Source organism: Aquipseudomonas guryensis (genome assembly GCF_014164785.1).
Taxonomy (GTDB): domain Bacteria; phylum Pseudomonadota; class Gammaproteobacteria; order Pseudomonadales; family Pseudomonadaceae; genus Aquipseudomonas; species Aquipseudomonas guryensis.
In genome coordinates this window covers 561331-615517 of the sequence record NZ_JACJFN010000003.1, presented here as the reverse complement: position 1 = coordinate 615517, position 54187 = coordinate 561331, and the positions used below count along the sequence as shown (strand labels likewise).

Genomic DNA, 54187 nt, shown 5'->3' with positions numbered 1-54187 from the left:
CCTATACCGGCGAAGGAGCGGCGGCATGAAGGCGCGCGCCAACGCACTGCTGTCCTGGATGCTGCATCGGCCCTGGCTGATGCTCGCCGTCCTGCTGCTGATCACCGCCTCGGCGGTGGTCGCGATGGGTCGCCTGGAGATCAACAGCACCCCCTACATGATCGACAAGAACCACCCCAGCCGGGTGGCCGACAGCGATACCAAGCGGCTGTTTTCCAACACCGGCGAACAGGCCATCATTGCCCTGGAAAACCCTCAGGGCAATATCTTCAACCCTGCCAGCCTCAAGTTGGTCGCCGAGCTGACCCGGGCTTTCCAGGCCATTGACCTGGTGCAGCCCGCCGACAGCGACAAGCTGCAGGCTTTGCGTAGCGACCCGCGCCTGCAGGCCGAGGTCGATGCGATCCTCGCCGGTGGCCTGGAGCCCGCCGATCAGCCGCGCCTGGCCGCGCTGAAGGAGCGCCTGGGCGAGAGCGGCGAACTCAGCCACACCCAGGAAGCCTGGCTGGACAGCCTGCAGACGCGCCTGGTGCCGATCCGTAAGGTACGCAGCCTGGTGACCATCGAGAACATGCTGACTCTGGATGGCGCCCTCGATGTGCATCCGCTGATGCCACAGGCTCCGCAGGACCCGGCCGGGCTCGCCGCCCTGCGTGACGAGGCGCTGGGCAACCCGCTGTTCCTCGAAAGCCTGGTGGCGCGTGACGGCAGCGCCACCACCATCCAGGTCGAATTCAACATCGCCCAGGATGACTCGCCGGCCATGCTGCAGGCCTACCAGGCCATCGTCGCGATCACCGATCAGGTCAAGAGCGACGACCGCATATACCTCAGCGGCCCGCCGATGATCGCCGCGCAAACCGCGTCGAACATGGAACAGGACAACCAGACCCTGCTGCCGGCGGTGCTGCTGGTGATCCTGCTGGTGCTGTTCGTCAGCTTCGGTCGCCTGCAGGGTGTGGTGGCGCCGTTGCTGATCGCCATCTTCAGCCTGATCTGGACCCTCGGTCTGATGGCAGCCTGCGGGGTGAAGCAGAACATCATCACCTCGATCATGCCGGTGTTCATCATCTCCATCGCGGTGTGCGACGCCATCCACTTCCTCGCCGATTACTACCGCAACCTGCCGTCGAACCCGGATCGCCAGGCGCGCATCGACACCGCCTTCAGCGTGATGCAGCAGCTGTTCTGGCCGATGTTCGTGACCTGCATGACCACCCTGGTCGGCTTCTTCTCGCTGGTCTGGACCGACGTCACTTTCATTCGCGAGTTCGGCATCTTCACCGGCTTCGGCATCTTCTTCGCCTGGCTGATCACCATTGTCTTCCTGCCGGCCATCGTCATCCTGTGGAAGGCCGAGCCGCCGCGTCACGGTCTGCTGGTCAGCGACAAACTGGACCGCATGATCGCCCGCCTCGGCCACTTCACCCGTTACGGCAAGAAGCTGGCGCTGGGCATGCTGGTGGCCATCGTGCTGTGTAGCTGGTACGTGGTGGAGAACCTCACCGTCGACAACCAGGTGATCGGCTACTTCGAGGAAGACAGCCGCATCCGTAAGGACGACGCGGCGATCAATGCCAAGTTCGGCGGTACCACGCCGATCAGCGTGATGATCGAGAGCCAGCAGGTCGACGCGTTCAAGGACCCGGCGCTGATTCAGGCCGTGGCCAAGATCCAGGAACATCTGCGCGTGCGCAGTGAAGTCGGCTTCACCTACTCGGTGGCGGATTTCGTCAAGCGCCTGCACCAGGTCACCCAGGACAGTTTCGCCGCCGAGCAGTACCGCCTGCCCGCGGACATCAGCGGGCCACTGTTGGCGCAGTACTTCCTGCTCTATGAGAACGCCAACGGCCGCGACCTGTTCGACGTGGTCGACCGCCGCTTCCAGAGCGGCCGGGTGCTGGCCATCCTGCATACCGACCGCTCCTCGGAGGTCGGCGCAGTGAAGCAGGATGTGCTGGCCTACGCCCAGCAGGTACTGCCGGCGGGCATGACGGTGCGCGTCTCCGGCTACGGCGAAGTGCTGGTGGCCACCACCGATGCGGTGGTCTGGGGGCAGATCAACAGCATCCTGTCGTCGCCCGCGCTGATCGTGGTGATGGTCATGGTCATGTTCCTCTCGATCCGCCTGGGCTTCGTCGCCCTGTTGCCGCTGCTGTTCACCCTGGTCGGCATTAGCGCGCTGATGGCGCTGACCGATACCGACCTGGATATCGGCACCTCGATCATCGCGGCGATCACCTTCGGCATCGGCATCGACTACGCGATCCATGTGATCGCCGCCATGCGCCATAGCCAAGGCACACCGCAGGAGGCCACCCAGTACGCCTTGCTGCATACCGGCAAGCCGATCCTGCTCAACACCCTGGCGCTGGGTCTGGGCTTCCTGGTGCTGTGCCTGTCGGGCTATCAGTCGCTGGTCAATCTGGGCTTGTTCATCGCCCTGACCATGCTGTTCAGCGCGCTGTTCGCCCTGCTGGTGTTGCCGGTGTTTGTCGGTACTCGGCAGGAACCGCTGGCGAGTGATGTTCCGCAGACGGAGCCGGCCAATGCGTAAGCATCTGCTCTGGCTGCTGTGCCTGGCCTTGCCGGCAGGTGCCCAGGACTGGCTGGCGCTGACCCTGTATCCGGGGGGCGACCTGTATCAGGCCGCCCACCTGCAGCAACTGGTGGGCGCCACGCAGAACCTGTGGACGCTGCAGGATGGCGCCGGGCGCACGCCGATTCGCTCCCTGGACAGCCTGGCCAGCACCAATGCGATTGCCGTGCAGGGCGACGATGTGCGCTTTCGCCGGTTGATCGAGACGCGCGAGCTGAGCCCCGCCGGCCTGCAGACCCTGGCCGGGCTGGTCGAGCAGCATCCGCTGCTCGGCCCGCGCCTGGTCACGGCGACGCATGACGCGACGCACTTCTGGCTGCGCCTGGCGCACCCCTACAGCGAGGCCGAGCAGGCCGAGCTGCTGCGCCGCTATGCCAGCCAGCTGGCGGCCGATTTCGGCGGCCAGTGCCGGGTGCAGCCAGACGCCACCGGCGCCTTGCAGGGTCTCAGCCTCAGCGAGTGGCAGATGCAGGCCGAGGGCGCGCAGCCGGAGCCGGTCGCCACCCTGCAACAGCTCGAACGCAGCACCGCGGCGCTGCGTGAGCAGAGCCTGCAGGCCTATTCGGCGGCGGACATCCTGATCTACCTCAAGCGCGTGCTGAATGGCGAAGCCAGCCTGCCGGCCAGTCGCGACGAGGTGGCGCAGCTCTACCTGATCGCTGAGAGCCTGCGCAGCCGCGACCTGCAGGATCTTGCCCGGCCGGACTTGCAGCGCCTCAACCTGGTCGCCCTCGGGCGCGGCCAGATTGCTGCGCCGAGCATTGCCGGTTACCGCATCGAGGGCACGGCCACCTGGTCGTCCAGCCCCACCAGTTACCTGACAGTGGATTGTCGTTAAGGAGTTTTCCATGCGTATGTTTCTCTACAGCCTCGGCCTCGTGCTGAGCCTTCCGGCCCTGGCCGACAGCCTCGATCCGACCGCCATCATGCGCGAGGTGCGCGACCGCGACGAAGGCGCCGACCGCCGCTCGGCGGTGACCCTGGTGCAGACCATGGCCGACGGTTTCGTCCGCGAACGCCAGCTACTGATGCTGGAAAAGGAGTATGGCGAGGAGCGCAAATCCACCCTGTATTTCACCGCACCCAGCGACACCGCCGGCACCGGCATCCTCATGCACAGCTACGCCGAGAGCGCGGCCCGCGAAGACGACCAGTGGCTGTACCTGCCGGCCCTGCGCAAGACCCGGCGCATTGCCACCAACTCCAAGGAAGGTCCGTTCCTCGGCACCGACTTCTCCTTCGCCGACATCGAACGCATGCGCGTCGACGACTACCAGTACCAGTTGCTGCGCGAGGAGACCTACCAGGGCCGCCCGGTGCAGGTGATCGAAGCGACCACCGCCGATGGCCTGGAGAACCCGCGTACCGGCTACAGTCGTCGCCTGGTGTATGTCGACCGTGAGCGCGGGCTGATCCTGCGTGACGAGTTCTTCCGTGGCGGTCGCCAGATCAAGACCTTCGAGGTGCTCGAAGTGGCGCAGATCGAGGGCTTCTGGACGGTCAAGGAGTCGCTGATGAGCAACTTGCTGGAAGGCGGCTCGACCCGCCTGGTGCGCGCCGAGGCCGACTACAACCTCGGTCTGGCCGACCAGAACTTCAGCGAGCGCGCCCTGCGCAACGGGATCCGTTGATGCGTGCAGCGCTTATCGGCCTGCTCGGCCTGGCCAGCTTGCCGCTGGCCGCGGCCACCCTGAGCAATCGTGGCCATCTGGAAGACGGTTATCACCACGACACCACGGGCAGCAGCAGTTCCGGCCATCGCCTCGAAGCCATGTTGGAAAGCCGCGTTAGCGAGGGCAACTGGACCCTCGACAGTGTGCTGCTGGGGCGTTATCGCAGCCAGTACGACGATGCCGGTGGCCGGCTGGAAGAGCGCATGCAGTCTGATCAGGACCTGCGCGAGCTGTATGTCACCTGGGCCGGCGACAGCTGGCAGTGGCGCCTCGGCCAGCAGCAGATCGCCTGGGGCCGCGGCGACTACTTCCGTCTGGTCGACGTGCTCAACCCGCTGGACCTGCGCGAATTCCTCCTGCCCTATATCGACGACTACTCCCTCGGCCGGCAGACCCGGCCGATGGCGGTGGTGGAGGTTTATGGCGACAACCTCGAACAGCAGTTCGTGCTGGCGCCGCGCAGCAAAACCACCCGCTTCGCCCCGGCCGGTGCCGACTTCGCCGTCTCCGGGCAACCGCAAGGCCTGCCCGAGGACGATGAGCACGAGCGCGCGGATATCGGCTGGCGCGGCAAGACCTTCGTTGACGGCACCGACCTGGACTTCTACCTGTTCGATGGCCTGAGTCCCGACCCGCTGTACGTGGTCGAGGAGGGGCGACAGGTCGAGCAGCAGCGGCGGCGCAGCCTGGTCGGCGCTTCCTTCGCCCGCCCGGCGGGCGACTGGGTGGTGCGTGGCGACCTGGTGCACCTGTTCCACGAACCCTTGCAGACCCCAACGGGTGCTGACAACGTGCCCAAGTCGGCGGCGCTGCTTGGCCTCGACATGACCCGCAACGAGTGGACGGTGAACTTGCAGGCCACGGTCAGCCATCGCCACGACGCGCCGTCCAGCCTGCAACAGACCAACACCTGGGAAGCTTCGGCGGCCGTGCTCAAGGACTGGTCCAAGCAGCGCCTGAATGCTGGGCTGCTGTGGCTGTACAACCACGACACGCAGAGTAGCCACATGGTCAAGGCTAACCTCGGCTATCGGCCATGGAACCAGTGGTATGTCGAGACCGGATTCATTGGCTTCAGCGGTGGCGAGCGTACCCAGTACGGCCAATTCGATCAGCGTGATCGGGTCTATCTGCAGGTGCGGCGCGACTTCAGCTTCTGAGCTGCCACATAGTGCGGGCAATCATCCCCTTCCTGTTTCGGTAGGGGAAAGCTGTCGGGCTTGGAGGGAAGGGCGCGGGCGGCGACAATGGCGCCCGTGCCGCCGGGAACACCGGGCGGCATGCACAGTCGAACTGCCCGTTGTTGTCGCCCAAGGAATGCCCATGCGCCCCATCGCCGTTGCCAGTCTGCTGGCCCTCACTCTGTTCCTCGCCGGTTGCCAGGGCCTGCTGCCGGCACGTGACAGCCAACCCCTGGCCACCAGCCGTGAGGCCTGGGAGCATCGCGCGCCGGGTTGCACGGGCGGCGACTGCCCGCTGGTGAATATCGACCTGCAGTTGCCCAAGGACCTCCCCGAGCTGCAGGCCCAGATCGAACGCGAGCTGCTCGGGCTGACCATCGAGCTGCCGGGCGACCCGCCGCCGAGCTCGCTGGCCAGCTATGAACGCGACTTCCTGGCCACGGCCAAACCGGGCTGGAGCAGCTACCTGCAGGCCAAGGTGTTGCAGCAGCATGGCCGTCTGCTGATCATCGAGCTGTCCAGCTACCGCTTCACCGGCGGCGCCCATGGCATCCCCGGGCGCGCCTACCTGAACTACGACCGCCGGCTCAAGCGCGTGCTCAGCCTGCAGGACATGCTGCTGCCCGGCGAAGAGCCGGCCTTCTGGCAGGCCGCCGAGCTGGCGCACCAGGCCTGGCTCAAGGCCAACGGCCTCGATCAGGACCTCGACTACCAGGCCAGCTGGCCATTTGAGCGCACCGACAACATCGCCCTGACCTTCGGCGCGGTGATGCTCAAGTACGAGGTGGCGCGCATTGCTCCCTACAGCAGCGGCCACCCGGAGCTGCGTATTCCCTATCCGCGGCTGAACGGCATCCTCAAGCCGTTTTATTTCCCGGGGCGCGGTTGATCGAGTTCAAGCCGGCATAAAAAAACCGGAGCCGCTGACGCAGGCTCCGGTTTTTTGCATCGCTACGACAGGGTCAGACCTGCTTGTAGATTACCGACCCTTCGCCCTTGAAGCGCTCGGCCTGCTCGGCAAACCCAGCTTCGATAGCCTTTTGCTCGTCGGTCAGGCCGTTCTCGGCGGCGTATTCGCGCACTTCCTGGGTGATTTTCATCGAGCAGAACTTCGGCCCGCACATGGAGCAGAAGTGCGCGACCTTGGCCGAGTCCTTGGGCAGGGTCTCGTCGTGGTAGCTGCGCGCGGTGTCCGGGTCGAGGCCGAGGTTGAACTGGTCCTCCCAGCGGAACTCGAAGCGCGCCTTGCTTAGTGCGTTGTCGCGGATCTGCGCGCCCGGGTGACCCTTAGCGAGGTCGGCGGCGTGCGCGGCAATCTTGTAGGTGATGATGCCGGTCTTCACGTCATCCTTGTTCGGCAGGCCTAGATGCTCCTTGGGCGTGACGTAGCAGAGCATGGCGCAGCCGAACCAGCCGATCATCGCCGCACCGATGCCGCTGGTGATGTGGTCGTAGCCGGGAGCGATATCGGTGGTCAGTGGGCCGAGGGTGTAGAACGGCGCCTCGTCGCAGCATTCCAGCTGCTTGTCCATGTTCTCCTTGATCAGATGCATCGGCACGTGGCCGGGGCCTTCGATCATGGTCTGCACGTCGTGCTTCCAGGCGATCTTGGTCAGCTCGCCGAGGGTTTCCAGTTCGCCGAACTGCGCGGCGTCGTTGGCGTCGGCGATGGAGCCCGGACGCAGGCCGTCGCCCAGCGAGAAGCTGACGTCGTAGGCCTTCATGATTTCGCAGATTTCCTCGAAGTGGGTATAGAGGAAGTTCTCTTTATGGTGCGCCAGGCACCACTTGGCCATGATCGAGCCGCCGCGGCTGACGATGCCGGTGACGCGCTTGGCAGTCAGCGGCACGTAACGCAGCAATACGCCGGCGTGGATGGTGAAGTAGTCCACGCCCTGTTCGGCCTGCTCGATCAGGGTGTCGCGGAACAGCTCCCAGGTCAGATCCTCGGCCACGCCGTTGACCTTCTCCAGCGCCTGGTAGACTGGCACGGTGCCGATCGGCACCGGCGAGTTGCGAATGATCCACTCGCGGGTCTCGTGGATATGCTTGCCGGTGGATAGGTCCATGACCGTGTCCGAGCCCCAGCGGATGCCCCAGGTCAGCTTGGCCACTTCTTCCTCGATGGAGGAACCCAGCGCCGAGTTGCCGATATTGCCGTTGATCTTCACCAGGAAGTTGCGGCCGATGATCATCGGCTCCAGCTCCACGTGGTTGATGTTCGCCGGGATGATGGCGCGACCGCGGGCGATTTCCTCGCGCACGAACTCGGCGGTGATCTCTTTCGGAATGCTGGCGCCGAAGCTCTGGCCGCCATGCTGCTCCTTGAGCAGACCGGCTTCGCGCGCCTCCGCCAGCTTCATGTTCTCGCGGATGGCGACGTATTCCATCTCCGGCGTGATGATGCCCTGGCGGGCGTAGTGCATCTGGCTGACATTCTTACCGGGCTTGGCCTTGCGCGGGTTGCGCACGTGGGCGAAGCGCATGGCGGTCAGCTCTGCGTCGTTCAGGCGGCGCTGACCGAATTCGGAGGACAGGCCCGGCAGCTTCTCGGTGTCACCACGGTCGTCGATCCAGGCGCTGCGCACATCGGCCAGGCCCTGACGCACGTCGATGGTCACATTCGGGTCGGTGTAGGGGCCGGAGGTGTCGTAGACGGTAACCGGTGCGTTGATCTCACCGCCGAAGGCGGTGGGGGTTACATCCAGGCTGATCTCGCGCATCGGCACGCGGATATCCGGGCGCGAACCCTGCACATAGACTTTCTGCGAGCGGGGGAAGGGTTGGATCGACTGCTGGTCGACCTGAGCGCTTTCGCTCAGGTTCTTGGCTTGTTCGGCACGCATCGGCTGACTCCTGGCTGGTGTCGGAGCGAACCTGGAGTGCAGAGGGGGAGCGCGGGCGCACCGGGATCGGTGCCGAGAGGGGCTCGCCGTGGCGAGTACATCTTGTTCCCTACGCAGGCCTTAACCTGATCAGGTTCAACGGGATCCGGAACTTTCCGATCTCAGCCCATGCTTCTGGGCACCCCGACAAGAACAGCCAGCAGTCTAATCAAGCGGCGGCGAGAACACCAACGTGCTGGTCGCATGAATGGGCTGATGGGTGTGAAAAAAAGATAAACTGAACCGGCTGGTAGAGTATTGTTGCAAGCCGGCAACAAAGCTTATTGCAAACTAGGCTATCGTCGTGCCTGCTGTGCCTTGACCACTGCGGGCTGCCCCCTTAGCCTTGCCCGATTCACTCGTATCTAGGATTGATCATGCTACGCAGACTCTCTCTGGCGCTCGCAGTAGCTTCCGCCGCATCCGGAATGGCCTGGGCCGCTGACGCCCCGGCTGGCAGCAAAACCGGTCTGGTGACCGTGTACAACGAGGCGGTGAAGAACAACGCCGACCTGGCCGCCGCCCGCGCCAACTACGGCGCCATCAGCGAAGTGGTACCGCAGGCCCGTGCCGGCCTGCTGCCGAACCTGTCCGCTGGCGCCGACATGACCAACACCGACACCAAGGTCGATCGCCGCATCGGTGAACTGGACGCCTCGCGCAGCGGCACTTCCTACCGCGCCAGCCTGAGCCAGCCGCTGTTCCGTGCCGACCGCTGGTTCCAGTACCAGGCGGCCAAGGCCACCAACGAGCAGGCCAGCCTGGCTTTGTCGGCCACTGAGCAGAACCTGATTCTGCAGAGTGCCGAGACTTACTTCGCCGTGCTGCGCGCTCAGGACAACCTGGCCTCGACCAAGGCCGAAGAAGCGGCGTTCAAGCGCCAGCTGGATCAGGCCAACGAGCGCTTCGACGTCGGCCTGTCGGACAAGACCGACGTGCTCGAAGCCCAGGCCGGCTATGACACCGCCCGCGCCAACCGTATCATTGCCCAGCGCAATGTGCAGGACGCGTTCCAGGCCCTGGTCACCCTGACCAACAACGAATACTCCGCCATTGAAGGTATCCAGCACACCCTGCCGATCCTGGTGCCGGTGCCGAACGATGCCAAGGCCTGGGTCGATACCGCCGCCCAGCAGAACCTCAACCTGCAGTCCAGCAACTATGCAGTGGATGCGGCCGAGGAAACCCTGCGTCAGCGCAAGTCCGGCCATGCGCCGACCCTCGACGCCGTGGCGCAATACCAGAAGGGCGACAACGATAATCTTGGCTTCAGCAACAACGATACGCTGTCCATCTACGACGGCGATGCCGAGCAGACCACCATTGGTCTGCAGCTGAATATCCCGATCTACAGCGGTGGCCTGACCAGTTCGCAAGTACGCGAGGCCTATCAGACCCTGACGCAGACCGAACAGGAGCGCGAAAGCCTGCGTCGGCAGATCGTCGAGAACACCCGCAACCTGCACCGCGCGGTGAACACCGACGTGGAAACCGTGCAGGCGCGCAAGCAGTCGATCATCTCCAACCAGAGCGCCCTGGAAGCCACCGAAATCGGCTATCAGGTCGGGACCCGCAACATCGTCGATGTGCTCGATGCCCAGCGTCAGCTGTACAGCTCGGTACGTAACTACAACGATGCGCGCTACGACTACATCCTCAACAACCTGCGCCTGAAGCAGGCCGCCGGCACCCTGGCACCGTCCGATCTGGATGCGCTGTCCAGCTTCCTCAAGCCGGACTACAACCCGGACCAGGATTTCCTGCCGCCGGACCTGGCCAAGGCCGCCGAAGCTCAGCTAAACGGCAACCCCGAGTACTGAGTAACGCGCAAGCAAAAAGCCCGGCAGATGCCGGGCTTTTTTATGGGCGATATGAATGGTGACCGGCTGATCCTTCCCACGCTCTGCTTGGGAACGCAGTTCCAGATGCTCTGCGTCTGCGGGACGCGGAGCGTCCCCGGATCGGGTTCCCACGCGGGAGCGTGGGAACCCTCGGCAAGGGTGCCACGGATATAGGAGCTTGCTCCTACCGAGGAAGGTTGCGCGTTTGCAGCCAGGCCAGGGCGCCAAGCCCGGCTGCACGGCCACTAGCGAAGCAGGCGGTAAGCAGGTAGCCGCCGGTCGGCGCTTCCCAGTCGAGCATCTCGCCGGCGCAGAATACGCTGGGCAGCTGGTGCAGCATCAGGTTCGCATCCAGTTGCTCGAACGGCACGCCGCCGGCGCTGCTGATCGCCTCGTCCAGCGGCCGCGGGCGCAGCAGGGTCAGCGGCAGGGCCTTGATCGCCGCCGCCAGCAGGCCCGGTTCGGCGAATTGCGCGGCGCTGGTCAGCTCGCGTAGCAGCGCGGCCTTGACCCCGTCGAGTCCCAACTGGTTATGCAGGTGCTTGGCCATGGAGCGCGAGCCGCGCGGCTTGGCCAGCAACTGGCTGACCTTCTCCAGCGAGCGATCCGGCTGCAGGTCGAGGTGCAGGGTGGCGCTGCCGGTCTGCTCGATCTGCTCGCGGATGGCGGCTGAGAGGGCATAGACCAGGCTGCCTTCCACGCCGACGGCGGTGAGGATGAATTCGCCACGCCGCGGCGCCTCGTCGGCCAGGGCCAGGGTTACGTTCTTCAGCGGGGCGCCGGCGAACTTGTCACGCAGCAGGGCGCTCCAGCCCGCCACCTCGAAACCGCAGTTGGCCGGCTGCAGGGGGGCGATGTGCACCCCGCGCTGTTCCAGCAGCGGCACCCAGGCGCCATCCGACCCCAGGCGCGCCCAACTGCCGCCGCCCAGGGCCAGCACGCAGGCATCGGCTTGGATGGCCTGTTCACCCTCGCTGGTCTGCAGGCGCAGGCTGCCATCGGCGTTCCAGCCCAGCCAGCGGCTGCGCGTGTGCAGGCGCACGCCGGTCTCACGCAGGCGCTTGAGCCAGGCGCGCAGCAGCGGTGCGGCCTTCATGTCGCTGGGGAACACACGGCCGGAGGTGCCGACGAAGGTGTCGATGCCCAGGCCATGGATCCAGGCGCGCAGACTGTCGGCATCGAAGTCGGCGAGCAGGCCGGCGACTTCCTCGCGGCGCTCGCGGTAGCGACCGAGGAACGCCGCTTTCGGTTCGGCGTGGGTGATGTTCATCCCGCCGACCCCGGCCAGGAGAAACTTGCGCCCCAGCGAGGGCATGGCGTCGTACAGCTCAACCCGCACGCCGGCATTGGCCAGCACTTCGGCGGCCATCAGCCCGGCAGGGCCGCCACCGATGATGGCGACTGTGGGCGATTGCGGAGGCGTAACTGCAGGCATGGAGAGTGACGAGCGGCGATTGAGGTGGCGATTCTACATCAGCAACCGGCTGGCGCCTGCGTCAGTCCGGCCGCTCCAGCAGCAGCTCGTTGAAGTCGATGGGCGCGGCGGGATCGCTCAGGGCCACGATCATGAGGGCCAGGAGCAGCGCAACGGCGACGAGCAGCAGGCCGACGCTGACGATGGCGATCAACCAGCTGCTGCCATCGGTATGGCCGTAGCGTTCTTTCCAGGCGTCCTTGTCGGTCGCCAGGAAGCTGATCGCCTCCACAAGGGCGACCAGCATGGGAATGCCGCTCCAGCTCAGCAACAGGTAGAACAGGCCCCACCACTGGCCCAGGTAGAAGCGGTGCATGCCCAGGCCGCCGAGAAACAGGGCGAGCAGGCCAGCGACTATCTGGTTGCGCGGCTTGAGGTTTTGCCCGGCGTTGCAGGCCGGGCAGTGGTTGTCCAGCCGGCCAATGGCCGTGCCACAGTAACGGCAGTAGACGTGTTGGGCGGTGGTGGGCTGGGCTTGCATGGGCAACATCCTGTCGGTGAGGCGGCGATCCTAGCAATGCCGGCCCTGCGGCGGCTAGCCGCGAAGGTCAGGCCCGCAGCGCCTGCAGCACCCGCGCCGCGCTGTGGTGGAGGATGCCGTGGCGGCGCGCCAGGGCGGCGCGGTCCTTGTCGTAGCCGCCGCCGATCAGGCCGACCACCGGGATCTCGCGCTCCAGGCAATGGCGCAGCACCGCTTCGTCACGGGCGGCGATGCCTGCGTCGGTCAGTTGCAGGTAGCCGAGGGCATCGTCGCGGTGCACGTCGACGCCGGCGTCGTACAGCACGATATCCGGCTGGTAGAGGGCCAGCAGGTAGCCGAGGCTGTCGTTGACCACCTTGAGGTAGGCGGCGTCGCCCATGCCGATCGGTAGGCCGATGTCCCAGTCGCTGACTGCCTTGCGTGCCGGGAAGTTCTTCTCGCAGTGCAGCGATACGGTGATGGCATCGGGCACCTGTTCCAGGATACGCGCGCTGCCGTCGCCCTGGTGTACGTCGCAGTCGAAGATCAGCACGCGCCCGGCCTGGCCGCTTTCCAGCAGATGCAGGGCCACCACCGCCAGGTCATTGAAGATGCAGAAGCCGGAGGCGTGGTCGAAGTGGGCGTGGTGGGTGCCGCCGGCCAGATGGCAGGCGATGCCGTGCTGCAGCGCCAGCTCGGCGGCCAGCAGCGAGCCGCCCACCGCGCGCACGGTGCGCCGGGCCAGCGCTGGACTCCAGGGCAGGCCAAGGCGGCGCTGCTCCTGCGCGGTCAGCTCGCCGGCGAGAAAACGCTCGATATAGGCCGGACAGTGAGCCAGGGCCAGCACCTCGGGCGGGCAGATTTCGGGGCGCTGCAGCTCGGCGTCGGTGGTCAGGCCGCTGTCCACCAGGTGATCGCGCAGCAGACGGAACTTCTCCATGGGGAAGCGGTGGCCGGCCGGGAAAGGCGGGCTGTAGTCGTCGTGGTAGACCAGCGGCAGGTACATCGGGCGGCTCTCGTGATCACGCGGTAGGCAGTATGCTGTGGGCCCTGTCACTGGCTCAAGGAGCCGTCGCCCGATGGATGCCGAACAGGCCGTACGCGCCTATCACCAGCTCAGCAAGCACCGCCCGGATGCCTATGCGCCTGGCCCCGGGCAACTGGACTGGGCGACCCAGCCGGGGCCGTTCCGCCGCTACGCCGGAGCGCGGCTGATCGAGCTGTGGCAGCGCCCGCAGGAGGAGTCGCCGGGCTACGATGCGGTGTTTGCCGAGCCACTCGGCGCGCCGGCCGAGTTGAACCGCGCCAGCCTGGCGCAACTGCTGTACGACAGCCTGGCCCTGTCGGCCTGGAAAGAGGCCGGGGGCAATCGCTGGGCGCTGCGGGTCAATCCGTCGTCGGGCAACCTGCACCCGACCGAGGCCTACCTGCTGCTGCCGCCCGGTGTGCTGGATGAGGCCGGCATGCTGGCCCATTACGCACCGGATCAGCATGCCCTGGAACTGCGCGCCGAGCTGCCGGTCGCGCTGGCCACTCAGTTGACCGAAGCCCTGCCGGCTGGCGGCTTCCTCCTCGGCCTGGCCAGCATCCCCTGGCGCGAGGCGTGGAAATACGGCGAGCGTGCCTACCGCTACTGCCAGCACGATCTCGGCCACGCGCTGGCGTGCATCAGCATCGCCGCCGCCATCCACGGCTGGCAGGTGCGCCTGCTGCGCGCAGTGGCGGAGAGTCGCCTGGATGGCCTGCTCGGCCTGGATCGCCCCGGCTTCCACGAAGCCGAACACGCCGACTGCCTGCTGTGGATCGGTCCGCCGCAGCCGGGCGAATTCAAGTTGCCGAGCAGCCTGCTCAATGGCCTGACCGCGCTGGAGCTGGCCGGGCAGCCCAATCGCCTGTCGCGCCACTACCGCGATTGGCCGGAGCTGGCGCGGGTGCAGGCCGTGTGCCGCTCTCCAGGATTGCCGCCGGCTGAGTGGACGGCGCCAGCAGGCCTGCTGGCCGCGGACAATCCCGGCCTGCCGCTGCGGCCGATCCTGCATCGGCGGCGCAGCGCCCAGGCCTTCGACGGCCGTAGCGGCATCCACGCCGAGCTGTTGTTCGCCTGGCTGCGCCGCCTGCTGCCAAACAACTCGCCGGTGCCGTTTGCGGTAACCGGTGCGCCGGCACAAGTCGACCTGTTGCTGTTCGTCCACCGAGTACAAGGCCTGGAACCCGGCCTGTACTGGCTGGCGCGCGGCAACGGGCAAGCCCAGCCAGAGGGACTGCGTGCGGACTTCCTCTGGCAGCGCGCGCATGCCGAGCTGCCGCTATACCGCCTGCTGACCGGCGATGCCCGCGGTCTGGCCGGCTTCCTGTCCTGCGGCCAGGACATCGCCAGTGACGGCTGCGTGGCCCTGGCCATGCTGGCGCGCTTCGACCAGGCCCTGGGTGAGGGCGTCTGGCACTATCCACGGCTGTATTGGGAGTGCGGGCAGATCGGCCAGCTGCTGTACCTGGAAGCCGAGGCGGCAGGCCTGTCCGGCACCGGCATCGGCTGTTTCTTCGACGATCAGGTGCATGAATTGCTCGAACTGGCCGACAGCCGCTGGCAAAGCCTTTACCATTTCACCATTGGCCGCGCGGTGTGGGATGAGCGTCTCTCCTCGCAGCCGGCTTACCCCGTATTGCGCCGCCCCGAGGGAGGGGAATCATGAGTCAAGTGCTGGAAAATCTGGTGGCCCTGCTGAGCCTGGAGCAGATCGAGGAAAACCTGTTTCGCGGCCTGAGTCAGGACCTCGGCTTCCGTCAGCTGTTCGGTGGCCAGGTGCTCGGCCAGTGCGTTTCGGCGGCCAGCCAGACCGTCGAGGAGGCGCGCCACGTGCACTCCCTACACGGCTACTTCCTGCGCCCCGGCGATGCCAGCCTGCCGGTGGTCTACCAGGTCGAGCGAGTGCGTGACGGCGGCAGTTTCAGCACCCGGCGGGTCACGGCGATCCAGAAGGGCCAGCCGATCTTCACCTGTGCCGCTTCCTTCCAGTTCGACGAGCAGGGTTTCAGCCACCAGCTGCCGATGCCCGACGTGCCTGGCCCGGAGGGTCTGCCCTCGGAGACCGAGCTGGCGCGCCAGGTCGCACAGCTGATCCCGGAGCGCATGCGCGAGCGCATGACCAGCGATAAGCCGATCGAGATCCGTCCGGTGACGCGCATTAATCCCTTCGCGCCCGAGCCCTGCGAGCCGGTCAAGTATGTCTGGTTCCGCGCCGCCGGTACGCTGCCGGCTGAGCCGCAGCTGCACAAGTTCCTGCTGGCCTACGCCAGCGACTTCAACCTGCTGACCACCTCGATGCAGCCGCACGGCGTCTCGGTGTTCCAGAAGTTCATGCAGGTCGCCAGCCTCGACCATGCCCTGTGGTTCCACGCCGACCTGCGCATGGACGACTGGTTGCTGTATGCCATGGACAGCCCCTGGGCCGGCAACGCCCGCGGCTTTGCCCGCGCCAGCATCTTCAATCGCAGCGGCCAGTTGGTGGCGTCATCCTGCCAGGAGGGGCTGACCCGCCTGCGCGAGGACTGGAAGTGAGGCTGCACGAGGCGCGGCACTGGGTGTTCGACATGGACGGCACCCTGACCATCGCCGTGCATGACTTCGAGGCGATCAAGCGCGCCCTGGAAATCCCCGCCCGCGACGACATCCTCCATCACCTGGCCGCCCTGCCGGCGGACGAGGCGGCCGCCAAGCATGCCTGGCTGCTCGAGCACGAACGCGAGCTGGCCCTTGCCGCGCAGCCGGCGCCGGGAGCCGTGGCCCTGGTGCGCGAACTGCAGCAGCGCGACTGTCACCTCGGCATCCTCACCCGCAACGCCCACGAGCTGGCGCTGCTGACCCTGCAGGCAATCGGCCTCGGCGACTGCTTCGCCAGCCAGGATGTGGTCGGCCGTGACGAGGCGCCGCCCAAGCCGCATCCCGGCGGCCTGTTGCAGCTTGCCGGGCAATGGCAGGTGGCGCCGCAGCAACTGGTGATGGTCGGCGACTACCGCTTCGACCTCGACTGCGCCCGCGCCGCCGGCGCCTTCGGCGTGCTGGTCAACCTGGCGGAGAACCCCTGGCCGGAACTGGCCGACCACTTCGCCGTGAGCTGTCACGCCCTGCTCGACCACCTGCAGTAGACGATCCTGTAGGGGAGCCGCGCGCACCAGTGGCCACAGCAGGCCATGGTGCGCAGAATCACTCGTTTTAGTAGCGATAGGTACCAGCGGCGATGGCCGCCTGCAGCTCACGGGTCAGTGGCACGTAACAGTCGCTGCCGGGCAGCCAGGCATACAGCGGGTCGTGGCAGCGGTCGAGGTCATAGGCCTGCTCTTTCAGCGGTGCCTTCTTGTGCTTGAAGGTGCCGGTGGTTTCCAGCTGCGCACTCAGGCGCAGGAACAGCGGTACGGCATAGGCCGGCAGTTCCTGGCGCAGGTGCGCGAGCAGGGCGTGGAAGTCGAAATCCTGCGGGGCGCAGGCCAGGCGGATACAGGCCATGCCGGCGCGGCCATTGGTGTTGGCGATCTCGACGCCGTAGACCACCGTTTCACTGATCTGCGCCACCGCGTCGAGCACGGCCTCGACCTGGGTGGTGGAGACGTTCTCGCCTTTCCAGCGGAAGGTATCGCCCAGGCGGTCGACGAACTGGGCATGCCGGAAACCCATGTCGCGCATCAGATCGCCGGTGTTGAACCAGGCATCGCCGGGCTCGAATACGTCGCGCAGGATGCAGCGCTCGGTGTCGCGTGCATCGGTATAGCCATGAAATGGCGTTTTTTCGGTGATCTTGCCCAGCAGCAGACCGACTTCACCCTTGGCCACGCGTTGCAGGTGGCCGTTCTCGCGCAGCGGCGCCTCACGTTCCTGGTCGTAGCGGACGATGGCGTAAGGGTAGGGCGAGAAGCCTACGGTATTGTCCAGGTTGAGCAGGTTGGTGAAGCCGATATTGCCCTCGCTGGAGGCATACAGCTCGACGACCCGCTCGACCGCGAAACGCTGCTTGAAGGTCTGCCAGATGCTCGGGCGCAGGCCATTGCCGACCATCACCCGGATCGGGTTGTCGGCGTCGGTGGGGCGTTGCGGCTGGTCCAGCAGGTAGCGGCATAGTTCGCCGACATAGCCGAAGGCGGTCGCCTGGTGGCGCTGCACCTCGTCCCAGAAACGGCTGGCGCTGAACTTGCGCACCATGATCAGAGCCGCCTGGCCGGCCAGCACCGAGCCCCAGCACACCACCATGGCGGTGCCGTGATAGAACGGTAGGCTGACGTACATGCGGTCCGTGCGGTCTAGGCGCACGGCGGCGAAACCGAAGGCGCCGTAGCCCTTCATGAAACGCCCGTGATTGAACACCACGGCTTTCGGCAGGCCGGTGGTGCCGGAGGTGTAGATGAAGAAACAGGGGTCGTCAGCGCGTACTGCACGCTCCAGCAAGGGGGCGTTTACCGGGTAGTCGTGCAGCTCTGCCGCCGGGTTGTTCCAGCCCGCGGGAGCCTCGCCTGGGTCGCGCCAGGTCGGGCGGTCGGCAAAGTAGTGGCAGGCCTCGGCAGGCAGTGCCAGTTCATCGGCGACTTCGCCAAAGGCGGCGAACAGTTCTTCGCCGACCAACACCATGCGCGGTTCTGCGAGTTTGATGCTGTGTGCCAGGACACGGCCGCGCTGACTGCTGTTGAGCAGCGCGCTGACCGCCCCGAGCTTGGCGCAGGCGATGACCCCGGCGAGCAACTCGAAACGGTTTTCGAACATCAGCGCGACGCTGTCGCCCTGGCGCAGGCCATGGGCGCGCAGGTAGTGCGCCAGCTGGTTGGTCCAGCGCTCGAGTTCGGCGTAGCTGAGCTGCTCGTCGTCCTGGATCAGTGCCGCGCCGTTGGGGTTGTCGCGCGCCGCCGTTTCGATGCAGCTGGCCAGGCTGACGGGATAGGCGCCGCGGCTACGGTTGCCGATATGCAGGCCCTTGACGATGCCCGGCAGATCAACGAGCAGGCGGGGCAGGCGGGATAGCAGGCGGGGCAGGGTGATCAGGTCGGCATGACTCATGGTGCAGGACTCCAGGCGGTGCGAAGCACTCGATGTTGTTTGCCGCTCAATCTAGTCAGTCGCTGCCCGGCTGTTGATAGCCAGGTGTTGCAAGGGACTGGCAATTCGTCTCACGGGGCGCGCACAATCGGACTCCTTCGGTTGGCGAAAGGATTGCCCATGCTGTTGGCGAACACGCCCAGCGCGACCGCCTCGCAGTTGCTCGATCTGTACCTGTCGCTGCAGGGCTTCGGCCTGGTCGGCCCGGACGATCTGCGCGAGCTGGGTGTCACCCTGGAGCAGTTGCATGACCTGGAGATGCGCGTGCCGGTGCGTTGGACGCTGCACCTCTGGCAGTGCGCCATTACTCGCGGTGCGCCTCCAGAGATCGGTCTGCTGGTCGGTCAGCGGCGCGGCTTGCACACCCGCGGCCCGGTCGCCCATCTGGCGGCACAAAGTGCCACGCTGGGCGAGGCGGTGGAGCTGTTCCGGCGTTATATCCCGGTCATGAGCGAGGGCGAGAACCTGCATGTCGAGCCGCTCGGTGCGCGCCTACGCGTGCACTTCCTGTTCAATGCGCCGCTGCTCGGCCACACCGTGGCCAGCGAGCACAGCCTCAGCTCGGCGCTGTGCTGGGCGCGCCAGCTCACCGCTGTGCGCCTGGTGCCACAGGCGGTGGGTTTCCGCCACGCGCCACTGGCGGCGCCGGCGATCTATCGCCAGGTGTTCGGTGTGCCGGCGCGCTTCGCCGAGGAGTCTGATTACCTGGAGTTGCTGGCGAGTGATCTGCTCCTGCCGGTGCCGGGGGCCAATGCCTATCTCAAGGGCCTGATGCAGCAGCGCGTGAGCGATATGCAGGCGCAGTTGCCCGCGCAGCGCAGCGTACGCACTCAGGTGCTGCAACAGATCGAGCGTGGCTTGCCGAGTGGCGAGTTATCGGTGGAGGGCGTGGCGCGGCGCCTGGGCATCAGCCGGCAGACCCTGCACCGCCACTTGCGTGAAGAGGACTGCTGCTTCTCCGAGCTACTGGCCCAGGTACGCCGCAGCTATGCCGTGCAGCGCCTGGCGCAGCCGGGCTGTCGGGTCGAGGCGCTCAGCCGCGAGTTGGGCTTCAGTGAGCCGAGTGCTTTCTACAAGGCGTTCAAGGGCTGGTTCGGCCTGTCGCCGAAGGCCTACCAGCAGCAGGCCGGCGCGGAGTCGATGAACGAATAGGGTGCGCCTTGCGCACCAGTGCTTATGCGTTACAGGCGTGCCGCTTTGAAGGTGTCGCAGCGGCCCACTTCGCCACGTTCGAAACCGGCCTTGAACCAGCGCTCACGCTGGGCCGAAGTGCCGTGGGTGAAGGAGTCGGGCATCACCTGGCCACGCGCCTGTTTTTGCAGGCGGTCGTCGCCGATGGCGTTGGCGGCGTTCAGCGCCTCTTCCAGATCGCCCGGTTCCAGCCAGTCCAGGCGGCGCTGGGCATGGTAGGCCCAGACCCCGGCCAGGCAGTCGGCCTGCAGTTCCTGGCGCACTAGCAGGCCATTGTCGCCTTCCACCCGCTCGCCGCGCTGACGCGCCGCGTGGACCTTGGCCGAGACGCCGAGCAGGGTTTGCACATGGTGGCCGACCTCGTGGGCGATCACATAGGCCTGGGCGAAGTCGCCGGCAGCGGCGAAGCGGGTTTCCAGTTCGCGGAAGAAGCTCAGGTCGAGGTAGACCTGCTGGTCGCCAGGGCAGTAGAAGGGCCCGACCGCCGCATCGGCGAAGCCGCAGGCCGAGCGCACGCCACCGCTGAACAGCACCAGCTTGGGATCCTGATATTGCTTGCCGCCGGCCTGGAAGATGGCGCGCCAGGTGTCTTCGGTGTCGCCCAGTACGGCGCGGACGAATTCGCTCTGTGGGTCGTTGGCTGCCGGTGCCGGCTGGCTCTGGGTAGTCACCCCGCCGGTTTGCACGGCCTGGCCGGCGATATTGCCGAGGATGGTCAGCGGGTCCTGGCCCATCAGCAGGCCGATCACCACGACGATGGCAATGCCGCCGAGGCTGAGACCCTTGCCGCCGCCGAAGCGCATGCCGCCGCCACCGCCGCCGCGGGCATCCACTACGTTGTCGCTGCGTCGTGCCTTCTGCCAGCGCATGGTCCACTCCTTCAGTCCGCCGAGGAGTAACAGTGTCGCTGGCGCAGGCGTACGGCGCCAGTCCGCTGGTCTAGCGGAGCATGAGCGCAGCGCAGAAACGGGGCGGTTGGCTTACGGAGCGGGGTAGTCGGTCAGCACTTCTTCTTGCCCGTCTTTCTGCAGGCCGATCACCTGGTAGGCGTGCACCACGCCGGTTTCCATGCCCGGTGAACCATGCGGCATGCCTGGCACGGCGGCGCCGAGCAGGTCGGGGCGCTGGCGCAGCTTGAGGATGTCGCTGGCCGGCACGTGGCCTTCGACGAACTTGCCGTCGATCACCCCGGTGTGGCATGAGGCCAGACGCGGCGGCACGCCGAGGCGACTCTTGACTGCGCTCATGTCGCTCTCGACATGGTCGTTGACCTGGATGCCGTTGGCTTCAAGGTGGCTGATCCAGTCCTTGCAGCAGCCGCAGTTGGCGTCGCGGTGGACATCCATGCTGATGGTTTCTGCAGCCTGGCTGGTGGCGGCGGCGAACAGGGCGGTGGCGAGCAGCAGGCGGCGCATGGCGGAGTCTCCGGAAGGTTGATGCATCAGGATAGCGCCGCTCTGCACGCAGTCCCAGCGTCAGACTGTTTCAGTCTGCGAACACAGCGCCTATGCTCGCTGCCATTCATTCAAGGGAGTTTGACCATGCTGTTCGCCCGTATCTTTCTGGCCGTGCAGACCCTGATCCTCGCCGGCTTCGGTCTGGCCTACCTGATCAAGCCGCACGAGCTGGCCAATCTCAGCGGCATGCTGCTGATGGCGCCGGCGGCAATCACCGATGTACGCGCCTATTACGGCGGCCTGCAGCTGGGCCTGGCGGCCTACCTGCTGCTGGCGCTGGCCCGCCTCGACCTGCTGCGCCCGGCGCTGAGCCTGCTGGTGCTGCTCTACGCGACCCTGGCGCTGACGCGTATGGCTGGCCTGTGGCTGGACGGCGGCGCGCAACAGACCTTCAACCTCTACGCCATGCTGTTCGAAGTGGTTTCGGCCGGGCTGGCGTTCTGGTGTTTGCGCGGGTTGCAGCGTTAACGCCGGTTTTTGCTCGCGGCCACCCAGAAGATCTGGATGTGCCTATGCGCGCAGGGGGCGCCGTGCGTATGGCGCACCCTGCGGCTCTAGCGTGGTAGACGCTGCTTAGCGCCTTACCAGCAGCACGCCGCTTTCCATGTGATGGGTCCAGGGGAACTGGTCGAACAGGGCGCAGCGCTCAATGCGGTGAGAATCGTTGAGCTGGGCGATGTTGGCGGCCAGGGTCTCCGGGTTGCAGGAGATGTACAGGATGTTGTCGAAGCGTCGGGTCAGCTCGCAGGTGTCCGGGTCCATGCCGGCGCGTGGCGGGTCGACGAATACCGCGCCGAAGTCATAGGACTTCAGGTCGATGCCGGCCAGGCGACGGAACGGCCGCACTTCGTTGAGGGCCTGAGTCAGCTCCTCGGCACTCAAACGCACCAGCTCGATATTGTCGATGCCGTTGTCGGCCAGGTTGGCCAGGGCAGCATTCACCGAGCTCTTGCTGATCTCGGTGGCCAAGACCTTTCTGACCCGGGTGGACAGCGGCAGGGTGAAGTTGCCGTTGCCGCAGTACAGTTCGAGCAGGTCATCGTCGCGCTCGCCGAGGGCATCGAAGGCCCACTGCAGCATCTGCTGGCAGACCAGGCCGTTGGGCTGGGTGAAGGCGCCTTCCGGCTGGCGGTAGCGGAAGGTGCGCCCGGCCACGGTCATTTCTTCCTGCACGTAATCGCGACCGATCACCAGGCGCTGGCCACGCGAGCGGCCGACCAGGCTGACGCCGAGGCTGGTTGCCAGCTGCTCGGCCTCGGCCTGCCAGGCGGCGTCCAGCGGACGGTGGTAGCACAGGGTGATCAGTGCATCGCCGGCCAGCGTGGTAAGGAATTCGACCTGGAACAGCTTGAACGACAGCGCACGGCTGGCTTGCCAGGCCGCCTTCAGCTGCGGCATCAGTTGATTGATGCGCTGGCTGGCGATGGGGAAGTCTTCGATCAGGATCGGCGTGTGCTTGTCGCCGGCGGCGAACATCGCGTAGTGACGCTCTTCCTGCTCGCGCCACAGGCGGAACTCGGCGCGCAGGCGGTAGTGCTCGCCCGGCGAGGCAAACACTTGAGGTTCTGGCGCAGCAAAGGGCGCCAGCAGCTCGCGCAGGCGGGCTACCTTGTCGTTCAGCTGGGCGGTGTAGGCCGCCTGGTCTCGGTTCTGGCTCATGCGCTGGCGGTAAATCCGAATTTGATGACGAAGATCGCGGCGAGGACCACCAGGGCCGGGTTGAGTTCCTTGAAGCGCCCGGCCAGGGCCTTGATCACCACCCAGCTGATGAAGCCGAAGGCGATGCCGTTGGCGATGGAGAAGGTCAGCGGCATGGCCAGGGCGGTGATCACCACGGGGGCGGCGACAGTGATGTCGTCCCAGTCGATCTCGGCCAGGCCGGAGGTCATCAGCACCGCGATGAAGAGCAAGGCCGGGGCGGTGGCAAACGGCGGTACGGTGCCGGCCAGCGGGGCGAAGAACAGGGCCAGGAGGAACAGCACGGCGACCACGCAGGCGGTCAGGCCGGTGCGCCCGCCGGCGGCGACGCCCGAGGCGGATTCGATGTAGCTGGTAGTCGTGGACGTACCGAGCAGCGAGCCACCCATGGCGGCGGTGCTGTCTGCGATCAGGGCGCGGCCCATCTTCGGCAGGTGGCCGTCCTTGCCCATCAGCCCGGCGCGCTTGGCTACGCCGATCAGGGTGCCGGTGTTGTCGAACAGGTCGACGAACAGGAAGGCGAAGATCACGCTGACCATGCCCACGTCCAGCGCACCCATGATGTCGAGCTGCATGAGGGTGGGCATGATCGACGGCGGCATCGAGACGATGCCGCCGAACTTGCTCACACCCAGGGCGACGGCAATGGCGGTGACGACCAGGATGCCGATCATTACCGCACCGGTCACCCGGCGGGCTTCCAGGGCGACGATCAGGAAGAAGCCGAAGATCGCCAGCAGCGGGCCGGGGGCGTGCAGGTCACCGAGGCCGACCAGGGTGCCCGGATTGGCCACCACCAGGCCGGCTTCCTTCAGCGCGATCAGCGCGAGGAACAGGCCGATACCGGCGGCGATGGCCGAACGCAGCGGCAGCGGGATGCTGTTCACGATCCACTCGCGGATGCGGAAGATCGACAGCAGGAAGAACAGCGTGGCGGAAATAAATACCGCGCCCAGCGCCACCTGCCAGCTGTAGCCCATCTGCAGGACTACTGTATAGGTGAAGAAGGCGTTGAGGCCCATGCCGGGCGCCAGGGCGATCGGGTAGTTGGCGATCAGGCCCATCGCCGCCGAGCCGATGGCCGCGGCCAGGCAGGTGGCGACGAATACGGCGCCGGTATCCATGCCCGTCTTGCCGAGGATTTCCGGGTTGACGAAGAGGATGTAGGCCATGGTCAGGAAGGTGGTCAGACCCGCCAGGATCTCGGTACGCACCGTGGTGTTGTGTGCCTTGAGTTGGAACAGCTTTTCCAGCATGTTGGCTCCCATGAACCGCTGCGTGAGTGAGGTGCGGACTGCGCGAAAGCAAAGCACAAAGGCCGCTGGTCGGGGGAAATCGACAGCAGATTTCGGGCCAGATCCGGAAAAGTCGCGCACTATACCAGCTCGCTCCCGAGCGGTGAATTTATGACCGGACGGACAGCATCGGTTTCCGTTCGCCAAGGAGAACAGCCATGACAACCCGCGCCCTGATCGCCGTCGCCGACGGTGTCGAAGACATTGAAACCGTGACCCTGATCGACGTGCTGCGCCGCGCCGACGTCGAAGTGGTGGTGGCCAGCATCGAGAACCGGCGCATGTTCACCTGCGCCCGTGGCTCGCGGATGACCGCCGACGCCATGCTGATCGACGTGCTGGCCCAGGACTTCGACCTGATCGCCCTGCCTGGCGGCATGCCCGGCGCCCAGCACCTGGCCGACCACGCCCCGCTGGCCGAGAAGGTCCAGGCCCAGGCCAAGGCCGGCAAGCTGTTTGCCGCCATCTGCGCCGCCCCGGCCCTGGCCCTGCAGGGCTACGGCGTGCTCAAGCAACGGCGGATGACCTGCTACCCGGCGTTCAGCGACCGCCTGTCGGGCTGCACCTTCGTCGATCAGCCGGTGGTAGTCGACGGCAACTGCATCACCAGCCAGGGCCCGGCCACGGCGCTGGAATTCTCTCTGACCCTGGTCGAACAACTGGTCGGCAAGGCCACGCGCAAGGCGGTGGGCGAGGCGATGCTGGTGCCCTGATGGCGGGTTAACCCTCCTGGTGGGGCTTGTGCAGGTGATCGCGTCGCGCCAGGGTCGGGAACAGCTTGATCCAGGTGCCGGTCACCAGCAGGGTGCCGACCCCGCCGAGCAGCACTGCCGGCACCGTGCCGAACCAGTGTGCGGTGACGCCGGACTCGAACTCACCGAGCTGGTTCGAGGCGCCGATAAACAAGCCATTTACTGCACTGACCCGGCCGCGCATGGCGTCAGGGGTGTCCAGTTGCACCAGCGCGCCGCGGATGACCATGCTGATCATGTCCGCCGCGCCCAGCACCACCAGTACCGCCATGCTGAACCAGAACGAGGTGGAGAGGCCGAAGGCGATGGTCGCCACGCCGAAGACCGCCACCGAGCTGAACATGATCGGCCCGGTGCGCCGTTCGATCGGGAAGCGCGCCAGCCACAGCGACATCAGTAGTGCGCCGACCGCCGGCGCCGAGCGCAGCAGGCCGAGACCCCAAGGGCCGGTGAGCAGGATGTCCTTAGCGAACACCGGCAGCAATGCGGTGGCGCCGCCGAGCAGCACGGCGAACAGATCGAGGGAAATCGAGCCGAGTACATCCGGTTTGCTGCGAATGAAGCGGATGCCGGCCAGCAGGGTATCCAGGGTCGCCGGCTCTTTGCGCAGCACCTGGCCGGTGGCGGTGAGGCCAAGCATCAGGCTGCAGGCCAGCACGTAGAGCAGCACGGTCGGGCCATATACCCACTGCGCGCCGAAGGCGTAGAGCAGGCCGCCGAGGGCCGGGGCGATGATGGTCGCCGCCTGCATGGCTGAAGCCGAGGCGGCTACCGCACGCGGGAATAGCTCGACCGGCACCACGTTGGGCAGCAGTGCCTGGGTCGCCGGCATCTCGAAGGTGCGCGCTAGGCCAAGGAGGAAGGCCAGACCGAAGATCAGCTCGCGGCTGATGCTATCGGTGCCGCTGCCCAGCAATAGCGCCACCGCCACCAAGGCCTGCACGGCCTGGCAGGCGGCGGCGATCTTGCGTCGCTCGAAGCGGTCGGCGACATGCCCGGCATGCAGCATGAACAGCAGGCGCGGCAGGAATTCGGCGAGGCCGACCAGGCCCAGGTCGAGCACGCTGCCAGTCAGCTGGTAGAGGTGCCAGCCGATGGCCACGGTGAGCATCTGGAAGCCACTGGCGGTGCAGACGCGAGCGAGCCAGAAGGCCATGAACGGCTTGTGCCGGCGCAGAAGAAGTTCGGACATGGCAGGTGGATGCTTAGGCGGCTAACGAGGTTTGCCAGCCTAGCATGGCTGACCGCCGCCACCGTTGCCATTGGCGAACGCAGTGTTCGCTGGGTGTACACGGTGGATGGGAATGCAGTCATAGGGTGCGCCATGCGCACCCTGCGGACTTGTCGTCTCGATCAGTCAGGCGCAGCAGTCGCGGCTATCCAGGGCTTCCAGCAGGCGACAGTGTTCGGCGTGGCCGCTCTGGCAACCTGCGATCTTGTTCAGCTCGGCCTGCATGTTCTGCAGGTCGCGGATGCGCGCCTCGATGGTGTCCAGGTGTTCGCGCACCATCTGGTCTGCGCTGGCGCAGGGGCTTTCGGGATGGGCGGCGAGACCCAGCAGGCTGCGGATTTCCTCCAGGCTGAAGCCAAGCTCGCGGCCGCGGCGGATGAAGCGCAGGCGGCGCACGTCCATCGCCTGATAGTGGCGATAACCGGCGGCGCTGCGCTGGGGTGCCGGGAGGAGGCCGGAGCGCTCGTAGAATCGGATAGTCTCCAGATTGACGCCGCTCTCGCGACTGAGTACGCCGATGGTGAGGGGTTTACTCATGTTTGGCTCCGCTGCTTGACCCTGTAGTCGCTACAGGCTTTAGCCTAGTCTGCATCTGAACCAAGGAGATGCCAAATGGGTGCTCATTGCTGCAATCACGACCAGGATGTCAGCCGCTCGCGGCGTTACCGCAAGATTCTGTGGCTGGCCTTGGTGGTCAACTTCGCCATGTTCGCCGTGGAGATCGGCGCCGGTCTGCGCGCGGGCTCGGTGTCGCTGCTGGCCGATTCGCTGGACTTCCTCGGCGACGCCGGCAACTACGCCATCAGCCTGTGGGTACTTGGCCTCGGCGTGGTGCTGCGCGCCCGCGCTGCGCAGTTCAAGGCGCTGAGCATGTTGTTGTTCGGTCTGGGGGTGTTGGCTGCCGCAGTCTGGCAACTATTGCAGGGCGAGGTGCCGAATGCGCCGACCATGGGCGTGGTCGGTAGCCTGGCGCTGCTGGCCAATGTCGGGGTGGCGGCGTTGCTGTATGCCTACCGCGAGGGGGACAGCAACATGCGCAGCGTCTGGCTGTGCACCCGTAACGATGCCCTGGGCAACCTAGCCGTGCTGCTCGCCGCGCTGGGGGTGTTCGGTACCGGGAGTGCCTGGCCGGATCTGCTGGTCGCGGTGATCATGGCCAGCCTGGCGATTTCTGCGGCGATCCAGGTACTACGCCAGGCGCGCGGCGAGTTGGCAGAGGTGGCCGAGCATGCGTAACGAACTGCATGAGGCCATGCTACTGGCCTTTACCGAGTCCCGTCGTGCCCTGCAGGTGGGCGACCTGCCGGCTGCCTTCATCAGCCTGGAGCGCGCGCATATCCTCAGCCAGCGCAGGCCCCTGTGGCATGCGCAGTCGCACTGGCTGATGCTGCGCGCCGGTTGGCTGGCAGGTGACTGGCGCGAGGTAGCGGGGCAGCTACCGCGCATCGTTGCCGCGCTGCTGTTCTCACTGATCTGGGTGCCGCTGGGCAATACCGGGCGGGCGCGGGTCAGTGCATTCAAGCCGATGCCAGTGTCGGAAGAGCTGCGCCGCCTGCTGGAGTAGTCAGTAAAGGCGCTGCATCCGGGCTACGCAGGTTTCGCCTTGCGGCGTTGCCGTGCCTCAGCCTCGTCCGGCCAGGCGTCAGCCGTGGATGCCGCGGGCGGCTTCGATGATGTAGGTGATGATCGGCTTGGCCAGGAAGGCGAACAGGCACAGGCCCAGGCCGAGGAACAGGATCGCCGTGCCCAGGCGGCCGGCCTTGGACTTCTTCGCCAGGTCCCAGATGATGAAGGCCATGAACACCATCAGCCCGCCCACCAGTACGTACATCATCAGGGCTTCGAACTGTTCGGTTTCCATGGTGACCTCAACGGCAATAGCAGGGGGATAAACAACGGCCGGCGATTATACGCGCGGCCAGGCAGCCTGCCAGCAGACGTTGATCGGCCTGCTTCTAGCCGATCATCAAGCCGTTACTCACTCGCGCAGATGATTGAGCGGCAGCTCGGTGCTGGCTAACACCGAGTCCAGCACGAAGCTGGAGCGCACGCTGGTCACGCCTTCGATGCGGGTTAGTTGGCCGAGGAGGAATTTCTGGTAATGGTCCATGTCCGGTACCACCACCTTGAGCTGGTAGTCGGCGTCCATCCCAGTCACCAGGCTGCATTCCAGCACCTCCGGGCATTGGCGGATCACCGCCTGGAAGTGCTCGAAGCGCTCCGGGGTGTGTCGATCCATGCCGATCAGGACGAAGGCGGTCAGGCTAAGGCCGAGCTTCTTGCGATCGAGCAGGGCCACCTGGCGGGTGATATAGCCGTCGTCTTCCAGTTGCTTGACCCGCCGCGAGCAGGGCGAAGGCGACAGGCCGATGCGTTCGGCCAGCTCCTGATTGGAGATGCGCGCGTCGCGCTGCAATTCGGCGAGGATGCGCAGGTCGTAGCGGTCGAGCTTGTTCATTATTGGGCTTCTATGTGTTCGGATTGCGCTGATTAATCTAACAGTGGTTTAAAATTGCGCAAGTAATCTATTAATGAGCAATATTCGCAATCCTTGGTCGCTCTCGCTTGGTTAAGCTTTCCCACAGTTTCATGGCCCGGACGTTGAAGTCCACCCGCAACGCCCAATCAGGTGTCGCGGTGCCGGCGGTCCTACCGGATCGCGCAGGCTCCCGGGTCCGCACCGCCCAACCAGGCGGGCGAGGAAAGCGGCGACACCATCGCCCGTGCCGGACAGGAAAAAGGGGAGGCCATGTGCCTCCCCTTTTTCTTGTCTGTGATTTGTCTGCCTCAGGCTCCCGTAGGAGCAACTTCAGCCGCCAACAGTACGCCAGCTGGGGCTAGACCAGGCCGCCCAAACGCAACAGCCACCAGGCCAGGATCAGCAGTTGCGCCAGGAAGCCAGCGAAGCGCAGCCAGACGAACAGTGGGCGGGTGCTGATCAGGTGCATGCTCGACTGGAACAGCCGCGCACCGAGCAACACACAGGCCAGCGGGTCGGTCAGCGCGGTCTGCCCACTGGCGATGGCATAGAGCAGCACGGCTGCCAGCAATGGCAGGTTTTCCACGCAGTTGGCATGGGCGCGCACCAGGCGTTGGCCAAACGCGCTGGGCGTGTTGCTGCCGTCCGGGGCGAAGGCGTTGACCCGCATCCTGCCGCTGAACACCAGTAGGCCGCGTTGGTTGACCAGCAGGAAGACCAGCAACAGAGACCAGGCCACCAGGCCGAGCAGGGCAATCGCGCTGGGGTTCAGGGGAACAGGCATGCAGCACCTCGATGTTGTTATTAGGAGGGGTGGGGCTGCACCAGCTTAGAGTTTTTAGAGCAATTGCTCTAGTTGATTTTACGCAAACGATGCACGGCCTTTACCCTGGCTTTACACGGGTTCTGGGAGACTGCTCGGAGTAACTTCGGAGACTCTGGCATGCGCCGTACCCCCATCGTCCTGGCCGATATCGGCATCCTCCTGCTGCTCGGCCTGACGCCTTTGCTGCCAGCCTTGACGCCAACGATTGAGCCGTCAGTGCGGCACGGCGTCGATCGGGTCGGGGTGTACCAGCACCTCGGCGCGCGGGAATTCGCTGCGGATCGCCCGCTCCGCCAGCTCGCACAGACGATGAGCCTCTAGCAGCGGCAGCTCGCCCGGCAGCTCCAGGTGCAGCTGGACGAACCAGTGGGTGCCGGAAACCCGCGTGCGCAGGTCATGGGCGCCAAGTACGCCAGGCACTGAGCAGGCCAGCAGGTGCATGCGCTCGCTGACCTCCAGCGCCAGCTCTTGGTCCATCAGCACGGCCACCGCCTCGCGCATGATGCTCAGCGCACTCCACAGGATGTAGGCGGCTATCCCCAAGCCGAACAGCGCATCCAGTTGCTGCCAACCGAAGGCGGCCAGTACCAGGGCCAGCAGGATGCTGCCGTTGAGCAGCAGGTCGGAGCGGTAATGCAGCGAGTCGGCGCGGATCGCCGTGGAGCCGGTGAGCTTGACCACATGGCCCTGGAACAGCAGCAGGCCGGCGGTCATGGCCAGCGACAGCAGCATAACGGCGATACCCAGGGCAGGGGCTCCGAGCGGTTGCGGATGCTGCAGACGCTCGACCGCCTGGACGGCCACCAGCACCGCACTGGCGCCAATAAACAGCGCCTGGCCGAGGCCAGCCAGGGCTTCGGCCTTGCCGTGGCCATAACGGTGATCGTCATCGGCCGGGCGCAGGGCGTAATGCACGGCAATCAGGTTGAGCAGCGAAGCGGCACTGTCCAGCAAGGAGTCTGTGAGACCGGCGAGCAGGCTGACCGAGCCGCTCAGCCACCAGGCCACGGCCTTGGCCAGCGTCAGCAGCAGGGCAGTAGCCAGCGCCGCGCCACTGGCAAGGCGCAGCAGGCGGGCGTGCTGCGGTTCGATCTTCATGGCAGTTCGGGCAGGGCGTAGATGTAGTCGAGTACTGGTGCGGCCTGGCCCATGGCGGTCAGCGCGGCGCTGATCTGGCCGCGGTGGTGGGTGCCGTGGTTGACCAGGTGCGGGATGATCTCGGCCAGCGGGCGCATATGCTGTTCGCCGGCCATATTGCGGTAGGCGATCGGCGCCAGCAGGTCGGCATCCTCCAGCCCATCGAGCAGGTCGCGCCAGGCGGCGACGCCCATTTCCAGGTAGTTCTCCAGCGCGGCACGCTCGCTGAGCACCTCGACATCCAGACGCTCGAAGGGCTGCGCCTCGAAGCGCGCCCGTGCCAGCCACAGGCGGTCGGCCACGGCCAGGTGGTTGAGGGTGCCATGGATGCTGCCGAAGAACAGACCGCAGGGCGCGCGGTACTGTTCCTCGCTGAGGCTCGCCAGCTGTCCGCACAGGCGCATGTAGGCCCAGCCATGGTAGGCCAGCAGACGCTGCAGGTGGTTGGCGAGCACTCGGTTCATCAGGCCTCCGTGCGCAGGCCGTAGGCGGCCAGCTGCTCGATATTGCCACTGTGCTGAATCAGGCGCGGATCGTCGAGAGGTAGCTCCTGGCCGGTTTCCCGCAGGATGATGGCCTTGAGCTTGGCCTGATCGACCTGGCCGTCGGCGCCGATGGCATCCTGCAGCTGCTCGGGGGCCACCGAGTACTGGCCGGCCGGCAGGTAGATGGCGCCAGTGGCGAAGTCGATGCCGAAGGCGATCAGCCCGGGGATCACGTAGAACAGGATGCCGATGGCGTTCAGTCCGGCGACCAGCGGGTCGATGCGGCCTTCGATCTGGCCACGGCGGTCGGGGAAGAACAGCGTGCCGCAGGCGCTCAGCTGGGTGAGCAGGGTGGCCGCCAGGATGCCGCCGATAACACGGGAACGCATGTGCATGAGCACCTCCATAAATTCGAGCCGGCACTATACCAAGGCCGCCATTGCAGGTGGATGGCTGAACTTCAGACCGTGCAGGAGCTGCCCGGTTCGGCAGTGGCACAGCCTATAATCGCCGCCTTGTTTGCGGAGCCGCCATGACCCCCTTACCCATAGACGCCGTTTTGCCTGCCCTGCGCGCCGCCCTGGCCGAGCGCCACGAGGCCGTGCTGGAAGCCCCGCCCGGCGCCGGCAAGACCACCCGCGTGCCGCTGGCCCTGCTCGACGAAGCCTGGCTGGCCGGGCAGCGCATCCTCATGCTCGAACCGCGCCGCCTGGCGGCGCGGGCCGCCGCCGAGCGCTTGGCCAGCGAGCTGGGTGAGCAGGTCGGCGAAACGGTCGGTTACCGCATCCGCCTGGAGAGCAAGGTCGGCCCGCGCACACGCATCGAGGTGGTCACTGAAGGCATCCTCGCCCGCCGCCTGCAGGATGATCCGGCGCTGGAGGGCGTCGGTCTGGTCATTTTTGACGAGTTCCACGAGCGCAGCCTAGATGCTGACCTGGCGCTGGCCCTGACCCTTAACGGCCGCGAGCTGCTGCGCGACGATCCGCCGCTGAAGGTGCTGCTGATGTCGGCGACCCTGGAAGGCGAGCGCCTGTCGCGCCTGCTTAATGATGCTTCGGTGGTGTCCAGTGAAGGGCGCATGCATCCGGTGGATATCCGCTGGGGCAGCCCGTTCCAGCCCGGCGAGTGGATCGAGCAGCGCGTCACGCAGACCGTGCTGCAGGCCCTGGCCGATGAGCCGGGCAGCCTGTTGCTGTTCCTTCCCGGCCAGGCCGAGATCCGTCGGGTGCATGAACAACTGGCGGAAGCCTTGCGGGGGCGCGATGAGATCCTGCTCTGCCCGCTGCATGGCGAGCTGGACCTGAGCGCCCAGCGTGCGGCTATCGAGGCGGCGCCGGCGGGCAAGCGCAAGGTGGTGCTGGCGACCAATATCGCCGAGACCAGCCTGACCATCGACGGCGTGCGCGTGGTGGTGGATGCCGGCCTGGCGCGGGTGCCACGCTTCGACCCGGCCAGCGGCATGACCCGCCTGGACACCCAGCGCATCTCCCGCGCTAGCGCCACCCAGCGTGCCGGCCGGGCCGGGCGCCTGGAACCGGGTGTGTGTTATCGGCTGTGGTCGCAGGCCCAGCACGAGCAGTTGGCCGCTTACGGCACGGCGGAAATCCTCGCGGCCGACCTGGCCGGCCTGGCTTTGCAGCTGGCGCGCTGGGGTGTCGAGCCCGGCGAGCTGGCCTTTCTCGATGCACCGCCGGCCGCGCCGTTCGCTCAGGCCCGCGAGCTGCTGCAGCGCCTCGGCGCCCTGGACGGGCGCGGTGTATTGACGCCACACGGCCAGGCCATGGCAGAGCTGCCGGCGCACCCGCGCATCGCCCATCTGCTGTTGCGCGGCCAGGCCCTGGGCCTGGGCAACCTGGCCTGTGACCTGGCTGCGTTGCTCGGCGAGCGCGACATCCTGCGTGGCGCCGGCGCCGACCTGCACAGCCGCATTGCCCTGCTCAGCGGCGAGGACAAGGCCCAGCGCGGCGCCAAGGGCGGTGTGCAGCGCGCGCGCCAGCTGGCCCGGCAGTTTCGTAGCTACCTGCGTGGCCCGGCCCGCGAGGCGGTGGCCGATGCCGGGCATCCGCGCTGGCTCGGCTGCCTGCTGGCGTTTGCCTATCCGGATCGGGTCGCCCGCCAGCGCCGTGCGGGGGGCGGCGACTACCGCCTGGCCAACGGCCGTGCGGCGCAGTTCGGCGAGCCGGATGCCTTGATGAAACACGAGTGGCTGGTGATCGCCGACCTCGGCAGTCGCCAGGGCCAGCGCGAGGAGCGCATCTATCTGGCCGCCGATCTCGATCCCACGCTGTTCGACGGCGTGCTGGCCGAACAGGTCAGCCAGGTCGAGGAGCTGGAGTGGGACGAGCGCGAAGGCGTGTTGCGTGCCGAACGTCAGCGCAAGATCGGCGCGCTGGTGCTCAGCAGCGAGGCTTTGAGTGGCCTGGACGACAGTGCACGGGCGCGCGCCCTGCTTGGCCTGGTGCGGCGCAAGGGCCTGGAGCTGCTGCCCTGGACGCCCGAACTGCGCCAGTGGCAGGGGCGGGTGGCGCTGCTGCGGCGGTTGGACCTGCAGGACAAGGGCGCCAGTGCCTGGCCCGACCTCAGTGATGCGGCGTTGCTGGCCAGTTTGGAAGACTGGTTGCAGCCCTATCTGGGCAAGGTCAGCCGGCTCAGTCATTTTGCCAACCTGGAGCTGCCCGGCATCCTCGCCGGCCTGCTGCCCTGGCCGCTGCCGCAGCAGCTCGACGAGCTGGCGCCGCGCAGCCTGGCTGTGCCGTCCGGCTCACGTATCGGCATCGACTACAGCGAGGAGCCGCCGGTGCTGGCGGTGCGTCTGCAGGAGCTGTTCGGCCTGGCCGCCACCCCGCGCATCGCCGGCGGCCGTCTGGGGCTCAAGCTGCACCTGCTGTCGCCGGCGCGGCGCCCGGTGCAGGTGACCCAGGACCTGGCCAGCTTCTGGGCCAACACCTACCTGGAGGTGAAGAAGGATCTCAAGGGGCGTTACCCGAAACACTATTGGCCAGATGACCCGCTGATCGCCGAGCCGACGGCACGAGCCAAGCCGCGCAAATAAGGGGCAGAGATCTGGGTGATCTTTTGGGGCTACGCAATGCCACCCAGGCAGGCGATCTAGCAACCTTGTGCGCAAGCCTTGTGCAGGGCGCGTAGCAGAGACCCTCTGCCGGCTTTCTGGTGTGCATGGCGCCCCCCTTTGCGAGGACAGGTGCTTAGCGCACGTTGAGGTCGGCGCCTGCTGCCTGCAGTTCGTCATAGGCGCGATCCAGGGCCTCGAGCAGGATGGCGCTGCCTTCGACATGGCGCGAAGCGACAAAGCGTAGTTGCAGGCTATGCAGTACGGTGAATGGCAGGGGCTCGGCGCCCAGGCTCTTGATGACCTGTTCGACCGGCTGCTGGTAGTCGACGAGGAAGTCGCCGCGATGGCGCTGGAGCATTTCCAGGGCGGCCTGGTGGGTGCTGGTGCGATGGGTGATCAGGCCCAGGCTCGGGTCGTTGAGCATGTCGTTGACCGCTTTCCAGTAGCTGTAGCCGCTGATCAGGATGATGCCGCGCCCGGCCAGGTCTTCGGGGATCTTCGGCTTGGGCGTGTCCTTGCGGTAGTAAAGCGCCAGGTTGATCTCGCCGAAGTGGTTGCGCGCCTCCAGGGTATGGCCGCGTAGCTCGGTCTTGCCGCCTGCACCTGGCCACAGCTGCACGCTGCCATCCTGCAGGCCGGCATACAGACGCGCGCCCGGAAACGAGCGGTAGATGCCACGGTAGCCGGCATGGCGGAGCAGGCGCTCGGTCAGGGCCAGCACGCTGCCGCGTGGCTGGCCATCTTCACCGGTCCAGGAATAGGGCGGGAACTCGTAATAGCCGACAGTTACCGGATGCAGGTTATCGGCCGCCTGGATCTGTGCGCCAGCGCAGCAGACCCAGGCCAGTAGGGCAGCTAAAAAAAGTCTTGGCATCGTCTACTTCGCGGCTCTGCGGCCGTCTTGTTGTTATTGCATACTGCAAGTGAGCCTGAGCATGGCGGCAGCTGTGGGCTTTGTCCAGCGCCCCGGTCTGACTGGTCAGTCGAGCGGCAGCAGCAGGCGTGCGCTAACCGGCAGGTGGTCGGAAATACGCTGCGTATCGCTACTCCGTACCTGCGCATCGAGCCTTACCAGGCGGGGGCTGTAAAGCAGGTAATCGACCGTGCGATCGGCAGCGTTGAGCTGCGGGTCGTTGGGCTGCTGGGTGTGCCAGGCGGCTTGTTCGGCCTCCTGCGCGGTGGGAATGCTCGGGTAGCGCGCCAGCAGCGGCGTCAGTTCGCTCTGCGCCTGGAAGTGCTGACGTTGGGCGGCGCCGAGCTGCTGGTATTGCGGGCCAGGTGGCAGTCGATTGAGGTCGCCGGCAAACAGCCAGGGCGTGCGCTGGCTTTCCAACTGGTCGAGCAGGCTGCCGGACATGGCGACCTGACGGGCACCGTCGTCGCTGGCACGACTGGGTTCGGCCAATTGGGTGTTGATTGCCACCAGCTCCTGGCCGTTGGCCAGCGGCAGGTAGCTGGTCAGCAGCGCATGCTGGGGCTGGAACTGGCGGCTCAGCAGGTTGCTGCGCACGCGTGGCAGCTGCAGGCGCTCCGCGCGGGCAATGCGCACGCGGCTGAGGGTGGCCAGCTGCATGCCGACGCTGCCCATGATCTGTGGGTGCGGGACGAAGGCGGCCTGCCAGTAGAAGGTCGCCGCACTGCAGGGGTAGAGGTCGTTGAGGCGTTCCTGCAGCAGCTGCAGCTGGTTCTGGTAGTCAGTGGCACGGGCGCCGTTGTGCAATTCCTGCAGCAGCACCAGGTCCGGCTGCTCGTCGCGGATCACCCGCGCCACTTCATCGAGGTTGTAGGCCAGGTCGGTCGCGGTCGGGCGTTGATCCTGGCCGTCGGCCAGGTCATGCCAGAACACGTAGCGCTTGCCGGCGAGGAACTGCACGTTCCAGGTCATCACCTTGAGGGCCTGGCCGGGTTGCAGCACAGGAGCATTGGCTGGGCAGATCAGGCTGGCCGGCTCGCGGGCGGCCGGGTGCCAGGTCAGGCTGTAGACCAGCGCCGCGAGAATGATGGCGCTGCTCAGCAGGCCGAGCAGAAGGAGGCGCAGGGGGCGGGGCAGGGTCATCGGCCGGGCTGGACTATGCTGGAAGGACACGAGCATACCCGAGATGCGCGCCCGCAGCATGCCGCGGCACGCTGACTGCCAGTGCCCAGGAGGTTGTCGATGAGTGAGGTGCAGATTGCCCAGCGCGGCCCTTATGCCGTGGATGTGGTGGCCGGTCAGGATTACTTCTGGTGCCGCTGCGGGCGCAGTGGCAAACAGCCGTTCTGCGATGGATCACACCAGGGCACTGACCTGCGCCCGTTGAAGCTGCATGCCGAGCGCAGCGAGACCCTGTATTTCTGTGGCTGCAAGCACAGCCAGACGCCACCCTTGTGCGATGGTACGCACAATGATCTGTAGCGCATAAGCTGTTGCTGCTCGCCGGCTTATTTGCGCGGCGGCGGATTGCACAACCACGGGGGCTCGCATGTATCGCAAGGTTTTCGCCAACAAGGTATTCGAACGCAAGGTGGTGCTGGTCACCGGTGGCTGTGCCGGCATCGGCCGCGCCCTGGCCATGCGCCTGGCCCAGGCCGGCGCCCGCCTGGTAATCCTCGATCTGCAGCAGACCGAGCTGGACAGCCTGGTGCAGCACCTGCGCGACCACCACAACTGCGATGCCCTCGGCTTGCGCTGTGACGTGGCCGATGCGCTGGCGGTCGAGCAGGCCATAGCCCTTGCCTGCGAACGCTTTGGCGGCATCGACGTGCTGATCAACAACGCCGGCATCACCCACCGCAGCACCTTCGCCGAGACCGAGCTGGCGGTGTTCCAGCGAATCATGGCGGTCAACTATTTCGGCGCCGTGCATTGCACCCGGGCCGCGCTGCCCAGCCTGATCGCCCGGCGTGGGCAGATCATCGTGCTCAGCTCGCTGTCCGGCTTCGCTCCATTGCTTTATCGCAGTGCCTACAACGCCAGCAAGCATGCCCTGCACGGCCTGTTCGAAACTTTGCGTGCCGAACTCAAGGGCTCGGGGGTGAATGTGATGCTGGTGTGTCCGGGGTTCACCGCCACCGACCTGCGCAAGAATGCCCTGGTCGGCGATGGCTCGATGGCCCAGCAACCGCCGTTGGCCATCGGCAAGGTGGCTTCGGCCCAGGACGTGGCCGACGCCATTTATCGCGGTGCGTTGCAGCGTCGGCGCTTGCTGGTGCTGTCCAACATCAACTGGCGCGCACGGCTGCTGGCGCGCTTCTTCCCGCGCCTGTTCGAGCGCGTGCTGCTGCCGCGCTTATCCGGCTTGAAGCCGGGTTCCAGCCGCTAGCTGCGATTGCCGATACGAACCGCGTTCAGTGGTTGTGTGGTTCGGTATACAGCTCGTAGACCTGTTCCATGTCCCAGTAGGCGGCTTCGATCTTGTGCCCGTCGAGGTCACGCACGAAGCAGCCATAGTAGGGCTCGCCATAGTCCGGACGTGGCCCGGGCGGGCCGTCGGGGCTGGCGCCTGCTTCCAGGGCTGCAGCGTAGAAGGCCTGCACGGCCTCCTTGTCTGGGGCGACGAAGCCGAAGTGGGTGCCGTTGCCAACATTCGCCGGCTGGCCGTTGATCGGTGTCTGCACCCAGAACTCCGGGTATTCGCGGCCCCAGGCCACCGCACCGGGATGGGCCAGGATGCGCTTGCAACCGAGGGTGGCCAGAACCTTGTCGTAGAAGGCCACGGCCTGGTCGAAGCGGTTGCTGCCAATCGACACATGGGACAGGATGCTGGGGTTCGGCTCGGACATGTTGATTCCTCCCTGGATAAACCCAACCGGTTAGCCTAGCGGCCTGTCTGGCGAATTCAACTACCCAGGTTCGCTTGCACAAGCTCGCCGCAGCGGCTGCTAGCTGCTATGGCTTTCCTCTGCCGGTTGCGGGGTGCAGAGCATGAAGCAGCGGAACAGCACCACCGTGGAGAACAGCTGGAGGAAGCCGTTGAAGATGTCCAGCAGCAGGCTGCCGACCGCGTCCGGCTGTTCGCCGAGCAGCTGCAGGGTCCAGTCGTCGAGCAGCCACAACGGCACGATCACCAGCAGCACGCAGGCCAGCAGCGACCAGAAGTGCCCGATGGTTAGCATGAAGCTTTCCCGCATCGCCTGCAGCGGCGTCAGCCCGCGCAGCACCAGCAGGTACTCGGCGAATGCCAGCTTGACCATCACCCACAGCGCCGGCAGGACAAAGGCCTGCGCGGCCAGCATGATCAGCAGGGTGCTCAGCCCGGCCAGCACGGCGAAGCTCGGCCATTGCAGCACGCTGGCCGCCAGCAGGTTGCGCAGGCTCGGCCGGCGCCCTTGGCTGCGCGCGTCGAGAAACAGGATCAGCGCGGCACTGTACAGTGGGTAGATGGCTAGGCCGACCAGCAGTTCGTAGGTGGGCGAGTGCTCGACCGGCACCAGGCCGGCGACCACCGCGCGCAGCAGGCACTCCAAGGCAATCAGCGGCAGACACAGCGGCGCAATACTGTGCAGGTTGCGGCTGCAGAAGAGGAAGGAGTCGCGCAGGACGCTGAGTGGGTTCATGGCTGGTTTCGCGGCAGTGCTTCAGCTTTTACTTTAGCCGATGGCCGGGGCGGGGGAACATGGCGCGCATTGCGACAGGCTGACGCATAATGGCCGCCGCTTTCATTGCCAGGCCACCCCGTGAAGAAAATCGCCCTGTTCGCCGATGTACAGAACCTCTACTACACCGTGCGCCAGGCCCATGGCTGCCACTTCAACTATGCCGCCCTGTGGGCCGAGGTCAGTGGCGGTGGGCAGATCGTCGAGGCCTACGCCTATGCCATCGACCGGGGCGACCCCAAGCAGCGGCAGTTCCAGCAGATCCTGCGCAACCTGGGCTTCGAGGTGCGCCTGAAGCCCTTTATCCAGCGCAGCGACGGCTCGGCCAAGGGCGATTGGGACGTAGGCATCTGCATCGATGTGCTGGATGCTGCGCCACGGGTCGATGAAGTGGTGCTGGCTTCCGGCGATGGTGACTTCGACCTGTTGCTGGACAAAGTGCGCAGCGCCCACGGGGTTAGCAGCTGCGTGTATGGCGTGCCCGGGCTGACCGCCAACTCGCTGATCCGCGCCGCCGACCACTATGTGCCGGTTGAAGGCGCACTGTTGCTGAAAAACTAAGGACGCTGGATGCAGGACCGTATTGCCGTAATCGACTTTGAAACCACTGGCATGTCGCCGGCGCAGAATGCCCGGCCGACCGAGATCGGCGTGGCGATCATCGAGGGCGGGCAGATCGTCGAGCGCTACCAGAGCCTGATGAATGCCGGGGCGTGGATTCCGCCGTTCATCGAGCAGCTCACCGGCATCAGCAATGCCATGGTGCGCAGCGCGCCGCCGGTGGCCAAGGTGATGGGCGAGGTAGCCGATTTCGTCGGCAGCACGCCCTTGTTGGCGCACAACGCCGCCTTCGACTCGAAGTTCTGGGACGCCGAACTGGCCCTGCTGCGCCGCCGGCGCAGCCAGGAATTCGCCTGCTCGCTGCTGCTGGCGCGCCGGCTGTTGCCGGAGGCGCCCAGCCACAAGCTGGGCAACCTCAATCGCTGGGCCAGCCTGCCGGACACCGGCCAGGCCCACCGCGCGCTGGCCGATGCGGAGATGGCGGCCAACCTGACCCTGCTGCTGGCCAGCCGCCTGCGCGAACGCTACGGCGTGGCCGAAGTCAGCCATGCCTACCTGTGCGGCCTGCAGAAACTCTCGGCGGCCAAGGTGCGCGCGCTGCTCAAGGCGTAGCCCGGAGGTAATCCGGGGTAGGGCATGGGGCGCGGAGTTCCCGGATTGCATCCGGGCTACATGATCCGCACGCAGCAGGTAAACTTGCGCCCTGTTCTCCCTTTTGCCGGTTACCTGCCATGACTTTCGCCGCCCTCGGCCTGATCGACCCCCTGCTGCGCGCCCTCGACAGCCTCGACTACCGCACCCCGACACCGGTGCAGAAGGAGGCGATCCCCGCCGTGCTCAAGGGCCGCGATCTGCTCGCCGCGGCGCAGACCGGCACTGGCAAGACCGCCGGTTTCGCCCTGCCGCTGCTGCAAAAACTGACCATGGAAGGCGGCCAGGTGGCGAGCAACTCGGTGCGTGCCCTGGTGCTGGTGCCGACCCGCGAGCTGGCCGAGCAGGTGCACCAGAGCATCCTGCAGTACGGGCAGAACCTGCCGCTGCGTACCTATGCGGTGTACGGCGGGGTCAGCATCAACCCGCAGATGATGAAACTGCGCAAGGGCATCGACCTGCTGGTGGCCACGCCTGGCCGGCTGCTCGACCTGTACCGGCAGAACGCGGTGAAGTTCAACCAGCTGCAAGCGCTGGTGCTGGACGAGGCCGACCGTATGCTCGACCTGGGCTTCGCCCGCGAGCTGGACGAAGTGTTCTGCGCCCTGCCGAAAAAGCGTCAGACCCTGCTGTTTTCCGCGACCTTTTCCGAGGCCATCCGGACCATGGCCAAGGAGCTGCTGCACGACCCGCTGAGCGTCGAGGTCAGCCCGCGCAACGCCGCGGCGCAGAGCGTCAAGCAGTGGCTGGTGACGGTGGACAAGAAGCGCAAGAGTGAACTGTTCCTGCACCTCTATCGCAGCCAGCGCTGGGACCAGGTGCTGGTGTTCGTGAAGACGCGCAAGGGCGTCGACGAGCTGGAAAAACTGCTGCTGGCCGAAGGCATCGCCGCCGACTCGATTCACGGTGACAAGCCGCAGCCGTCGCGCCTGCGCGCCCTGCAGCGCTTCAAGGACGGCGAAGTGCGGGTGCTGGCGGCCACCGATGTGGCGGCCCGTGGCCTGGATATCGACGACCTGCCGCTGGTGGTCAACCTCGACCTGCCGATCGTTGCCGAGGACTACGTGCACCGCATCGGCCGTACCGGCCGGGCTGGGGCTACCGGCCAAGCGGTGTCGCTGGTGTGCGCCGACGAAGTGCAACTGCTCTCGGCCATTGAAGTGCTGATCCGCCAGACCTTGCGTCGGGTCGACGAGCCGGGCTTCGAGCCGGATCATCGGGTGCCGCAGACCGATGCCAGTGGCCAGGTGCTGAAGAAACCGAAAAAGCCGAAGAAGCCCAAGGTGGTGGGCGGCAAGGCCGGCCTGGGCAAGTGGCTGGAGAGCGAAGAACCGGCCGCGCCGGTGGTCAAGGCGGTGCGCAAGGCTCCGAGCTTCGGTGGCAAGGCGAAGAAGAGACCCTGATCGGTCTGCCCGCGTTGTAGCTACGGAGCCTGGTTGCCGCGCTTATGCATGGCCGCATCGGTCATGTCGTAGAGCATCACGCAGACATGCTCGATCTCGCCCATGGCGGCCAGCGGCAGGATAGTGACGTTCTGGTACATGAAGTCGGCCTGCCCGGTGATTGGCTGATAGCTCTTGAAGTGCAGCAGGTAGGGGCGCTGTTCCCACAGGCTGAAGGCACGGGTGCCCAGTTGCACCACGGTTTCCACCTTACGCCGGAACCAGGCCTCGTCGACTTCGCCGAACAGCTCGAACAGGCAGTGCCCTTGCACCTCGTCGGAGCCCAGGCCGGAATGGTTCTCCATGAAGCTGTTCCACACCTCGATGCGGTAGGCGCGATCCAACACGATCACGCCGACATCCAGGCACTGCACGATATCGAGCAGCCAGTGCAACTCCTTGATGTCGATCTGCGCGGGCATCAGGGTTACTCCATCAGGTACTGAATTTTCTTGGTCAGGCGCGCCAGCGAGTCTTCGGTGAACAGCAGCAGCAGATCGAAATGCACTGCGTGGCCTTCCAGGCTGTAGCTGATTTCTACCGCCAGGGTCTGCTTCCAGCGCTGCTGGTTGAGGCCGATCAGTTGTTCGATGGAGGCGTGCTGGCCGAGCAGTTGCGGGTGGCCCTGGGAGAAGCGCACGTCAATCTGTTCGGCGATCCCGGACAGACAGGCGCCAATCAGGATGCTCGCCAGGTCGAGCAGCATCTCCGAGGTCTCCGTGTCGTTCTGTGGCTGCCAGCCGAGCAGGCGGGCGATGTCGCCGGTCTCCGAATCATGGAACAGCAGCAGTGCCTCGCCGGCAATCGCATCACCAATGAAGCCCTGGCACACCGCACTCAGGCGCTCGCCGCTCTGCGCATCGAGCAGGGCCATGTGCAGTTCGCTGACCTCGAAGATGTTGACGTTGGGGATCGGCAGGCGCACGAAGACCTTCAGCACCTTGGCCAACAGGGCCGCGGCCCGGCCCATGGCGACGTTGCTGACCTCGCGCAGGGCGTCGCGAAAGTTGACCTTGAGCGCCAGCTCGGACCTTGGCTGGGGCGGCTCATGGATGGCCGGCGGGTGGTACAGGCCCAGGCGCATCAGTGTGGCGCGCAGTTCCTCGGGTGCTGCCGGTTTCTTGATGAAACCCAGCGCGCCGAGTTCCTGCACGCGGCGCAGGGCTTCTTCCTGGACATCGCCGGAGACCACTACCACCTTGCACTGCAGGCCTTCACTGCGTAGCTGGGCGAGTACCTGATAGCCGTCCATGACCGGCATGGTCAGGTCGAGCAGCACCACCTGGCCAAGGCCCTGGCGGATGGCCGCGAGGCCTTCTTCACCCTGGGTGGCCTGGGTGATGCTCACCGGCCAGTCGGCCGGCAGGGCGCGAATCAGCTGCTTGCGCGCCATGGCGGAGTCGTCGCAGATCAGAAGCGGAATCACCGGGCGATACCACGCTGAAAATTCGAGGGGAGTTACCGCCCAGCATAGCTGCTGGGCGGCCAGCGGGTGTTAGGACCTGTTCCCGTGAAACGGCAACAGGCCCTAGCTCGGTGTATCCGAGAGGTTGAAGGCGTAGGTGTTGCGGCCGGCATTCTTCGCCGCGTACATGGCGCGGTCGGCCTGCTGCACCAGCGCCTCGATATCGTCGCCATCGCGTGGGAACAGGCTGACGCCCATGCTCGCCTGCACCTTCACCTCGTGGCCGTCGATCAGCATGGACAGCTGGAAGCGGTCATGCAGCTTCTCGAGGATGGCGACGATGTGCTGCGGGTCTTCCACCACCTCGAAAAGGATGACGAACTCGTCGCCGCCCAGGCGTGCCACCGTATCGCTTTCGCGGGTGGCCGAGCGCAGCAGGTTGGCGACGGCCTGCAGCACGTGGTCGCCGAGGCTGTGGCCAAGGTTGTCATTGAGCTGCTTGAAGTGGTCGAGGTCAACGAACAGTACGGCCAGTTGCTTGCCGCTACGCCGTGAGTTGGCCAGGGCGTGTTCGAGGCGCTCGAAGAACACCCGGCGGTTGGGCAGGCCGGTCAGCGGATCATGTCGGGCCAGGTGTTCGAGGGCGCTGCGGCTCTCGGTCAGCTCTTCCAGGTGAGTGAGGATTTCTTCCTGCATCTCGCGGAAGCTGCGGGCCAGCACGCCCAGTTCATCGCGGCGTGGCGGCAGTTCGTGGATGCGCCGCTCGCGGGAGAACAGTTGCACGGCTTCGGTCATGCTTTTCAGCGGGCGGGTCAGCGCGCGCGAGGCGATAAAGGCGATGGTCAGCGCCAGTAGGCTGAACAGCAGGACGATTTGCGCGATGCGCTGACCCAGTCGCGAAGCTTCTTCCAGTACCAGCTTTTGCGGCTGGCCGAGGCCCAGGAGGACGAAGCGTTCGGCGGTTTTGGGGTTGATGTCCAGGCGCACGAAGGCGGCGACCAGATTGCCGTTGCGCTCCTTGTCCACGCTGCGGCTGACCAGGCTGGCGCGCTTTTCGTTAAGGAGTAGTTGGGCGACTTCCGGGAACTCATCCTGAATGAACTGGCGCCGGCCTTGGTCGAAACCGAAGGTGCGCTGCTGATCCGGATGAATCAGCAGATCGCCCCAGCGATTGGCCAGGTAAACCTGGTATTGCTCGGGCAGGTCGCTCTGCAACTGTTTGAACAATTGATCGAGATCGATGTTGATCACGATCAGGGCGAACACCTGGCCTTTGCGGTCGGCCACGGGGGTAGAAACATGCAGGGTCGGTTTGCCAACGCCGGAATGCGCGCCCTGTTCATGGTTGAGCACGATCGGTGACAGGCGCACTTCCCCCGGCGGCAGGCGCAAGGTGTCGAAGACGTAGGAGTAGTGACCTTTTTCCTGCAGGTTGCTGCTGTCAACCTGCACCAACTGCTCGCCGTCGCGATCCACGCGAACCTGCTCAAGGCCATGACCAGCCGTGCTGATCAGGCGGATCTGCACGTATTCGGGATGCACCAGCAACAGCGAGCGGAACAGGGTGGCAATATCGTTTTCCGCATGCACGCGCTCGCCCTGGTCGATCACCATCTGCAGCTCGCGCGTGCTGGCGACATCGGCCAGCAGACGGGCATCGCGGGAGATGTTTTCGATACTGCTGCTCAGGTTGCGCCCCAATACCTGGGCGGCGGTGAGCAAGTCGCGCTCGACGGCCTTGAGCAGCATGCTGCGGCTGCTGCTGTAGGAGTAGTAGCCGGTCAGGCCGGTCACCAGGATGCCGAACAGCGCCAGCAGGCAGCCCAGTTTGAAGGCGATACCGTACTTCATGGCGCCTCCTGCAGCGGTGGGCGCTCGCCGGAGAGTATGCGTTGCCAGAGGGCGGCACGGCGGGCGTCATCCTCGACCGGACGCAACCAGATCAGTTGCCCCGGGGTGTCGCTGCCTGACGACTCTTGCAGGGTGTTGGACAGGCCCTGGCGTGCGGTCAACGCCTGGCTGACATGGGTCTCCAGGCTGAAATTGATCCAGGCTTCGGCCAGGGCCACGTCTTGCGCGCCGCGGCTGATAGCCCAGCAGTCGAGCCAGGCGAGGGCGCCTTCGCGGGGGATCACATAACCGACATCGGCGCCGGCGTCGCGCAGTTGCTTGAGTTGCTGCTGGCCGTAGTTGGCGAACAGCAGGGCTACGGAGTGTTCGCGGAACAGGTCGGCGGCTTCTTCCGGCAGGGAATAGAAGGTCAGCACGTTGCGGCGCAGGGCGATCAGTTGCTCGGTGACCTGGGGGAAATCGTTGCTGGCAATACGGAACGGGTCGCGGCCGCGGGCCAGGCTGGCCAGCGAGAAGTTGTGGCTGCTGCCATTGAAGGCCAGCACCTTGCCGCGGTATTGCGGGTCCCACATGCTGGTGATCGATTGTGGCGGCGTACTGAACTGCTTGCGGTCGTAGATCAGGCCCATGTCCGAGTAGGTGTACGGGATGGCGTAGACCTTGCCGGAGGCAGTGATGCCGGGAATCTTCTGGTAGTCGCGAAAACGCCAGAGCTGGCGGGTGGTGTTGGCAATACGCGCCGGCTGCAGTGGTTGCAGCAGTTGCTGGCCGATGTAGTACTCGATTTCCGCGGTGTTGGCGGCGATCAGGTCGTAGTCGGCGCCCTGGTTGTGGGCCAGCTTCTTGCGCAGCACATCATCGCTGCCGACCAGGGTGACTTCGACATTGACCTGGTGACGTGACTCGAACTCTTCCACCAAGTCGGCATCGGCATAGCCCGGCCAGGCGAGCAGGCGCAGCGTCGGACTGTTGGCCTGACTCAAGGCAGGCGCCAGCATTGCGAGGAGAAAGAGTGGGAGCAGGCGTAGGTACGTCATGGACGGGGCCAAAACCGAGGGAGCTCCTGCAGTGTATACGATGGCCATGTGCCTTGCGCGACCCTGTAAATGGCCTTTTTCAGCCTCCAGACAGGCTCTGGCGGGTAATCCCGGCGGAGCGTGCTAGCGTTTTTCGGGTCATTCACTTTTTGCAGGTAAGCCAGCATGGAAGAAAATGCATTGATCAGCGCCGGTACCGCCAAGGCCAACCAGTTGATGGAGCTGGTAGCTCAGTATGGCGCCGCCTTTGGTGTGAAAATTCTCGCGGCTATCGCCTTCTGGGTGATCGGCCGCTGGCTGATCGGCTTTGCCGTTGGCCTGGTGCAGAAGGCCCTGGGCAAACAGTCCGTGGACCCGACCGTGCTGCGCTACGTCGGCTCCTTTATCACCGTGACACTTAACATCATCCTGGTGATCGGCATCCTCGGCTATTTCGGTGTGCAGACCACCACCTTCGCCGCGCTGATTGCCGCCGTCGGCTTGGCCATCGGCATGGCCTGGTCGGGGTTGCTGGCCAATCTGGCAGCGGGCGGCTTCATCATCGTCCTGCGCCCGTTCAAGGTCGGCGATTTCATCTCGGCGGGCGGGGTGACCGGTACGGTGACCGAGATTGGTCTGTTCGCCACTGCGATCAACACCCCGGACAACGTGCTGACCCTGGTCGGCAACAACAAGATCTTCGCCGACAACATCCAGAACTACTCGCACAACGCCTTCCGCCGGGTCGATCTGCAGGCCCAGCTGTCTGGCGCGGCCGACTGGAAGGCGGCGGCGGCCCTGCTCAAGCAGCGTATCGCCGCCATCGACAACGTGCTGGCCACGCCGGCGGTGGATGTGGAAATCCTCGAGTTCAACCTGGTCGGCCCGGTACTGGCGGTGCGCCCGTATTGCCACACCGACCACTACTGGCAGGTTTACTTCGACACCAACAAGGTGCTCAAGGATGCCCTGGGTGAAGCCGGCTTCCCGGCACCAATGCCGGCGCAGATGGTGATCGTGCAGCAGGCGGCGAATACCTGAGTGGGGCTGCGTCGCCAGCTGCACTGCGGCTGGCGAGGTTGTCAGTCGGGCTTGCTGGCAGCCCACTTGGGGGCCGCATCCGGCTGCCAGGCCGCCAACTGGTCAAGCAGTTCGCCGGCTGACTCGCTGCGCTGCAGCATGTCGCGGTGCGGTGCGCGGACGAAACCTTCGCTGACCAGATGATCGAGGAAACCGCTGAGCTGCTGGTAGAACCCGTTCACGTCGAGCAGGCCGAGCGGTTTGCCGTGGTAGCCGAGCTGGCCCCAGGTCCACACTTCGAACAATTCTTCCAGGGTGCCGAGGCCACCGGGCAGGGCGATGAAGGCATCGGCCAGCTCGGCCATGCGCGCTTTGCGTGCATGCATGCCATCCACTACTTCCAGGCGGGTCAGACCCTTGTGGCCGATCTCCGAGCGCTCCAGGCTCTGCGGGATGATGCCGATAACCTGGCCACCGGCGGCCATCACCGCATCGGCCACCACACCCATCAGGCCCACGGCGCCACCGCCGTAGATCAGGGTCAGGCCGCGCTCGGCGAGGGTACGGCCGAGCTGGGTTGCTGCTTCGCGGTAGAGCGGGTTATGGCCGGTGCTGGCACCGCAGAATACGCAGACAGATTTGAGGCTCATGCCGAATTCCCTGTGGGCAAAGGCGCACAGGGTAGACCGTAGCTGCGTCTGGCTTCAATGCATGCAGCGTTCTTCCGGACAGCTGCCGCAGGCACCAGCGGCATAGGCGGCAAGCAGGTTGTGCAGCAAGTTGCCGAGGTTCATGGCCAATCTCCTGATAGGTGACCCTGTAAGCCTAGGTTGGCGCAGCTGGATTGCCCGGTAGATTGTTTCGATCGTCTCGATAGCTCGAGTTATTGCGGTAGCGAGGTCAGGTCGAGGTGCGCGCGTTGCTGGAAGAAGTTGTCCAGCCAGACCTGGTAGTGCTGCAGGGTGGTGGCCGGGACATAGGCTTTCTGCGCTTGCTGGAAGTAGGCGATTACCTGCGGCTGACGGGCGATCTGGTCGATCTGCCGAACCAGCTCTGCGCCCTCGCGGGTGCGACTGCAGTAGATGCCGCTGACCAGCGGCGTGCTCGCCTCCTGCAGGGGCAGCAGGCTGAGCCCCAGGGCCGCGCCCTGTTGCTGGACGAACTGGGTGACCTCGGCATATTCCAGCAGGTAGTCGATGCGCCCGTGTTCGAGCATGTCGAACAGGTTGTTGCCGGCGCTGCTGGTCTGGATACGTAGCAGCTGGCGCTGTACCGCCGGATCATTGAGCAGCGGGTCGAGGCTCGGGCCATAGCTGCGGTCCTGGATCAGCCCGCCACGCAGCCGGGTATCCTGCAGCAGCGCGCGTAGCGAGACTTCGCTCTGCCCGCCGGCCAGACGTGCCTGGTCGCTGCTGCGTACCAGCAGCTGATGGGGCATGGCGACGAACAGGCCGACATAGTGGCCCAACTGGTCGCGCTCGGCCGTGCGGATGGTCGGCAGCAGGCAGGTGGTGCCTGGCTGCTTGAGCTGTTCGAGGCCGCGACTGAGGTTGACCAGCTGGAGCCGGTGGCGGTGCTGCGGCAAGCGTTCGGTCACCTGCTTGAGCAGGTCGACGATGATGCCGCTATGCGGCTGGCCGTCACGCAGGTTGACCAGGCCTGGCCAGGGGCTGGTGCCCCAGATGATCTCCTGCGGCTCGGCCCGCAGCTCAGCGCCCAGGGTGAGCAACGAGAAAACCAGCAGGGCGCGAAGCAGGCGAACAGGCATGGTGTGAACCAGCAGCGAAAGGCCTGTGCAGTCTAGCAAGGCCATCCGCTGCTGGTTCTAAGAGTAAGCGAAATGCTCAGCTCGCCAGCAGCCAGGCCCCGCTGATCGCCGAAGCACCGCCAGCCACACGTACCAGTGGTGCCGCCGTCTGTGGCAGGTAGCGCACCAGGGCGTAGCCGCTGGCGTGCAGGACTGCGGTGGCGATCACAAAGCCGACGGCATAGCCCCAGGGGCTGGCCAGTTCAGGCAGTTCCAGGCCGTGGGCTACGCCGTGGGTCAGGGCGAACAGGCTGGTCAGGCCCAGCGCCACAACCATCGGCAGGCGCGCGGCGACCGCCACCAGCAGACCGAAGGCCAGTACCGAGCCGGCGATACCGGTTTCCATTAGCGGGATAGCCACGCCGGCGAAGCCGAGCAGGCCGCCCAGCAGCATGCTGGCGACGAAGGTCAGCGGCAGTGCCCAGCGCGCTGTGCCACTCTGCTGAGCGGCCCACAGGCCGACGGCGAGCATGGCCAGCAGGTGGTCGAGGCCGAACACCGGGTGGGCCAGACCGGCCATCAGCCCGGAGTGATCGTGACCGGTGTGGGCGAAGGCCACGGCCGGGGTGAGGAAGAGGGCGAGGGTGTAGAGGCTTTTGCGCAGATTCATGGGGGTCTCCTGACAGGTTTTAGGCTGCGCTGAGCATGCCGTGGCGTTCGATGAAGGCGATGATCTCGTCGAGACCCTGGCCGACTTTCTGGTTGCTGAACACGAAGGGCTTGTTGCCGCGCATCTTGCGCGCGTCGCGGTCCATCACTTCCAGCGAGGCACCGACCATCGGCGCCAGGTCGACCTTGTTGATCACCAGCAAGTCGGACTTGCAGATGCCCGGCCCGCCCTTGCGCGGCAGCTTGTCTCCGGCGGATACGTCGATCACGTACAGGGTCAGGTCCGACAGCTCGGGGCTGAAGGTGGCGGAGAGGTTGTCGCCGCCGGATTCGACGATGATCAGGTCCAGCCCCGGAAAGCGCCGGTTGAGCTGGTCGACCGCCTCCAGGTTGATCGAGGCGTCCTCGCGGATCGCCGTGTGCGGGCAGCCGCCGGTTTCCACGCCGATGATCCGCTCCGGCGCCAGGGCTTCGTTGCGCACCAGGAACTGGGCGTCTTCCTGGGTGTAGATGTCGTTGGTCACCACGGCGATGTTGTAGCGCTCGCGCAAGGCCAGGCACAGGGCCAGGGTCAGGGCGGTCTTGCCGGATCCGACCGGGCCGCCGATACCGACACGCAGGGGTTGGCTGTTCATAGAAGCTTCCTTATCAAGAACGGAATAGACGGCTGTATTGGCGCTCGTGCGCCATGCTCACCAGGGCCAGGCCGAATGCGGCGCTGCCCCAGTGGGCGGGTTCGAGTGTGCTGGCCAGGCGCTGCGCCTGTTCCAGTTGGGGTAACAGTTGCGAGGTCAGGCGCTGGGCGGCTTGCTGGCCCAGTGGCAAGGTCTTCATCAGTACCGCCAGCTGGTTTTCCAGCCAGCCCCACAGCCAGGCGGCTAGGGCGTCCTGGGGGGCGATCTGCCAGGCGCGGGCGGCCAGGGCCCAGGCAGCGGCCAGGCCGATTTCGGCGTGCCCAGCGAGAAACTCGCGGGCGGCCTGGTCCAGTTCCGGCAGGCCGTCGAGCAGTTGCCGGAGCGAGTAGCCCATCTGCCGGCTTTCCAGGGCCAGCTCACGGGTCTCGCGGCTAGCGCGGTGTTGTTCGGCCAGATCGCCCAGGGCCGGCCAGTCGGCACTGGCGGCAGCCGTGCAATGGGCCAGCAGCAGCGGCGCTTCGAAGCGCGCCAGGTTGAGCAGCAACTGATCGCCAATCCAGTGCGCGGCGCTCTCCAGGCTGTCGACCAGGCCTTGCTCGACGGCCATTTCTAGCCCTTGCGAGTAGCTGTAGCCGCCGATCGGCAGCTGCGGGCTGGCGAGTCGGAGCAGCGCCCAGGCTTTATTCATGGCGTGGTTCCGTTTGGCTCACAGGCGTCCGCCAAACTGGTGCAGGCGTGGGGCATAGCTGAATTCGGCATCGCCCGCGTGGGAGTGATGATGACCGCCGCCATAGGCGCCATGTTCCGGCTGGAACGCGGCCTCCACCGTGCAGGTGGTGGCGCCGAGCTGGTCGAGCATGGCTTTCAGCACATAGTCGTCGAGCAGGCGCAGCCAGCCGTCACCCAGTTGCAGGGCGACGTGGCGATTGCCCAGGTGGTAGGCGGCGCGGGTCAGTTCGAAATTGCTCTCACAGGTGACGTGCAGCAGGGTTTCCGGGCGGGCGCAGACGCGCACGATGCGGCCGTCCTGGGCACGCAGGAAGTCGCCATCACGCAGCGGCGACTGGCCACGCTCAAGGAACAGGCCGACATCCTCGCCGCTCGCGCTGAAGCAGCGCAGGCGGCTCTTGCTGCGCGCATCGAAGTTCAGGTGCAGCTCTTCGTCCCAGTGCGCCTGGGGTTCGAGGCGGTGGTGGATCACCAGCATGTCGGGCTTCCAGCCAGAGGAGAGTGCTGGAGCTAGAGCAAGGGCCTTGCCAATTCCGCCGCAGGCGGCGCGATGGGCGGTCGTGCCTGATTACAGGGCTGCTGGTTGTTCTGTTTTGGTGCGCGCCTGGTTATCTTGGCTGATTTTGGTGCAATCAGCCTGTGGTCGGCGCCTCACCTGTGCGGTGCTTACTCGTCGCCGCCGCCCAGGCCGCGCCACAGCTTGGCGCCGACGAAGATAAAGCGCAGCTGCTGGATCATCTTCGCTTCCGGGGTCAGGTGCGCCGGCAGGGAGGCCGCCGGTGGGTCGATCAGTTCCGGCAGGGTGGCGAACACGGTCTTCACCACCAGGTCGGCGAGTACGTCCAGCGCTGGGCGTTCGAGGTGTTGCAGCTTGGGCATCTGGCTCAGGTCGGCGACCAGGTCGGCGGCGATGCTGGCGCGCAGGGTGCCGATCGCCAGTCGCACCGACAGCGAGCCACCGTATTGCTCGCGGGCGAGGAAGAGGAATTGCGAGCGATCGGCGGTGACAGCGGCGAGGAATATGCGCACCGATGCGTCGATCACCCCGCCCAGCTCGAACTCGTGGTGGCGCACTGCACGGATGGCGTTGCGGAAGGTCTCGCCAACCTCGGCGACCAGCGCCAGGCCCAGCTGGTCCATGTCTTCGAAGTGGCGGTAGAAGCCGGTCGGCACGATCCCGGCGGCGCGGCTGACTTCGCGCAGGCTCAGGCTGTCGAAGCCGCGGTTGCTGTCCATCAGCTCACGGGCGGCCTCCATCAGGGCGTGACGGGTCTGCTGTTTCTGTGTGGCGCGTGGCGACATGGGCTCTCGGTGTTCCGGCCTGCTGCGGGTTTGCGCCGCACTCTAGGGTCTGTTGCCGTTTCGGCGCAAGCCGCGTTGCAGCGAAAAATCTCGCCAGGCTAGGCGTGGGACGCCGGCAATGGTCATTCCCTTGGCAAGTCCCGCAACGACGCATGGCGAGATTTTCCGCGCAACCCGAAGGGACGGGCCCATTTTTTCGCGGGACGTCGTTGCTCGACGGCTCATTTGGACGACCAAACCTCGCGTCTCGCGCCTAGCCCCGCGAAAAAACGGGCTCCGTCGCGGTCGCGGCGAAACGGCAGCAGACCCTATCAATGCGCTTTGTTGGCGTCGAACCGGCTTTTCAGTGTACGAGTGTTGACTGAGTGGTGAGTGTCTGCCATTTTGTGTACAAGTGTTCACTGGAGTTGTGCCATGACCCTAATCCCGATGAGCTGGTCGCGTGTCCTGACTCCTTTGCTGCAGCCGCTGCGCTGGCTGGTGAAGCGGCGCTGGTTGCGTGAGGCCGAGGTGGATGCCGTATTGGCCTGGCTGCAGCCAGGCTGGCGCTTGAACCGGGTGTTTGCGCGCGTCGAGGGGCGCGAGTGGGTGGCCGAAGACATGCTCGCCCTGCGCCTGCGTTGCAATGGCAATGCGCGCGGCTGGCGCGCCGGCCAGCATGTGCAGCTGTACCTGCAGCTGGACGGCGTGCGCCACAGTCGCAGTTACAGCCTGACCCGCGTCGGTTGCGGCGGGCGCATCGAGCTGGCGATCCGTCGCCAGCCGGGCGGGCGTTTGTCCAATCGCCTGCTCGATCATCTGGCTGTCGGCGGCGTTCTGGAACTGGGTCAGGCCCAGGGTGAGCTGTGCTGGCCGCAGGAGTCTGCCGGCGTCGTCCTGTTGGCTGCCGGCAGTGGCATCACACCCTTACTCGGCTTGCTGCGCGAGGCGCTGGCGCGTGGTTTCGCCGCGCCGATCAGCCTGCTGCACTACATCCGTGAGCAGGGTCAGCGGCCTTTTGTCGAGGAGCTGCAGCAGCTAATGCAGCACCATCCGAACCTGAGCGTGCGCTGGGCGCTGACCGGCGAGCCGGCGGCGGATGACTCACTGCGCGGGCGCTTTACCGGCGAGCATCTGCAGGGGTTGGAACTGGACAACGTGCTGGCCTGCGGACCGGCCGGCTTCGTTGAGACCGTCGCCCAGCACTGGCGTGGGCCGCTACAGGTGGAAGCCTTTACCGCCCCTGAGCGCAGCGTCCAACCGGGCAGTGCAGTGCGCCTGGGTTTTGCCCGCACGCGCCAGCAGGTCACGGGGGACAGTGCGCGTAGCCTGCTCGAGCAAGCCGAGGCCGCCGGCCTGCGCCCGTCTCATGGCTGTCGCCAGGGCATCTGCGCCAGCTGCACCTGCACCCTGCTCAGTGGCACGGTGCGCGATTTGCGCAATGGCGCGCTGTTCGCCGAACCGGGCCAGCCGATCCGCCTGTGCATCAGTGCGCCGGTGGGCGATGTGGACATCGATCTGTAATTCTCGCCTGTCGGAGCGGCAGGCAAACCGAGGTGACGACTATGCGTAGCGATCGCGAACTGAGCCGTGAGGAACTGGATGCCTTTGGCGCCGAACTGGATGCCCTGCGCAGTCGTACCCTGGCCGACCTGGGGGCAGCGGATGCGCGCTATATCCGCCGGGTGCGCGGTGCGGTGCGGCTGTGCTGCTGGAGTGGGCGGGCGCTGCTGATGCTGGGCTGGTTCCCGCCAACCTGGCTGCTCGGCACCCTGTTGCTGGGGCTGGGCAAGATCCTCGAGAACATGGAGCTGGGCCATAACGTCATCCATGGCCAGTACGACTGGATGAACGATCCGGAGTTTGCTGGGCGCCGCTACGAGTGGGATATCGCCGGCCCGGCCGATTTCTGGCGGCACACCCACAACCATGTGCACCACACCTGGACCAATGTGCTGGGCATGGATGACGACGTCGGCTACGGCCTGGTGCGGCTGTTTCCCGAGCAGCGCTGGAAGCCCTTCTACCGCTGGCAACCGCTGTGGGTGACCTTGCAGGCGCTGCTGTTCCAGTACTCGATTGCCATCCAGCACCTGCGCCTGGATCAGGTCTACAAGGGCAAGATGAGCAAGGACGAGCTGCGTCCGCTGCTGCGCCAGTTCAATGCCAAGGTGCTGCGCCAGTGGTGCAAGGACTACCTGTTCTTCCCGCTGCTGGCCCTGCTGCTGGGCGTCAACGCCCTGGCTGTGCTGGCGGGCAACGTGCTGGCCAACCTGCTGCGCAACCTGTGGACCTTTGCGGTGATCTTCTGCGGCCACTTCACCGAGCAGGCGGCGGTATTCAGCAAGGATTCGGTAGTCGGCGAGAGTCGTGGCCACTGGTACCTGCGCCAGCTGCGCGGGTCGAGCAACCTGAGTGGCGGCAAGCTGTTCCACATTCTCACCGGCAACCTCAGTCACCAGATCGAGCACCACCTGTTTCCCGATCTGCCGGCGCGGCGTTATGCCGCCCTGGCCGTGGAGGTGCGTGAGATCGCTGAGCGTTATGGCCAAGTCTACAACTGCGGCAGTTTCAGTGCGCAACTGGCCACGGTGATGCGGCGTATCTGGAAGTACCGTGTGCCGCAGGCGGACGTAGTTGCCGCCTAGCTGTAGGGGCGAGCTCTGCTCGCGAAGCTGGGTAGGGGGCTGATCCGCGAGCAGAACTCGATCCTACGGCACGGGTCGGGTGGGGTTAGCGCTGGAACGAGCAGGTCAGGTAGCGGTTGCTGAAGCCGTAACGCAGCATCG

The 54187-nt window shown here is 65.8% G+C and carries 57 protein-coding genes and 1 riboswitch (2 of these 58 running past the window's edge); of the genes, 24 read left to right on the top strand and 33 right to left on the bottom strand.

The window, feature by feature from the left end:
* The 6 genes from H3H45_RS14530 to H3H45_RS14505 form a co-directional block, all read left to right on the top strand.
* Positions 1-29 carry the 3' end of an acyl-CoA dehydrogenase family protein gene (locus H3H45_RS14530; protein WP_182834451.1) on the top strand. The gene continues 1186 nt to the left of window position 1, outside the view, so the window shows 29 of its 1215 coding nt (coding positions 1187-1215); the start codon falls outside the window, past its left edge; the stop codon is at positions 27-29.
* Positions 26-2557: an efflux RND transporter permease subunit gene (locus H3H45_RS14525; protein WP_182834450.1), complete on the top strand. Its 2532-nt coding sequence runs from the start codon at positions 26-28 to the stop codon at positions 2555-2557. The genes H3H45_RS14530 and H3H45_RS14525 overlap by 4 nt, the downstream gene beginning before the upstream one ends.
* Positions 2550-3437, top strand: coding sequence for a hypothetical protein (locus H3H45_RS14520; RefSeq protein WP_182834449.1), 888 nt, complete (start codon positions 2550-2552; stop codon positions 3435-3437). Before H3H45_RS14525 ends, H3H45_RS14520 begins: the two co-directional genes overlap by 8 nt.
* A gap of 10 nt (positions 3438-3447) precedes the next feature.
* The gene (locus H3H45_RS14515) at positions 3448-4230 is read left to right on the top strand and encodes an outer membrane lipoprotein-sorting protein (RefSeq protein WP_182834448.1); all 783 of its coding nucleotides are present in this window, start codon (positions 3448-3450) and stop codon (positions 4228-4230) included.
* On the top strand, positions 4230-5432 hold the full coding sequence (locus H3H45_RS14510) for a DUF1302 family protein (RefSeq protein WP_182834447.1): 1203 nt from the start codon (positions 4230-4232) through the stop codon (positions 5430-5432). The genes H3H45_RS14515 and H3H45_RS14510 overlap by 1 nt, the downstream gene beginning before the upstream one ends.
* Before the next feature lie 163 nt (positions 5433-5595).
* Entirely contained in the window at positions 5596-6342 is a 747-nt protein-coding gene (locus H3H45_RS14505) for a DUF3298 and DUF4163 domain-containing protein (protein WP_182834446.1), read from the top strand.
* Positions 6343-6415: 73 nt separating this feature from the next.
* Here the strand turns inward: H3H45_RS14505 and thiC are convergent, their stop codons facing one another.
* Positions 6416-8299: a phosphomethylpyrimidine synthase ThiC gene (gene thiC / locus H3H45_RS14500; RefSeq protein WP_182834445.1), complete on the bottom strand. Its 1884-nt coding sequence runs from the start codon at positions 8297-8299 to the stop codon at positions 6416-6418.
* 89 nt (positions 8300-8388) lie between these two features.
* A riboswitch (TPP riboswitch) is annotated at positions 8389-8495 on the bottom strand.
* Between the two features lie 220 nt (positions 8496-8715).
* Here thiC and H3H45_RS14495 point away from each other — a divergent pair.
* Positions 8716-10158 (top strand): TolC family outer membrane protein, encoded by a 1443-nt coding sequence (locus tag H3H45_RS14495; protein WP_182834444.1) that lies wholly within the window; start codon positions 8716-8718, stop codon positions 10156-10158.
* A 205-nt stretch (positions 10159-10363) separates the two neighbouring features.
* Here the strand turns inward: H3H45_RS14495 and H3H45_RS14490 are convergent, their stop codons facing one another.
* From H3H45_RS14490 to H3H45_RS14480, 3 genes are all read right to left on the bottom strand, one after another.
* The gene (locus tag H3H45_RS14490; protein ID WP_182834443.1) at positions 10364-11614 is read right to left on the bottom strand and encodes a TIGR03862 family flavoprotein; all 1251 of its coding nucleotides are present in this window, start codon (positions 11612-11614) and stop codon (positions 10364-10366) included.
* Between the two features lie 61 nt (positions 11615-11675).
* A complete protein-coding gene (locus tag H3H45_RS14485) occupies positions 11676-12134 on the bottom strand; it encodes a TM2 domain-containing protein (protein WP_182834442.1) in 459 nt (152 codons plus the stop codon).
* A gap of 67 nt (positions 12135-12201) precedes the next feature.
* Positions 12202-13119, bottom strand: coding sequence for a histone deacetylase family protein (locus H3H45_RS14480; protein ID WP_182834441.1), 918 nt, complete (start codon positions 13117-13119; stop codon positions 12202-12204).
* 73 nt (positions 13120-13192) lie between these two features.
* On the opposite strand from H3H45_RS14480, the gene H3H45_RS14475 reads away from it, so the two are divergent.
* The 3 genes from H3H45_RS14475 to H3H45_RS14465 are packed head-to-tail and all read left to right on the top strand — an operon-like array spanning position 13193 to position 16259.
* Complete coding sequence (locus H3H45_RS14475) at positions 13193-14806, top strand: SagB/ThcOx family dehydrogenase (RefSeq protein ID WP_182834440.1); 1614 nt, start codon at positions 13193-13195, stop codon at positions 14804-14806.
* Positions 14803-15672 (top strand): acyl-CoA thioesterase II, encoded by an 870-nt coding sequence (gene tesB / locus H3H45_RS14470; protein WP_182834439.1) that lies wholly within the window; start codon positions 14803-14805, stop codon positions 15670-15672. Before H3H45_RS14475 ends, tesB begins: the two co-directional genes overlap by 4 nt.
* Positions 15669-16259, top strand: coding sequence for an HAD family hydrolase (locus H3H45_RS14465; RefSeq protein WP_182834438.1), 591 nt, complete (start codon positions 15669-15671; stop codon positions 16257-16259). The genes tesB and H3H45_RS14465 overlap by 4 nt, the downstream gene beginning before the upstream one ends.
* Positions 16260-16326: 67 nt before the next feature.
* Here H3H45_RS14465 and H3H45_RS14460 read toward each other — a convergent pair whose 3' ends face one another.
* Positions 16327-18153: a long-chain-acyl-CoA synthetase gene (locus tag H3H45_RS14460; protein ID WP_182834437.1), complete on the bottom strand. Its 1827-nt coding sequence runs from the start codon at positions 18151-18153 to the stop codon at positions 16327-16329.
* Between the two features lie 159 nt (positions 18154-18312).
* Between H3H45_RS14460 and H3H45_RS14455 the strand changes: the two genes are divergently transcribed.
* Positions 18313-19344 (top strand): AraC family transcriptional regulator, encoded by a 1032-nt coding sequence (locus H3H45_RS14455; RefSeq protein ID WP_182834436.1) that lies wholly within the window; start codon positions 18313-18315, stop codon positions 19342-19344.
* A 29-nt stretch (positions 19345-19373) separates the two neighbouring features.
* Here H3H45_RS14455 and ypfJ read toward each other — a convergent pair whose 3' ends face one another.
* Together ypfJ and H3H45_RS14445 are read right to left on the bottom strand one after the other, a co-directional pair.
* The gene (gene ypfJ / locus H3H45_RS14450) at positions 19374-20252 is read right to left on the bottom strand and encodes a KPN_02809 family neutral zinc metallopeptidase (RefSeq protein ID WP_182834435.1); all 879 of its coding nucleotides are present in this window, start codon (positions 20250-20252) and stop codon (positions 19374-19376) included.
* A gap of 111 nt (positions 20253-20363) precedes the next feature.
* Positions 20364-20798 (bottom strand): DUF411 domain-containing protein, encoded by a 435-nt coding sequence (locus H3H45_RS14445; protein ID WP_182834434.1) that lies wholly within the window; start codon positions 20796-20798, stop codon positions 20364-20366.
* Positions 20799-20924: 126 nt separating this feature from the next.
* On the opposite strand from H3H45_RS14445, the gene H3H45_RS14440 reads away from it, so the two are divergent.
* Positions 20925-21308: a DUF4345 family protein gene (locus tag H3H45_RS14440; protein ID WP_182834433.1), complete on the top strand. Its 384-nt coding sequence runs from the start codon at positions 20925-20927 to the stop codon at positions 21306-21308.
* 105 nt (positions 21309-21413) lie between these two features.
* Here the strand turns inward: H3H45_RS14440 and trmA are convergent, their stop codons facing one another.
* Together trmA and H3H45_RS14430 are read right to left on the bottom strand one after the other, a co-directional pair.
* Positions 21414-22499, bottom strand: a complete 1086-nt coding sequence (gene trmA / locus H3H45_RS14435; RefSeq protein WP_182834432.1) for a tRNA (uridine(54)-C5)-methyltransferase TrmA — start codon at positions 22497-22499, stop codon at positions 21414-21416.
* Positions 22496-23794: an NCS2 family permease gene (locus H3H45_RS14430; protein ID WP_182834556.1), complete on the bottom strand. Its 1299-nt coding sequence runs from the start codon at positions 23792-23794 to the stop codon at positions 22496-22498. Before H3H45_RS14430 ends, trmA begins: the two co-directional genes overlap by 4 nt.
* Before the next feature lie 197 nt (positions 23795-23991).
* On the opposite strand from H3H45_RS14430, the gene H3H45_RS14425 reads away from it, so the two are divergent.
* A complete protein-coding gene (locus H3H45_RS14425; protein WP_182834431.1) occupies positions 23992-24546 on the top strand; it encodes a DJ-1 family glyoxalase III in 555 nt (184 codons plus the stop codon).
* Between the two features lie 7 nt (positions 24547-24553).
* On the opposite strand, the gene H3H45_RS14420 is transcribed toward H3H45_RS14425, so the two are convergent.
* A complete protein-coding gene (locus H3H45_RS14420) occupies positions 24554-25777 on the bottom strand; it encodes an MFS transporter (RefSeq protein ID WP_182834430.1) in 1224 nt (407 codons plus the stop codon).
* 165 nt (positions 25778-25942) lie between these two features.
* Positions 25943-26353 (bottom strand): MerR family DNA-binding protein, encoded by a 411-nt coding sequence (locus tag H3H45_RS14415; protein ID WP_182834429.1) that lies wholly within the window; start codon positions 26351-26353, stop codon positions 25943-25945.
* Between the two features lie 75 nt (positions 26354-26428).
* On the opposite strand from H3H45_RS14415, the gene H3H45_RS14410 reads away from it, so the two are divergent.
* Both H3H45_RS14410 and H3H45_RS14405 read left to right on the top strand, forming a co-directional pair.
* A complete protein-coding gene (locus H3H45_RS14410) occupies positions 26429-27052 on the top strand; it encodes a cation transporter (protein WP_182834428.1) in 624 nt (207 codons plus the stop codon).
* Positions 27045-27380: a DUF3703 domain-containing protein gene (locus tag H3H45_RS14405; RefSeq protein WP_182834427.1), complete on the top strand. Its 336-nt coding sequence runs from the start codon at positions 27045-27047 to the stop codon at positions 27378-27380. Before H3H45_RS14410 ends, H3H45_RS14405 begins: the two co-directional genes overlap by 8 nt.
* A 78-nt stretch (positions 27381-27458) precedes the next feature.
* Here H3H45_RS14405 and H3H45_RS14400 read toward each other — a convergent pair whose 3' ends face one another.
* The 6 genes from H3H45_RS14400 to H3H45_RS14375 form a co-directional block, all read right to left on the bottom strand.
* Positions 27459-27677, bottom strand: a complete 219-nt coding sequence (locus tag H3H45_RS14400; RefSeq protein WP_182834426.1) for a DUF2788 domain-containing protein — start codon at positions 27675-27677, stop codon at positions 27459-27461.
* A gap of 117 nt (positions 27678-27794) precedes the next feature.
* Positions 27795-28274: an Lrp/AsnC family transcriptional regulator gene (locus H3H45_RS14395; RefSeq protein ID WP_182834425.1), complete on the bottom strand. Its 480-nt coding sequence runs from the start codon at positions 28272-28274 to the stop codon at positions 27795-27797.
* 379 nt (positions 28275-28653) lie between these two features.
* A complete protein-coding gene (locus H3H45_RS14390) occupies positions 28654-29079 on the bottom strand; it encodes an MAPEG family protein (RefSeq protein WP_182834424.1) in 426 nt (141 codons plus the stop codon).
* A 255-nt stretch (positions 29080-29334) separates the two neighbouring features.
* Complete coding sequence (locus tag H3H45_RS14385) at positions 29335-30219, bottom strand: cation diffusion facilitator family transporter (protein ID WP_182834423.1); 885 nt, start codon at positions 30217-30219, stop codon at positions 29335-29337.
* Positions 30216-30722: a DinB family protein gene (locus H3H45_RS14380; RefSeq protein ID WP_182834422.1), complete on the bottom strand. Its 507-nt coding sequence runs from the start codon at positions 30720-30722 to the stop codon at positions 30216-30218. Before H3H45_RS14380 ends, H3H45_RS14385 begins: the two co-directional genes overlap by 4 nt.
* Entirely contained in the window at positions 30722-31138 is a 417-nt protein-coding gene (locus tag H3H45_RS14375; protein WP_182834421.1) for a polyribonucleotide nucleotidyltransferase, read from the bottom strand. Before H3H45_RS14375 ends, H3H45_RS14380 begins: the two co-directional genes overlap by 1 nt.
* Positions 31139-31275: 137 nt before the next feature.
* Between H3H45_RS14375 and hrpB the strand changes: the two genes are divergently transcribed.
* On the top strand, positions 31276-33795 hold the full coding sequence (gene hrpB / locus H3H45_RS14370) for an ATP-dependent helicase HrpB (protein WP_182834420.1): 2520 nt from the start codon (positions 31276-31278) through the stop codon (positions 33793-33795).
* Between the two features lie 154 nt (positions 33796-33949).
* Here hrpB and H3H45_RS14365 read toward each other — a convergent pair whose 3' ends face one another.
* Together H3H45_RS14365 and H3H45_RS14360 are read right to left on the bottom strand one after the other, a co-directional pair.
* Complete coding sequence (locus H3H45_RS14365; protein ID WP_182834419.1) at positions 33950-34690, bottom strand: substrate-binding periplasmic protein; 741 nt, start codon at positions 34688-34690, stop codon at positions 33950-33952.
* Between the two features lie 105 nt (positions 34691-34795).
* The gene (locus H3H45_RS14360; protein WP_182834418.1) at positions 34796-35872 is read right to left on the bottom strand and encodes an endonuclease/exonuclease/phosphatase family protein; all 1077 of its coding nucleotides are present in this window, start codon (positions 35870-35872) and stop codon (positions 34796-34798) included.
* 99 nt (positions 35873-35971) lie between these two features.
* Between H3H45_RS14360 and H3H45_RS14355 the strand changes: the two genes are divergently transcribed.
* Complete coding sequence (locus H3H45_RS14355; RefSeq protein WP_182834417.1) at positions 35972-36211, top strand: CDGSH iron-sulfur domain-containing protein; 240 nt, start codon at positions 35972-35974, stop codon at positions 36209-36211.
* 67 nt (positions 36212-36278) lie between these two features.
* Positions 36279-37118, top strand: a complete 840-nt coding sequence (locus H3H45_RS14350) for an SDR family oxidoreductase (RefSeq protein WP_182834416.1) — start codon at positions 36279-36281, stop codon at positions 37116-37118.
* 25 nt (positions 37119-37143) lie between these two features.
* Here H3H45_RS14350 and H3H45_RS14345 read toward each other — a convergent pair whose 3' ends face one another.
* Entirely contained in the window at positions 37144-37578 is a 435-nt protein-coding gene (locus H3H45_RS14345) for a VOC family protein (RefSeq protein WP_182834415.1), read from the bottom strand.
* Between the two features lie 99 nt (positions 37579-37677).
* Entirely contained in the window at positions 37678-38352 is a 675-nt protein-coding gene (locus H3H45_RS14340) for a hypothetical protein (RefSeq protein ID WP_182834414.1), read from the bottom strand.
* A gap of 120 nt (positions 38353-38472) precedes the next feature.
* Here H3H45_RS14340 and H3H45_RS14335 point away from each other — a divergent pair, with 120 nt between their 5' ends.
* The 3 genes from H3H45_RS14335 (at position 38473) to H3H45_RS14325 (ending at position 41006) form a co-directional block, all read left to right on the top strand.
* Positions 38473-38952 (top strand): NYN domain-containing protein, encoded by a 480-nt coding sequence (locus H3H45_RS14335; protein WP_182834413.1) that lies wholly within the window; start codon positions 38473-38475, stop codon positions 38950-38952.
* Positions 38953-38961: 9 nt separating this feature from the next.
* Positions 38962-39564: a 3'-5' exonuclease gene (locus H3H45_RS14330; protein WP_182834412.1), complete on the top strand. Its 603-nt coding sequence runs from the start codon at positions 38962-38964 to the stop codon at positions 39562-39564.
* Between the two features lie 119 nt (positions 39565-39683).
* Positions 39684-41006, top strand: coding sequence for a DEAD/DEAH box helicase (locus tag H3H45_RS14325; RefSeq protein ID WP_182834411.1), 1323 nt, complete (start codon positions 39684-39686; stop codon positions 41004-41006).
* Positions 41007-41026: 20 nt separating this feature from the next.
* Here the strand turns inward: H3H45_RS14325 and H3H45_RS14320 are convergent, their stop codons facing one another.
* The 4 genes from H3H45_RS14320 to H3H45_RS14305 all read right to left on the bottom strand — a co-directional run bounded on the left by H3H45_RS14320 (position 41027) and on the right by H3H45_RS14305 (position 45284).
* On the bottom strand, positions 41027-41467 hold the full coding sequence (locus H3H45_RS14320; protein ID WP_182834410.1) for a PAS domain-containing protein: 441 nt from the start codon (positions 41465-41467) through the stop codon (positions 41027-41029).
* A gap of 5 nt (positions 41468-41472) precedes the next feature.
* The gene (locus H3H45_RS14315; RefSeq protein ID WP_182834409.1) at positions 41473-42471 is read right to left on the bottom strand and encodes a response regulator; all 999 of its coding nucleotides are present in this window, start codon (positions 42469-42471) and stop codon (positions 41473-41475) included.
* A 102-nt stretch (positions 42472-42573) separates the two neighbouring features.
* Complete coding sequence (locus tag H3H45_RS14310; protein ID WP_182834408.1) at positions 42574-44301, bottom strand: diguanylate cyclase domain-containing protein; 1728 nt, start codon at positions 44299-44301, stop codon at positions 42574-42576.
* Positions 44298-45284 (bottom strand): extracellular solute-binding protein, encoded by a 987-nt coding sequence (locus tag H3H45_RS14305; protein ID WP_235983702.1) that lies wholly within the window; start codon positions 45282-45284, stop codon positions 44298-44300. The genes H3H45_RS14310 and H3H45_RS14305 overlap by 4 nt, the downstream gene beginning before the upstream one ends.
* Before the next feature lie 219 nt (positions 45285-45503).
* On the opposite strand from H3H45_RS14305, the gene H3H45_RS14300 reads away from it, so the two are divergent.
* Positions 45504-46358, top strand: a complete 855-nt coding sequence (locus H3H45_RS14300; RefSeq protein WP_182834406.1) for a mechanosensitive ion channel family protein — start codon at positions 45504-45506, stop codon at positions 46356-46358.
* Between the two features lie 41 nt (positions 46359-46399).
* Here H3H45_RS14300 and H3H45_RS14295 read toward each other — a convergent pair whose 3' ends face one another.
* The 7 genes from H3H45_RS14295 to H3H45_RS14265 all read right to left on the bottom strand — a co-directional run bounded on the left by H3H45_RS14295 (position 46400) and on the right by H3H45_RS14265 (position 51419).
* Complete coding sequence (locus tag H3H45_RS14295; protein WP_182834405.1) at positions 46400-46987, bottom strand: LOG family protein; 588 nt, start codon at positions 46985-46987, stop codon at positions 46400-46402.
* 233 nt (positions 46988-47220) lie between these two features.
* On the bottom strand, positions 47221-48105 hold the full coding sequence (locus tag H3H45_RS14290) for a hypothetical protein (RefSeq protein WP_182834404.1): 885 nt from the start codon (positions 48103-48105) through the stop codon (positions 47221-47223).
* 76 nt (positions 48106-48181) lie between these two features.
* A complete protein-coding gene (locus H3H45_RS14285) occupies positions 48182-48754 on the bottom strand; it encodes a HupE/UreJ family protein (RefSeq protein WP_182834403.1) in 573 nt (190 codons plus the stop codon).
* A 19-nt stretch (positions 48755-48773) separates the two neighbouring features.
* Positions 48774-49388 (bottom strand): urease accessory protein UreG, encoded by a 615-nt coding sequence (gene ureG, locus H3H45_RS14280; RefSeq protein ID WP_182834402.1) that lies wholly within the window; start codon positions 49386-49388, stop codon positions 48774-48776.
* A gap of 13 nt (positions 49389-49401) precedes the next feature.
* Positions 49402-50076 carry an urease accessory protein UreF gene (locus H3H45_RS14275; protein ID WP_182834401.1) on the bottom strand — a complete coding sequence of 225 codons (675 nt, stop codon included), beginning with the start codon at positions 50074-50076 and terminating at the stop codon, positions 49402-49404.
* An 18-nt stretch (positions 50077-50094) separates the two neighbouring features.
* Entirely contained in the window at positions 50095-50595 is a 501-nt protein-coding gene (gene ureE / locus H3H45_RS14270; protein WP_182834400.1) for an urease accessory protein UreE, read from the bottom strand.
* A gap of 188 nt (positions 50596-50783) precedes the next feature.
* A complete protein-coding gene (locus tag H3H45_RS14265) occupies positions 50784-51419 on the bottom strand; it encodes a TetR family transcriptional regulator (protein WP_182834399.1) in 636 nt (211 codons plus the stop codon).
* A 414-nt stretch (positions 51420-51833) separates the two neighbouring features.
* Here H3H45_RS14265 and H3H45_RS14260 point away from each other — a divergent pair, with 414 nt between their 5' ends.
* Both H3H45_RS14260 and H3H45_RS14255 read left to right on the top strand, forming a co-directional pair.
* The gene (locus tag H3H45_RS14260; RefSeq protein ID WP_182834398.1) at positions 51834-52922 is read left to right on the top strand and encodes a ferredoxin reductase; all 1089 of its coding nucleotides are present in this window, start codon (positions 51834-51836) and stop codon (positions 52920-52922) included.
* A 41-nt stretch (positions 52923-52963) separates the two neighbouring features.
* Positions 52964-54046 carry a fatty acid desaturase family protein gene (locus H3H45_RS14255; RefSeq protein WP_182834397.1) on the top strand — a complete coding sequence of 361 codons (1083 nt, stop codon included), beginning with the start codon at positions 52964-52966 and terminating at the stop codon, positions 54044-54046.
* Between the two features lie 85 nt (positions 54047-54131).
* Here the strand turns inward: H3H45_RS14255 and H3H45_RS14250 are convergent, their stop codons facing one another.
* A protein-coding gene (locus H3H45_RS14250) for a class I SAM-dependent methyltransferase (RefSeq protein ID WP_182834396.1) crosses the window boundary here: on the bottom strand, positions 54132-54187 show its 3' end. It continues 667 nt past the right edge of the window; 56 of the gene's 723 nt are visible here — the last part of the coding sequence; the start codon falls outside the window, past its right edge; the stop codon is at positions 54132-54134.

What these genes read in the sequence shown, in the direction of transcription:
- H3H45_RS14525 (WP_182834450.1), top strand. Translation starts at nt 26, where the DNA reads ATGAAGGCGCGCGCCAACGCACTGCTGTCCTGGATGCTGCATCGGCCC.
- H3H45_RS14520 (WP_182834449.1), top strand. Translation starts at nt 2,550, where the DNA reads ATGCGTAAGCATCTGCTCTGGCTGCTGTGCCTGGCCTTGCCGGCAGGT.
- H3H45_RS14515 (WP_182834448.1), top strand. Translation starts at nt 3,448, where the DNA reads ATGCGTATGTTTCTCTACAGCCTCGGCCTCGTGCTGAGCCTTCCGGCC.
- H3H45_RS14510 (WP_182834447.1), top strand. Translation starts at nt 4,230, where the DNA reads ATGCGTGCAGCGCTTATCGGCCTGCTCGGCCTGGCCAGCTTGCCGCTG.
- H3H45_RS14505 (WP_182834446.1), top strand. Translation starts at nt 5,596, where the DNA reads ATGCGCCCCATCGCCGTTGCCAGTCTGCTGGCCCTCACTCTGTTCCTC.
- thiC (WP_182834445.1), bottom strand. Translation starts at nt 8,299, where the DNA reads ATGCGTGCCGAACAAGCCAAGAACCTGAGCGAAAGCGCTCAGGTCGAC.
- H3H45_RS14495 (WP_182834444.1), top strand. Translation starts at nt 8,716, where the DNA reads ATGCTACGCAGACTCTCTCTGGCGCTCGCAGTAGCTTCCGCCGCATCC.
- H3H45_RS14490 (WP_182834443.1), bottom strand. Translation starts at nt 11,614, where the DNA reads ATGCCTGCAGTTACGCCTCCGCAATCGCCCACAGTCGCCATCATCGGT.
- H3H45_RS14485 (WP_182834442.1), bottom strand. Translation starts at nt 12,134, where the DNA reads ATGCAAGCCCAGCCCACCACCGCCCAACACGTCTACTGCCGTTACTGT.
- H3H45_RS14480 (WP_182834441.1), bottom strand. Translation starts at nt 13,119, where the DNA reads ATGTACCTGCCGCTGGTCTACCACGACGACTACAGCCCGCCTTTCCCG.
- H3H45_RS14475 (WP_182834440.1), top strand. Translation starts at nt 13,193, where the DNA reads ATGGATGCCGAACAGGCCGTACGCGCCTATCACCAGCTCAGCAAGCAC.
- tesB (WP_182834439.1), top strand. Translation starts at nt 14,803, where the DNA reads ATGAGTCAAGTGCTGGAAAATCTGGTGGCCCTGCTGAGCCTGGAGCAG.
- H3H45_RS14460 (WP_182834437.1), bottom strand. Translation starts at nt 18,153, where the DNA reads ATGAGTCATGCCGACCTGATCACCCTGCCCCGCCTGCTATCCCGCCTG.
- H3H45_RS14455 (WP_182834436.1), top strand. Translation starts at nt 18,313, where the DNA reads ATGCTGTTGGCGAACACGCCCAGCGCGACCGCCTCGCAGTTGCTCGAT.
- ypfJ (WP_182834435.1), bottom strand. Translation starts at nt 20,252, where the DNA reads ATGCGCTGGCAGAAGGCACGACGCAGCGACAACGTAGTGGATGCCCGC.
- H3H45_RS14445 (WP_182834434.1), bottom strand. Translation starts at nt 20,798, where the DNA reads ATGCGCCGCCTGCTGCTCGCCACCGCCCTGTTCGCCGCCGCCACCAGC.
- H3H45_RS14440 (WP_182834433.1), top strand. Translation starts at nt 20,925, where the DNA reads ATGCTGTTCGCCCGTATCTTTCTGGCCGTGCAGACCCTGATCCTCGCC.
- trmA (WP_182834432.1), bottom strand. Translation starts at nt 22,499, where the DNA reads ATGAGCCAGAACCGAGACCAGGCGGCCTACACCGCCCAGCTGAACGAC.
- H3H45_RS14430 (WP_182834556.1), bottom strand. Translation starts at nt 23,794, where the DNA reads ATGCTGGAAAAGCTGTTCCAACTCAAGGCACACAACACCACGGTGCGT.
- H3H45_RS14425 (WP_182834431.1), top strand. Translation starts at nt 23,992, where the DNA reads ATGACAACCCGCGCCCTGATCGCCGTCGCCGACGGTGTCGAAGACATT.
- H3H45_RS14420 (WP_182834430.1), bottom strand. Translation starts at nt 25,777, where the DNA reads ATGTCCGAACTTCTTCTGCGCCGGCACAAGCCGTTCATGGCCTTCTGG.
- H3H45_RS14415 (WP_182834429.1), bottom strand. Translation starts at nt 26,353, where the DNA reads ATGAGTAAACCCCTCACCATCGGCGTACTCAGTCGCGAGAGCGGCGTC.
- H3H45_RS14410 (WP_182834428.1), top strand. Translation starts at nt 26,429, where the DNA reads ATGGGTGCTCATTGCTGCAATCACGACCAGGATGTCAGCCGCTCGCGG.
- H3H45_RS14405 (WP_182834427.1), top strand. Translation starts at nt 27,045, where the DNA reads ATGCGTAACGAACTGCATGAGGCCATGCTACTGGCCTTTACCGAGTCC.
- H3H45_RS14400 (WP_182834426.1), bottom strand. Translation starts at nt 27,677, where the DNA reads ATGGAAACCGAACAGTTCGAAGCCCTGATGATGTACGTACTGGTGGGC.
- H3H45_RS14395 (WP_182834425.1), bottom strand. Translation starts at nt 28,274, where the DNA reads ATGAACAAGCTCGACCGCTACGACCTGCGCATCCTCGCCGAATTGCAG.
- H3H45_RS14390 (WP_182834424.1), bottom strand. Translation starts at nt 29,079, where the DNA reads ATGCCTGTTCCCCTGAACCCCAGCGCGATTGCCCTGCTCGGCCTGGTG.
- H3H45_RS14385 (WP_182834423.1), bottom strand. Translation starts at nt 30,219, where the DNA reads ATGAAGATCGAACCGCAGCACGCCCGCCTGCTGCGCCTTGCCAGTGGC.
- H3H45_RS14380 (WP_182834422.1), bottom strand. Translation starts at nt 30,722, where the DNA reads ATGAACCGAGTGCTCGCCAACCACCTGCAGCGTCTGCTGGCCTACCAT.
- H3H45_RS14375 (WP_182834421.1), bottom strand. Translation starts at nt 31,138, where the DNA reads ATGCACATGCGTTCCCGTGTTATCGGCGGCATCCTGGCGGCCACCCTG.
- hrpB (WP_182834420.1), top strand. Translation starts at nt 31,276, where the DNA reads ATGACCCCCTTACCCATAGACGCCGTTTTGCCTGCCCTGCGCGCCGCC.
- H3H45_RS14365 (WP_182834419.1), bottom strand. Translation starts at nt 34,690, where the DNA reads ATGCCAAGACTTTTTTTAGCTGCCCTACTGGCCTGGGTCTGCTGCGCT.
- H3H45_RS14360 (WP_182834418.1), bottom strand. Translation starts at nt 35,872, where the DNA reads ATGACCCTGCCCCGCCCCCTGCGCCTCCTTCTGCTCGGCCTGCTGAGC.
- H3H45_RS14355 (WP_182834417.1), top strand. Translation starts at nt 35,972, where the DNA reads ATGAGTGAGGTGCAGATTGCCCAGCGCGGCCCTTATGCCGTGGATGTG.
- H3H45_RS14350 (WP_182834416.1), top strand. Translation starts at nt 36,279, where the DNA reads ATGTATCGCAAGGTTTTCGCCAACAAGGTATTCGAACGCAAGGTGGTG.
- H3H45_RS14345 (WP_182834415.1), bottom strand. Translation starts at nt 37,578, where the DNA reads ATGTCCGAGCCGAACCCCAGCATCCTGTCCCATGTGTCGATTGGCAGC.
- H3H45_RS14340 (WP_182834414.1), bottom strand. Translation starts at nt 38,352, where the DNA reads ATGAACCCACTCAGCGTCCTGCGCGACTCCTTCCTCTTCTGCAGCCGC.
- H3H45_RS14330 (WP_182834412.1), top strand. Translation starts at nt 38,962, where the DNA reads ATGCAGGACCGTATTGCCGTAATCGACTTTGAAACCACTGGCATGTCG.
- H3H45_RS14325 (WP_182834411.1), top strand. Translation starts at nt 39,684, where the DNA reads ATGACTTTCGCCGCCCTCGGCCTGATCGACCCCCTGCTGCGCGCCCTC.
- H3H45_RS14320 (WP_182834410.1), bottom strand. Translation starts at nt 41,467, where the DNA reads ATGCCCGCGCAGATCGACATCAAGGAGTTGCACTGGCTGCTCGATATC.
- H3H45_RS14310 (WP_182834408.1), bottom strand. Translation starts at nt 44,301, where the DNA reads ATGAAGTACGGTATCGCCTTCAAACTGGGCTGCCTGCTGGCGCTGTTC.
- H3H45_RS14300 (WP_182834406.1), top strand. Translation starts at nt 45,504, where the DNA reads ATGGAAGAAAATGCATTGATCAGCGCCGGTACCGCCAAGGCCAACCAG.
- H3H45_RS14295 (WP_182834405.1), bottom strand. Translation starts at nt 46,987, where the DNA reads ATGAGCCTCAAATCTGTCTGCGTATTCTGCGGTGCCAGCACCGGCCAT.
- H3H45_RS14290 (WP_182834404.1), bottom strand. Translation starts at nt 48,105, where the DNA reads ATGCCTGTTCGCCTGCTTCGCGCCCTGCTGGTTTTCTCGTTGCTCACC.
- H3H45_RS14285 (WP_182834403.1), bottom strand. Translation starts at nt 48,754, where the DNA reads ATGAATCTGCGCAAAAGCCTCTACACCCTCGCCCTCTTCCTCACCCCG.
- ureG (WP_182834402.1), bottom strand. Translation starts at nt 49,388, where the DNA reads ATGAACAGCCAACCCCTGCGTGTCGGTATCGGCGGCCCGGTCGGATCC.
- H3H45_RS14275 (WP_182834401.1), bottom strand. Translation starts at nt 50,076, where the DNA reads ATGAATAAAGCCTGGGCGCTGCTCCGACTCGCCAGCCCGCAGCTGCCG.
- ureE (WP_182834400.1), bottom strand. Translation starts at nt 50,595, where the DNA reads ATGCTGGTGATCCACCACCGCCTCGAACCCCAGGCGCACTGGGACGAA.
- H3H45_RS14265 (WP_182834399.1), bottom strand. Translation starts at nt 51,419, where the DNA reads ATGTCGCCACGCGCCACACAGAAACAGCAGACCCGTCACGCCCTGATG.
- H3H45_RS14260 (WP_182834398.1), top strand. Translation starts at nt 51,834, where the DNA reads ATGACCCTAATCCCGATGAGCTGGTCGCGTGTCCTGACTCCTTTGCTG.
- H3H45_RS14255 (WP_182834397.1), top strand. Translation starts at nt 52,964, where the DNA reads ATGCGTAGCGATCGCGAACTGAGCCGTGAGGAACTGGATGCCTTTGGC.